Raw genomic sequence first — 57,671 nt, forward strand, 5'->3', positions numbered from 1 at the left:
ATAAATGGATCCGGGTGGCCTTAGCCGTCTTACAATCGGGGAAGCCGTTTGATTCTCGACTAAACCTGCCAACCGAAGAAAATTTGGTTTCAAACTTGTAAAATTTGACAGTTCATAGGTACGCGACGGCATCGTTGACTTGAATCGTTGCGTACCTATCGGCACGCCAGGAGCGTTGGGCGAATCGACTTTTCTACCGACGCTTCGCTGTTAGATCCCTACGGGATGGGTAATTTATGGAACCAGCTCATAGATGGAAAACACGTAGAACTAAAAAACTTAAAGTGTTACGCGACAATCGATCTACTTCAGCTATTTTTTTAATCTTTAAAAACCATGAAACGCAGAGATACCCTTAAAGCTATATCGGTCGCGTCACTCGGTTTGGCAGTTGGGCCAGTGGAGGGTGCTGTGCCGGAACCACCCGAACCCAAACCCGCCGTCAAGCTGCTGCCGGGTCGGCAGAAATTCGAGGCCGAGCGCGATCTGAAACTCCTCGCGGCTGAGAAATTCTTTACCCCGGTGGAGTTGCAAACCGTCACCATCCTGAGTGACATCATCATTCCGGCCGATGCCAAATCGGGGAGCGCGTCGCAGGCCGGCGTACCGGCTTTCATCGAGTTCATGATGCGCGATCAGCCCCGCAACCAGACGCCGATGCGCGGTGGGCTGCGCTGGCTGAACGCCAAGTGCGTCAGCCGCTACGGGAATCCGTTTGCAAAATGCACCAAAGCACAGCAAATCGACATGGTGGAACAGATTGCCTATCCGGCCAAAAAAGTACCATCCGACATGACGCAGGGTGTCGCGTTTTTTACGATGATGCGCAATTTCGTGCTGGGCGGTTTTTACACCAGCAAAATGGGCATCGAAGACCTGGGATACGTCGGCAATACACCCAACAAATGGGATGGCGTTCCGGAAAACGTGCTGAAACAGTACGGATTGAGCTACGACGAAGCGAAGAAATAAGACTCAGGATTTCATTCACTTCAAAATTCAATAAAAAGAAAGGGAAATTATAAATGTAAAATGATGAATATTAAATGTAAATGTGCTGGATCGGAAGCGACTTTTACATTTAATATTCATCATTTTACATTTATAATTCTTTGCCTAATCCTAAAAAGTTTCCCCATAACCACGATAAGTTTATACCCCGCCAACGCATTAATTTTCGTCCAACCCGCTTCTTTCTCAATTTCTTTTGCGTACTTACCACTCCTCTTTTTTTCAATGTACAGGCGTAATCGTTACCCAGAATGTCCATCGTACCGGCGATTCGAAGCAAATACGGGTTTTATCGGAAATTGCTGCGGGAGCATAAGTACGTGCTGCGGGATACGGTCGATGTCGTCAAAATTCCAGGCAATTCAACCTTTCTGGAGGGGAAAACCGCCGTGTCGCACAGCGATCTTGACGCGGAAATCACGCTGACGGTTCGGGTCAAATGCAATGATCACGACTTTTTCCGGTTCGAACTGCGGTGCCTCGAACTGAGCGAAGAACCGTTTTTTGAGTTTCACAGCGACGGTTGCACCCACCGGAACGCCGACGAGTCGATTCCGCTCGCCCGGCAACGCGTTACCACGCCCCATTTCAGCCAGTATAACCAGCAGGGAGCCAATGTGACCTATCCCGTGCCGGAAACGACGGAGGATACAGATATTACCCGCAGTTTGGCGTATTTTTGTCAGGAAGCGAAGCTGAATCTGCGCGACGACGAATTTCCCCTGATCCGGGTGTTGCCCAACGCACTGCCGCTGCACGTGACCCAAAAAGACCCCAACTCAACGGTTTTATTTCTGTAATGGTATTCGAGGAGATTTACAACGACATCAAAACCGCCTTCGGCCAGCTCTGGACGTTCAAAGAGCGGGGAAAATCACTGGAAATTATTACGCCGTATACCACGACGACGCAGAAATTCATTTCGGTTTTCCTGTCGTTCAAAGACAAGGAATACATCGTTTCCGACGGGGGCTGGCTCGACAACGGGTTCTACGAAAACGTCTTCAATCTGGAAGACGATACCTTCCGAAAAATTGCGCACCATTACTTCAACGCGTTCAGTATCAAGGAAATTAAGGGCCCCAGTCAGAAGACCTATTTCTACAAAAAAACCATTACGCCCATTGCGGTTCCGTCGCTGGTTTTCGATATGGCCAATTTCATTGCGGCCATGGTCAGCACATCCGAAATCGAATTTGTGGAACGCGAGGAGCGGGAAACCAAGGAGCAATTCCGGCGGTCGGCCAACGAATACCTGCAAACCGTCATTCCCAAAGAGAAAATAGATCTGGGCGTTTACCTGGACGAGAAGAAGCAAATCCGGCTGCACGCCGTCGTCAAACAGTCGTCGTCGCGGCTGGTTTTGATCAACTACATCACCGGCAGCAATCCCTATTTTTTCAACAACAGCATCACCAAAACCAATTTCCTGTTCGAACTGGCGGAAAAATCCACGGTGGGCCGGTTTGTGAAGCGCAAGATTTCGCTGATCGACACAACGGCTTCCGGCTACGTTCCCACGCGGATCGCAACGTTCATCAATCACCTGCTGGAAAATACCGGCTCCGAAAAAATCGACTGGTCGGAGCGCGAAAAGCTGCAGGATATGGTCTGATTTGTGCGACACTGCCAATGCACTTCATTCATTTTATGGTACAATTCAACCTCTCAATTTGACCAATTGGGCAATACTTGCTTGGCGATTATAACGCGAATCCCTTGTTTTGCTTCTAAATTTATTAACAAATGGATCGCAAAGGAATTATTGAAATCCAGGGCGTATGGTTAGGATTTTCCATCGAAGGAGAGGGTTTTCCAGCCTTGGTAATAGGTAGCTCAATCTATTATCCCAGAACGTTTTTAGGCACGATCCGCCAGCAATTGCAGTTGATTTTTATCGACCATCGGGGTTTTGCTCCTCCCCCGTCAGACGGTTCCAAAAACGAAGAAATTACCCTGGATGTGTTGCTATCTGACATCGAAACGGTCAGAAAGGCATTAAGTCTGGAGTACTTTGTGATTATTGGCCACTCCGGACATACCTTCCTAGCCCTTGAATACACCAAGAAATACCCTCAAAGGGTGTCGAATCTTGTGTTGATTGGCGGAAGTCCGGATTTCAGCCTGGCAACTGCTCAGGCTAGAAGTGACTTTTTTGAAAAAGAAGCGGAAATCGATCGCAAAAAAGCCCTCGAAGCAAGTATGGCGGAATTGCCGGACCGAATTGCGGCTGAACCCGAACGAAGGTTTGTTCACCTGTGCCTGGCTACCGGCCCCTTGAGCTGGTACAATTACCGGTTTGATGCCACCCATCTCTGGGAGGGTGTTTACACGAATATGTCGGTTATTGATCACGTCTGGGGTGTAATTTTTCGTGATATTGACATAACCCGCGGACTGGCTAAGCTGACACAACCGGTATTTTTAGCCCTGGGGCGATACGACTATCTGACAGGAACACCGTTTTTATGGGACCAGGTAAAATCTCAGTTCCACAACCTTACCATCCATATTTTCGAAGAAAGCGCTCACACGCCCCAATTTGAGGAAGCCGATCGGTTTAATCAGGAGCTGATAGAGTGGTTTCGCCACCAGTGACGATTTGATTCATTATTTGATCACTTTCGTGACCTCAAATGTTCCCTGCCGACTCCCGGCCCGGCCATCGGCCGTGATGCCGTTGATCATAAACCGGTACGTTCCTTCCTCATCCGACGTATAAAACTCCAGTTGCCCTTTGCCCTGTCCATCGGTTTTCAGCGTGGGAACCCAGTGCAACAGGTTGCGCAAATCCGGCATCCGGCTCCCCGACCGCTGGGGCGTATCGTAGCGGGGCGTGTAGAAATCGCGCGGAATCTGCAAGCCTTCGTAGTCGGCCAGTAACGCTTTGGCATCCGGACGGTAGCCCGCCAGATCGCCTTTGTAGGTGGTAAAACTGATGATGCCGTCGAAAACCAGCGGCCCAACGATGTAGCGCCGGGTTATAACGTCCAGCCGCTGCACTTTTCGCGGATCGATTTCCATCACTTTATCCATGTTGAAAATCGGAACGCCGTCCAGCAACGCCAGTGGGCTTCCGTCAAAAAACTGCTTGTGGGGCGTATCAAGCAGGCTGATTACGTAACCATCCCGGCGTTTTCGCGCCATCACCCCCGGCACATATTCCCGAAAAACTTCTTCCATCACTGGAAACCGGGTGAAATCGTCGAGCCGGTATTTTTCGTCCGGAACGCCATAAAACGCCACGCTATCGACCTGGGGCAAGCGGTATCGACTCAGGTTTTCGCGATAATAGGCGTTCTGCACCTGCATCGGAATGCTGCGGGCCAGCAGCGGTTCTTTCAAGGCCGTCGGAAAATCGAAAACCGGCAGGCGGGAAGCCGAAAACCGGTCGTGAAAAGGGCTCTGCAACTCGATTCGGAACAGGCTGTCTTTCGGATTAAGCTGCACGACGAGGTCTTTGGGTCCGAAAAACTCCTTCATTTCAAAGTGAATCCGCCCCTCTTTGTCCGACCGTGAACCGTATAACAGAATGTGTTTGCCCGGCACCGACAGGTACGAACCGATGTTGCGCCCCGGCTGGCCCGTTCCCGGATGAATCACTTTTCCGCGGATAAAATGCCCGTTTACCTCTGGCAAATGCGCTTCGGCTGGTCGGTCGCTTTGCAAAACCGTCTCCCACCGAAACCGGCGCCAGCCCTGGGTCAGCATCAGATTATCGGTCACTTCATTCACCTCGGCTCCTGTGGCCCGGAAGTAATAGTCCGGCGATTCGACCCCGCCCCGCAGATCGGACGTCAGGAGCAAATAACTCAGAATATCCCCGGACTCCGCCGGTTGGAGCGAATCGAGCCGGTAGACCGCCACGGAAAGATCCGTGAGTGCCGATTTCCCGGTTTCATCCTGCGTCGTCAGGTCAAAAACCGCTTTTTCGCGGGTTGATAACGCTCCGCTCGTCAATTTAGCGTCGATCGTCAGCCGCCGTTCCGGCCGTTTGAAATACAGCCGTTCGCACACCGGTTTCCGGCTGGCATCGAAAACCGTCAGGTGCGAAATGCCTTCGCCCAGCGTCTTTTTATCGATCAGAAACGAGGCCGTATGGTCGCGCAGGCCTTGCTCATCGGCGCGAATGGCCGCCAGCCGCGTATGCGTCAGCAAATACACCAGCGAGGCCGATGGCGCCGTGGTTTTCACCGTAACCCGAAGCTGATCCTGGCTTTGCTCCTCTACCTGCATCGTGTAGCCCTGCTCCTGAACGGCGGGCAACGGACGCGTGAACGTCTTCCCGGCAGCATCGGTCAGCACCGCCCGGTATTGCTTTCCTTCGGCGGGGCTGAACGTAAAACGCCCCATGCCGAACTTCAGCGGTCTGAACCTGACGACGGTGTCGTTGTCCTGATCCAGAACAACGCCCTGTAAATCAATCCCTTTTCCGGTTATCCCAACCATTTTGAAGGCCACCTTACCGGGCAAGTTCCGAACCAGATTACCGCCTTCCGGGAAAAACTGAACATCATAGGCCAGCGAATCTTTCAAAACCGGCAATTCCAGTTTCCGAAACGTGTTGACAATCGTAACCGGTTTTTCGAAGAAATAGTCAGGGTCGGTGTTTTTCATCCAGTTGGTATACGCCCGAACGAGGTAATTCCCTGAACCCAGCGTGGTGGGCAGAAACAGGGAGCCGTTGCCCGAACCGTCGGCCAGGGCCACTTTGGTTTGCAAAACCGGGCGGTTTTCTTTGTCGAACACCTCCAGATAAGCCACTTTACTCAACGACAAGGGCTGGTGAAACGTCCCATCGACGTAGTTGATCTTGAACCACATCAACTCGCCGGCTACGTAAAACGAGCGGTCGAGGTGGACAAACAGTTTTTCCTGCAACGTCTGGTTTCGGTAGGTATCGAGCTGCTTCCGGATCGGATTTTCCGTTTGTCCCCAAACCGGTAGCGTGCCGAGGAGAGTCAGGAGGAAGAAAACGGCCAGGATTCTGCCTGGTGTAGCTCCTAAATCCCCTAAAGGGGACTTTACGTATCCGGATTGTTCCGCGTCCAAGTCCCCTTTAGGGGATTTAGGGGCTACACGCCGGTATTTTCTCTGTGGATTCATGGCTTGCGAGATCATCACCAGAAAGTCGGTTTAACGTTGGTACCCGATGTCCGGCAATCGACGCAATAGGCCGAACTCATCCGGTAAGCGATTATTTGACCCATAGGGGACAGAATTTCATCGATGGGAATGGCTCCCGACTCCGCCTGATCGGCCGCCGATGGTTTTTCCGGCGTTCTGAAGATGGGAGCGGTATCCGGCAGACAGGCTTCGTACATGCTCGGAATCCGCCAGGGCGGCAGTTCGGAGGCATTGACAAAAATCCGCTTTTCCTCCACCGAATAACCGCTCAGATAGCCCACCACCGGCTCGTTCGGGTCGGTTACGCCGTGGATATTGCCGATGACCTGAAACGGCTGCGGATCGAAAATTGACCCCAGGCTCTCGGTGTTTTTCCGCAGATTCTGCCAGTATTCGAACGATTCTGCGGTTTGGGCATACTGCTTGACCAGCAGGCTGTACCGAATCTTCAGGCGATTGGAAGAGGTATTGGAAACGAACACCAGCGGAAATTGATCGATTACGTCCTGCGTCAGTTTCTCCGACGAGCCGATGAAAATACCGGTCGATTTTCCGTTGCTCCAGCAATGGTTGACGTCGTCCATCCGGGAAACAAACTGCTTGTTCAGGTATTCGACCCGGGAGTAAAATGCGGAATAAAACTCCCAGGTTTCTTCGTACTCCCAGCGGTAATATTTCGTGTTGTTCGTTGGATCGCGGGTCGTTACATAAAACTGCACGCCCTGATCCTGCGCCTTCCAGCTTACGTTATCGATTTTGGGTGTCTGTTTAATGGTGACGTAGTCGGACTGATAGCTTCGCCCGGCGGCTGTTTTGATGTTCAGGCGGTATTTCTGATTAAACTGCAACCCGCCAGCGGCCAGTGTATACGTCCCATCGCCCTTGTCGACGAAGGTCTGGCTTCCACCTTTTTCGCCCTCCACCATCACCGTCGCTTTGGTTTCCACCGTGGGTTTGCTGCCGTCCGTCAGGTTCTGCGTGCGTGTCAGCCGGATGCTGCTGGTGCCCGATCCGTTCAGAAAACCGTCGACCACCAGATAGGTATTGGGAGCCGAAACCGCCGGCGGCCGGTACGGATCGACGCAACTATCGATGAGGATGGTTGCGATCAGGAGAAGACTAAGCCAACTAAAGTTGATCCGATTCATGAGCTAATTGAAAATCAATCGATAACACTATACATCAGTCTGCGCCTTTTACCAGAAACCGGGTTTAACGTTCACCCCCGCAGTTCGGCAATCGATGCAGGTGGGCGACCCCATCAGGTACGCAATTAAAATACCCTGCGGGGACAGGTAGCCCTCGATCGGAATCCAGCCCGCTCCCGCCATCTCTGCGGCCGATAGGTCGGGGGCAGGGGGCGCAAGCAAAACCGTATCCGGCACACAGGACTCGTAGCCACTCGGAATTCGCCAGGTAGACGGCAGTTGCGTCGGGCTAACAAAAATGCGTTGTTCCTCCACCGAATAACCGCTCAAATAGCCCACCACGGGTTCGTTCGGGTCGGTTACGCCGTGGATGTTGCCGATGACCTGAAACGGCTGCGGATCGAAAATCGACCCCAGGCTCTCGGTATTTTTCCGCAGATTCTGCCAGTATTCGAACGCTTCCGCCGTCAAAGCCGACTGCCTGACCAGCAGACTGTAACGGATCTTCAGGCGATTGGAAGACGAATTGGAGACAAAGACCAGTGGAAATTTATTGATCACATCCTCCGTTAGTTTTACCGACGAAGCCACAAAAATGCCGGTCGATTTTTCGGTCCGCCAGCAATGGTTGATATTTTCTGCCCGACTCACAAACTGCTTGTTCAGGTAGTCGACGCTCGAATAATAGGCCGAGTAAAACTCCCAGGTTTCTTCGTATTCCCAGCGGTAATATTTTGTGTTGTTCGTTGGGTCATGCGTGGTTACCTGAAACTGCACGCCCTGATTCTGCGCCTGCCAGCTTACATTGTCAATTTTGGGCGTCTGCTTCACGGTTACATAGTCTGACGCGTAGCTGCGCCCGACGGCTGTTTTGATGCTCAGGCGGTATTTCTGATTAAACTGCAACCCGCCAGCAGCCAGCGTATAGGTCCCATCACCCTGGTCGACAAAGGTCTGGCTTCCGCCTTTTTCGCCTTCCACCTTCACCGTCGCTTTGGTCTCGATGGTCGGCTTTTTGCTCTCCGACAGGTTCTGCGTCCGCGACAGGCGGATGGTACTCCCCCCCGTAGCGTTCAGAAAACCGTCGACCACGAGATAGGTGTTGGGAGCCGAAACTTCCGGCGGCCGGTACGGATCGACGCAACTCCCGATCAGTAGTGCAATCCCTATCGTCAGGTATTTTCTCATGCTCAGAATTTGAAATTGTACGTGAGCGTCGGAATTGCCTGCCCAAAAATGGAGAGTTTATACCCTCGTACCACCCCGCCCAGGGAGGTGAAATACACCGAGTAGGCATTCCGGCGACCTGTCAGGTTGTAAACGGCCACCGTCCAGGAGCTGTGGGCCAGCTTTTTAACCTTGTGGTTGCCCTCGATGTTGAGCGATAAGTCGGCGCGGTAATAGTCCGGAATCCGGTACTGGTTCCGCTCCGAATAATACACCCGGGGCGAACCCGCCAGCTCGTACTTCGCCAGCGGCAGTGTAATGGGCCGACCCGTGCTGTACGTAAAATTAAGCGAAACGCTAAACCGCCGGTTGATGCGGTAATTGCCAACCCAGGTCACGTCGTGCGGTTTGTCGAAATTGCTGGGGTAGTACTCGCCCTGGTTGATATTCTCCTGCGGCACGCTCCGATCCACGCGCAAAAACGTGCGGGAGTAGGTGTAGCTCAGCCAGCCGTTGAACCGCCCGGTGATTTTTTTGACCAGAAATTCAACGCCGTACGCCATTCCTTCCGCCCGAACCACCTCCGTTTCGGGGTGATGATTCATAATCAGCGTGGCGCCACTGCGGAAATCCAGCACGTTGTCCATCGTTTTGTAATACCCTTCGACCGAGGTTTCGATGGTGTTATTTTTGAAGTTCTTGTAGAGACCGACCGAAAACTGATCGCCCACCTGCGGCAGAATATTCGGATCGCTCAGCTTCCAGATGTCGGTGGGAGCCATCGCCGTGGTGTTCGACAGCATGTGCAGGTATTGCCGCATCCGGTTGAAACTGACCTTGATCGATGCATCGGGCGTGAACGCATACCGCGCCGAAACCCGGTATTCGGGGCCGTGATAGGTCTTGATGTTTTTTCCGGCTCCGTACGAAAGCGTGTCCAGGATATTGGCTTCCGTTTTGGGCGACCCATTCGGATACACATTGATGTCTTTCGGGCCGAGGTAATTGAACAGCGAATACCGCAAGCCGAAGCTGATCGAAAACCGGGGCGAAATATCAAACCGGTCGCCCACATAAATGGCACTTTCCAGCGCCTGCTCCGTCGGCACCACATCCGGCCGAACCAGCGATTCGCCCCCCAACGGCTGGAATTGCCCCGGATGCAGTTTGTACAGGTTCGAACTGACGCCAAAATCAATGGTATGTTTGGCCGTCGGGTAATAGTTAAAATCGGTTTTAAACGTCGTCTGGTCGATCTGAAACGTAAGCTTGTAGGCATTGACGGGATTCTGATCGCTGGAAACGGAATATTTATACCGGCTGGTGGTCCCCGTAAAAACGCTGTAGAGCTTGGTATTGAAAATATGTTTCCACTTCAGCGTCGCGTTCATGTTGTTGTAGTTGTAAACCGTATCGCTGTTGAGCCGAAACTCATCCTGGCTGTAGTAGCCGGTGAGGTAGATCGTATTTTTTTCGTTGAATTCGTGGGTAATGTGGGCGTTCAGATCGTAGAAATTTGCCCGGCTGTTTTTGAATGCCGGATTTTTCAGGCTGCTGAGCAACCAGTCGGAATAGGTCGACCGCGCGCCGATTAGAAACGACGACTTTTCTTTGATAATCGGTCCTTCCAGCGTCAGCCGGCCCGTCAAAACGCCAATTCCGCCCGAACCCGACAGTTTTTTCTTGTTGCCGTCGCGCGTGGTCACTTCCAGCACCGACGACAACCGCCCGCCATACCGCGACGGAATACCGCTTTTGTAGAGTTCGACGCTTTTGATCATGTCCGGATTGAAGGCCGAGAAAAATCCGAACAGGTGCGACGGATTGTAAATCGTCGCGTCGTTGTACAAAATCAGGTTCTGGTCGGTCGAGCCGCCCCGGACGTTCAGCCCCACGCTACTCTCCCCCACCGACTTGACGCCCGGCAAGGTCAGCACCACTTTCAGCAGATCGGCTTCGCCAAAAGCCGTTGGCACCTGCCGGAGCGTTCGGATGTCCAGCCGTTCGAGGCCCATTTGCAGCCCCGACACGTTCACGTCTTTTTCGGCTTCGATCACCACTTCTTTCAACGCAATCACGTCGTCCTCCATCTCAATTTCCAGCTTGCCGTCCGAATAGAGCATAATTTGCCGCTTCGTATCCTTCATGCCGATGCTGCGCACCCGGAGTTCGTGCCGTCCACGCGGCAGCGTAATCGAGTAATAGCCAAACTGATCGGTCACGACGCCAATGCGCGGTTTGTCGATGTACACCGCCACGCCAATCACCGGTTCGCCCGAAGCGGCATTCCGGATGTGGCCCGCCAGGTTGGCGTTGCCGGGCCGAACGGGGTTGGTGGCCCGGCCGATGTTGAACAAGCGGGTTTCGAGCGTAATCCGGCGTTTTTCTTTTTCCGCCAGGTAATCGACCACATTCGTGTCACCTTCGCTTGTGCTGTTGCCCCGGTCAAAAAAACCGATGGGCAACTCCGTCCGAATGGCGCGTTCCGGCGTGATGAAAACCTGTTTTTTGGCGTCGATGGCGTAATACAGGCTGGTCCCTTGCAGCACCTCCTGCAAAACCGTCGGCAGTTTCTGGCCGCTTTTGTCGTAGTTGACCCGGATGCTGTCGACATCACGGAGGTTGTAGAAAAACCGGTAATCGGTCTGGGTTTCCACCTCCCGAACAAACTGCTCGAAGGATAGGTTGGTGAACGGCCCGCGGATGTTTTTCTCAGCCACCTGTTGCCCAAAACCGGCGGTGAGCGAACCCACAAAACAGCACAACAGGAATAAGGTTCGGTAAAATTTCGTCATAACGATCGGGTTGCTGCGTCGTACTGCTGAGTGAGTTTTACAATGGCGGCTTCGCGGTTCTTCGCAAATTTGATGCGGTTTTCGCGGAGGTATTTGCGGAGGGTTTTCTTTTGATCGGCAAACAGATTCAAGACCGATCGTTTGGTTTTGACGGGATAAAAGAGGCCGTTTTTGCCGATGTAAAAGCTATTTTCCGATAAATATTCTTCCTTGACGGCGTTCTGCACCAGTTCGGTTCGGATGGTTTTGACCCGTCTTGCCAGCACTTTCGACCGCCCATCGTACAATTGGTCGTAGAAGCCCGTTCGCAGGCCGATGTTGTGGGCCGTATCCCGCACGATCCGAATGAATTGGTGGTCGGCAATCGAAAATCGGCTTACTTTGATGTTTTGTAACTGCATCCGGTATACGCTGTCGATGTGGGGGACCACCACGACGTCATCCACCAGATCGTAAAGCAGGCGAATGTTCTGGTAGGTGATGCCATCGTAGGTGACGGAGCCGGTGCGCCAGAGCGAGTCGAGGTACGGATAGCCTTTGATGGTTGGAAGGTGGCCGACGTATTCGGCGCCATTGTATAACCGCGCCTGATCGGCGGTTGATCGAACGTAGCGGGCGTGTGCGTACCGAATGGCCTGCTCCCGGAATGAACTATCCGCCGAAGCAGGCTGTCCGAAAACCGTGCAAGGCAGAAGGAGGGCCATCAAAATAGCCCAGATAACACGATGGTTCATTGGTAAGGGGAGTCGGTCAGGAAATTCAGGTTGTAATTAAACTAGATTAACTTAGCAATTATACTTTAATTTTAGGTTTTTCCGGTTACTTCCTTCGTTATAGTAGCCGTATAGACAACTTTTTGCGTCAATCCGTTGGAAAACACCTCAATTAAATTTCCTCATGATTTTCAGGAGCTTCTTTCGGCCCAACTGACGCTAACACCGTTCGAAACAACAGTCAATACGCCGTTTTCCCTGTTCCGCGTTGCAGACACCTCTCTTCTTCTGCACTGCATCGACTTGGAGACCTATTCCAGCCTTCGGCAGCAAACGGAGGTACGGTATTTTTTTCAGCAGTTATCCGACCGGTTTTCGTCCGAAAACTGGCGGTTGGTTCACCTTTGGGAGGATGTCTGGCGGCAACGTCCGGCGATGGTTCTTTCCCGGATTCGGGCGATGGTGGGCATTTCCGAGCGGATTCCGGCCCGGCTGACGCAGGTTCGACGCATCGACAAACCCACGACCGGGCGGTTTTTGCAGGAAAACCATTTGCAGGTCGCAACGAACGCCAAATACAAATACGGTTTGTTTCTGCCCGCGCGGTATTTTCGGGTTCTGTCGCCAGATTTTCCCCTACAACCTGCCAACGCGACGGAACTGCTGGTGGCCGTTGCGACTTTTAGCCATCCGCGTTCGATCACCCGCAACGGGATAGCACATCGCTCGGTCGAACTCGTGCGGTTTGCCAATCACCTGAACTGCACGGTCGTCGGCGGACTGGACAAGCTGCTGAAAGCCTTCATGACCGACGTTCAACCCGACGACATCATGACCTACGCCGACCGCGACTGGTCCAACGGCCAGAGTTACGAGAAACTAGGTTTCGCAAGGCTGGAGACCACCGAACCAAACCAATTCTGGGTTCGTCCGGGTGAGTGGATCCGGTATTATCCCAGTCAGTTACCCGGCGGGTTAACGGAGATTGAGATGGCTGATAGCGGGTATATTCCGGTTTATAATGCGGGGAGTATTAAATTTGTGAAGATTTATCGGAACACGGATTAGGCGGATGGAACGGATTAAAACAGATTTTTATTTTATCCGTGTACATCCGTTCCATCCGCCTAATCCGTGTTCCGATCCTAACCTATGCCAAAAACCATCGTCATCCTCGGTCCGACCGCGAGCGGCAAAACCCGGTTAGCGGTTCATGTTGCCCGGCGGATGAACGGTGAAATCATCAGCGTGGATTCCCGGCAGGTCTACCGGGACATGGACATCGGAACCGGCAAGGATCTGGATGAATACCAAATTGATAGTCAATCGATTCCGCATCACCTCATCAATATCGTCGACGCGGGCAGTGATTACAATCTGTTTCAGTATCAGCAGGATTTCAACCGCGTTCTGCCCGGAATCCTGGCGCGGGGCCATGTTCCGGTCCTCTGTGGCGGCACCGGTTTATACCTCGAAGCGGTTTTGAAAGGACACCGGTATACGGCCATTCCCGTTAATCAGACCTTGCGGACGGAGCTGGAAACGAAAACTGACGACAAATTGCTCGAACGGTTTCGGCACGTTCCTTCCGAGTATAGCAATCTGGCCGATACATCCACCCGCAAGCGGCTGATTCGGGCGATTGAAATTGCCACGTATTTAACCGAAAACCCGGTAACGGATCTGTCGGCCCCGGTTTCGCAACCCGACGCTGTGGTTTTTGGAATCGATTTACCCGTCGACGTTCGGCGGCAGCGAATCACCGACCGATTACACCAACGGCTGCAAAACGGCCTGATCGACGAAGTTCAACGCTTACTGGGAAGCGGGATTCCGGCCGAAAAACTGATTTTTTACGGATTGGAGTATAAATTCATCACGCAGTATCTGCACGGCGAACTGGATTATGCGACCATGACCGCCCGGCTGGAAACCGCCATCCACCAGTTTGCCAAGCGCCAGATGACGTTTTTCCGCAAAATGGAACGCGACGGTTTACGCATTCACTGGCTCGACGGCCTGCAACCAACGGAGTACTTAGTTGATCTTATCCTATCTGAATCACAGGCTATTTCCTAAACTCTTCACGCATAACTCCCAACTATTAACTCCCATTCCGGCAGTTTTCCGTATTTTTGAGCCATGACCCAAACCACCAACCCGCTTGTTTTTTTAGAAGCGCTTCATCAGGAGATTCAACAAACCAAATACGGCCGGCAACCCGCAGAATTATACGACCCGATCAGTTACATCATGAACCTGGGCGGCAAGCGGATGCGACCGCTGCTGACCCTCATGGCCGCTTACCTGTTCGGCGACGACTGGCGAAAAGCCCTCAAACCCGCCGTGGCCGTTGAAGTTTTCCACAATTTTACGCTCATGCACGACGACATCATGGACCAGGCTCCCCTGCGCCGGGGTCAGCCGACGGTGCATGAAAAATGGAATCATAACATCGCCATTCTGTCGGGCGACGTCATGCTGGTCAATGCCTACGAATTGCTGCTCGATGTTGAAACCCCGTATTTGAAAAAAGTGCTGGCCCGCTTCAACCGCACAGCCGCCGAAGTTTGCGAAGGCCAACAGCTCGACATGAATTTTGAGACCCGCTGGGATGTCTCGGAAGACGAATACATCGAGATGATCAAGCTCAAAACGTCGGTTTTACTCGGTTTTGCGCTCGAACTGGGCAGCATCATTGCCGGAGCCGACGATGTGGAAAGCCAGCGGCTGCGTGAAGGCGGTATTAACATCGGTCTGGGGTTTCAGTTGAAAGACGATTTGCTGGATGTCTACGGTGATCCGGCGAAGTTTGGAAAGCAGGTTGGAGGTGATATTATTGCCAACAAAAAAACGTTTTTACTCATCGAAGCCCTGCAACAGTCGAGTGGCGCGTTGAAAAATGAACTCATCGGCTGGCTCAGTGCTACCGAGTTTGACAAGCAGGAAAAGGTTCAGGCCGTCACCGCCATCTACGACCAGCTTGGCATTCGGCAACTGACGGAAGCCCGAATCAATGACTTTTTTACGCGGGGCTTTGCTAATTTCGAACAACTTTCGGTCGATCCGGTCCGGAAGGCCCTGCTGCTGGGTTTTACCAAACAGCTTATTGAACGGGAAAGCTAGGCTGACAAAACCGCCCGTACCCACCACTCCTTACTCCACAACACGTTATGACCGTTACGCTTGCCATTATCGTCATTACCGGACTCGTCAGCTTTTACGCCTGGCGAAACGAGTCTTTTCTGGACAGTATGATTCTAAACCCGCAAAAAGTGCTCAAACGGGGCCAATGGTACCGGCTTCTGACTTCGGGGTTCATTCATGCCGACCTCAGCCATTTGCTGTTCAACATGTTTACGCTGTTTTTTTTCGGAACACTGATCGAGCAGGTTTTCGGTTCCTTATTTGGCCCGTCCGGCCCGCTTTATCTGCTGATTTTCTATCTGGTCGCCATTGTGGTGTCTGACATTCCCACCCTAATCCGGCAGCGGAATAAGTCCAATTACAATTCACTGGGGGCGTCGGGGGGCGTCTCGGCACTGCTGTTTGGCGCGATTATGTTCCAGCCCACCGAAAAGATTTACCTCATGGGCATCATTGGTGTACCCGGTTTTATTTTTGGCGCCCTCTACATGGGCTACTCGTTCTACGAATCCCGGCGCGGACGCGGCACAATCAACCACGATGCCCACTTATACGGCGCTATTTTCGGAATTTTCGTCGTTGTTCTGCTCTATCCGCCCGTTGTTCCGTATTTTATCCAACAGATTTCGAACTGGAAGGTGTTTTGATAGACAAAAGAAGCTAGACAAGAGAATACAGACTTTTTCTTTTGTCTTTGCTCTCTTGTCTAGCTTCTTTTGTCTGGTATGTGGCAACTACTGAATCAACCGTATCCCTGTGAAGACCCGGTTCGCCGGCGGTGGGCCAAGGCGTTCTGGATTGGGTTTTTTGTGGGATTGTTTCTGCTGATTTTCCAACCCTTTGGGCTGAATAGCTGGGTAACGCCTTACAAAACCGTCAAAATCCTGGGGTTTGGCCTAATTTCGTTTCTGGTGACGGCCGGTCTCAGCCTGCTTCTGCCGGTTTTTCTCCCAAAGCTTTTCACCAACGAACGCTGGACGGTGGGGCGCGAAATTCTCTGGATAACCGCCCACATTACGTTGATCGGGCTGGTCAACTACTTCTACATCAATGCACTGATTGCCAATCCCATCTACGCGATTGAGTTGTTTGGGATGATTGTCGTGACGTTTGTGATTGGCATCTTTCCTTCGGCGGGGTCTGTGCTGGTCAACTATATTCTCAAACTCAAAAAATACCAGCAGGCCGCCCGGGAAATACCGGTTCGGGAACACCACGCAGAAATTCCCGGCGCGGAGTCTGTCCAACCGGTTTTGATCACGCTAACGGCCGAAAACGAAAAGGATATCGTCAGCTTCCCACCCGCCGATCTGCTCTACATCGAATCCAGTGACAATTACTCGACGGTGGTGTATTTGAAAAACAACCAGCCCGTCAAAACGCTGCTTCGCAGTAGCCTCAGCCGACTGGAAACGCAGCTTACCGGCAACGCCTTTCTGGTGCGGTGCCACCGGTCGTATATTATCAATTTGGAAAAAGTGGAAAAGGTGACGGGCAACGCGCAGGGCTACAAACTTCATCTGCACGACGGCGATTTCCAAATACCGGTGGCCCGGAAATACAACGATACGCTGGTGGCCCAACTCAAATCGATGGCCTGAGCCTTTGCCAAACGTCCCAGCCGCTTTGCCAAATTCCCCGAAGGTTACCAAACGCCCCAAAAAACCGCTATACACCCCGCTGATTTGCCCGGTTTGACGGCTCCACGTAGGTTTGTTTCAACGAATCGAACCAAACTAAACGCTTTCGGAGTCATGAATCTCTTGTTAAAACTCATGTTGATTGTCCACATCACGGCGGGTTTCCAGGCCTTGCTGGTGGGCATTGTTCCTATGGTATCCCAAAAAGGGGGTCGCCTGCACAAACTCACCGGGCTGGTGTTTTACTGGTGCATGGCCGCAGTATGCCTGACGGCGGTTTACCTGGTTTTCTTCAAACCCAGCACCCTGTTCCTGCTGTTTATTGCGATCCTGAGTTTTTACTTCTGTTTTTCCGGCCGACGCATTCTCCGGCTTAAAAAAGCACAAAACCGGTTGACCGTAACCGATCAGCTTGCCGCGTATGTGGCTTTGGGCGCGTCGCTGGTCATGTTCGGGCTGAGCGTTCAGGCGGTTGTGGGCTGGTTTTCGACGGGCCGTATTTCCACATTCGGCATCCTCTATTTCTTCTTTGCCGGTCTTCTATTTTTCAATGCCCTCTACGATGTCCGGTTATTCCACAATCCGGAAAAAGCCCGGTACGGCAAAATGGAGTGGTTCTTTGGGCATATCAGCCGCATGTGCGGTTCTTACATTGCCACACTAACGGCTTTCGCGGTGGTCAATACCCGGTATTTGCCCGACCATCATTTCATGATCGACATCGCAGCCTGGGTGTTACCGGGGGTTATTGGGGGCATTCTGATTGGTCGGACGATCCGGTATTACTTACAGAAGTTTAATGTACCTGCCCCCGCCCGGGCTAATTGACTTTTAGTTCTTTGGCCTTTCATCGGTCATCCCTACGGGATTTTAGACTCACCTGGTTTCTCGCCCCCCCGGTTTTACCGGGGGCTACAAGATGAATCATCCCTACGGGATTTATTGGATTCGATAATCCCGCATGTAGCAATAGGTTTTAACCCGCCAAAAAGGGGAAATCAAATCCGACAAATCCCGTAGGGATGGTCCATTTTGTAGAAACCACGTCCGCATTATAGAGAAATGAATCCCGTAGGGATGATTCATCTTGTAGCCCTCAAAAATTGTTAATTTTTGAAACCAAAAAGGCCCTAAAGTCGCTGGATATTTATTTGAAAAAGCCTTTGGGATCGGGCATTTTCTCGCGGAGTTCCTGGAGATAGACGAAGTCAACGGCGCCGAGATCCAGTGCGCGGCCTTTGTGCAGGTTCTCCCAGGCTGCGGAATAATCCCCCTTGGAAAAATTGGCCCACGACAACCGCATGAAGGTATTGGCGTTCGTTACGTCGTATTGAAGTGCTTTGTTGAGTACCGAAATGGCGTCTTCGAGCAATTCGGCATCTTTGTTTTCCTTGTACTGTTTGAGTTCTACCGTGGCGAGGTCGGTCATCAGAACGGCGTTACTGTCGGCCACGGCCAGCCCTTTTTTCAGGAGCCGAATCGACTCGGGCATTTTGTTTTGCTGGTAGCTGATGACACCCAGCCCCCAATACGTATCAGAATTTTTGTCGTCCAGCAACCAGGCCAGATTAAAGCGGTAGGTCGCCGTGTCCAGTTGCCCTTCCGTCAGGTATTCCCAGGCGCGGGTCGAGAAAAACTGGCTCGCTTCCTTCCGGTTGGCAAAACTCTGGTCGCATTCGTTCAAAAACCGCACTTCCCAGTCGATATGCTTGGCCGATTTTGCCTGTTCTCCAAACAAAGGCGTCACCATGGGGTTAGCTACTGTGCGGTTGGGTTCTTTGGAAACCTCAACAACGGTATCACTCTTACCGGCTTCGACCTTCCGGGCAGAACTTACCAGTGATCCGGTCTGTGCAAAAACGCCCAGAGGCAGGCAAAGCAAAAGACCGAAAAACCGTATTCCTTTTGTCCGATTATTCATGTGACGTTCAACGTACTAACCCCTATAAAACGTAGGGGGATTCAATTTAGTACAAAATATTGAAAAACGGTTACGTCTTCCGACGACGGGGTGGGCCGGTTTTGGGTTTGCCACTGCGGGCTGCCGGACTTTTGGGCGCTTTTCCGCGCGTCGACGTACTGCGGGTGGGCCCTGTTTTGCTTGAATTGGTACGCCCTTTGACGGGAATCCCTTTTTTCTCGTGAAAAGCTCCTTTAAACGTTGGATCTTCCTTTTTCCGCTGGTCGTCGATCTCCCGCAAAAAGTCCTGCTGTTCTTCGAACGGGGTTTCGGTAATCGGCACAGCGTCCGGGATGGGTTCGCGCGGAATCTGCATCCGGATAATTTTCTCAATCTGCCGGATATGGTACTCTTCCGCCATCGTTACAAACGTGATGGCTTCGCCGGTATGGTTGGCGCGGCCCGTCCGCCCGATCCGGTGGACGTAATCTTCGTAAATCAGCGGCACATCGAAATTGATGACGTGACTCACCAGGTTGACGTCGATGCCCCGCGCCGTCACGTCGGTGGTCACCAGCACCCGGATGTTGCCTTCCTTGAAGGCTTCCATCGAATTGATCCGCGTGTTCTGGCCTTTGTTGGCGTGCAGAACGCGAATCCGGTCGTCGGCAATGACTTTTCGGGCCAAAAATTTATAGATGTTGTTGGCGGTTTCTTTGGAGCGCGCAAACACAATTACCCGGCTGGCGGCTTCGAAACTCATGAGATACGCCAGCAGGTCGATTTTGGTTCTGAAATTAGGAACGGCGTAGATTTTCTGCGTCACCATATCGGCGGTCGATGCCTGGGGCGTCACCTCGACCCGCATCGGGAACTCCAGAAATTCGTAAGACAGTTCCTCTACTTTGGGTGGGAAGGTAGCAGAAAACAGCATGTTCTGCCGTTTTACCGGGATGACTTCCAGAATTTTCCGAATCTGCGGCATGAACCCCATATCCATGATTTTATCGGCTTCATCCATCACCATCGTCGCCAGTTGCTTCACCACGATTTCGCCCCGCGAATAGAGGTCCGAAAACCGCCCCGGCGTTGCCACCAGAATATCGACACCTTTCTGAACGGCTTCAATCTGCGCTTTCGGGCCAATTCCGCCGTAGAGCGCCATATGCCGGATGTCGGTGTATTTAGCGAGTTCCGTAATGGCCGCGTCAATTTGCATCGCCAGCTCGCGCGTGGGCGCCAGAATTAAGGCCCGGGGGTGTTGACCCTGCGCGTATTTGATTTTCATCAGCAGCGGCAGCAGGTATGCCGCCGTTTTGCCGGTGCCGGTCTGTGCAATGCCCAGCACATCATGCCCCGCCATCGCCAGCGGAATCGCCTGCTGCTGGATGGGGGTAGGCTGCTCATAGCCCGCTTCCGCGACCGCCGTCAGCAACTGTTTATTGAGCTTAAAATCTTCGAAGGATGTGATTTCCATATAATAAAAAATAATCTAAACCGGGATTTAGCTGATTTTTCTGATTCAACTGATTTTCATAAGTCAGGCGAACAGATCAAAATCTCTGTTTCTGATTATTTTTATCAATTAAATCAGAAAAATCAGCTAAATCCCGGTCTAGAAACGGTTCAACACCCGCTCAATCCCACTGAGATAACCCGTTCCAAACAGGTTGAGATGCACCAGCAACGGATACAAATTGTAAATCGGGATTCGCTCCTGAAAACCGTCTTCCATCGGAAACGCTTCATCGTAGGCATCGTAAAACCGTTCATCGAAACCGCCGAAAAGCGTCGTAAACGCCAGTTCGGCTTCGCGCAAACCGTAATAAACCGCCGGGTCGATGAGGGCTGCGTCGCCCTGTTCGTTCACCATCACATTGCCCGACCACAAATCACCGTGTAACAAGGCCGGACGTTCAACCGGTAATAAATCAGGAAGCCGTTGGTATAATTTTTGAAATTTAGTGTATAACTCTTTCGAAATAAGTCCTTTGTAGAGAGCCATACCGGCCTGCGGCTGAAGACGCTGTTCGATGTAAAATGTGATTCCGTTGTCTGTTAATGTGTTGCTTTGCGGCAGCGAACCGATGTAATTATCAAAGTGTAATCCGAATTTGGACTGCGTGTGTGAATGTAACAACGCCAGCGACTGCCCGAATGATTCCCAGTAGTCGGTTTTAGGCACGACCGGATCAATGTATTCGAGCACCAGATAGGTCTTGTCGCGGTATTTTCCGTAGCCAATGACTTCGGGAATGTAGATGGCTTCCGTCGACCGGAGCAGGTCCAGCCCGCGCGCTTCCCACTCAAACATGTCGGCATTCTCTTCGGGGTTCCATTTCACGAAAAACAGCCCTTCCGACGAAAAAACCTGCGCAGCCGTGTTGACATTACCACCCACCAAAAACCGGGCTTCCAACACCTCGACCGATCGGCCCAGCGTCTGGAAAAATACCCCCTCAAAAAAATCAAACTGTTCTTCTCCCAGCCACATCACTAATTACTGTTTCGGTTGTCGTGGTTCACGTTTCGATTTACAGTTTCAAGTTGGTACTTTTGCCAACTTGTTCCCGCGCTGTAACTAATCCGCCAGCTAAAGCAAGGCGGCTTTAACCCTAACACCGATGCAACGCGCAATACAGAGTCGAGTTTTCAGGCCAAGTTACACTAGCCCCGACAGCGGCAATATTACGAGCACCATTATGGTCAGCATCGCAACGATTACCGCAGTTTGTACATATAAAGGACTTGCCGGAACGGTGTCCAAGGTGGTTGCATTCGTGACAGGTTTTACTCGTGTAAGCCGGTGGAACAATTACCAAAGGAACACCAGCCAATTGCGCTTTGTAGGCAATAAACTGACGCAATTGAAAGAATGGCCACGAACTATGTTCACTACGTTGTTTCTTGCGGAGCCGTGGTACGGTTCGATCCCGTATGCCTTTCAAGTTCTCCAACGCAATGCCACGACCAGAAGATTGGGCTTTTTCAACCAGTCTTTTACTAATCGTGTGATTAATGATGGTAGAGGTCGTTCGCTCTCTTTTACTGATTCGTTTAAGCAAACGCCGGGTATTCTTAATGGTAGACTTAGAAGCCTTCGCATTCTTTTTGGCCTGAACACTGGCCCGGATTGCCGAACGCTTCTTTCTGTATTTGCGGATTTCGGAGCCAGCAAACCGTTGACCGTCCGAATCTGTTGCCAGATCGACAATGCCAAGATCGACGCCCAAGATAGAATCAATCCTAAAGGTTTGCTCATCGGGCACATCGCAGGTGGCCAACAAAAACCACTTGCCTTTGCGGTACAGCAAATCCGATTCGCCCTGCTGAAACTTCAAAAGGTCTTCGTTATGCTCACCACCAACATACGGAATAGCTTCACGTCCGGTCAACGTCCAGATCGAAGCGGTTTTCTTTTTAGTGTTGTACGAAAGGATGCGGGAGTCGTAGGCAATAGCCCCGGTTGGTCGCAGTTCCCGTTTGGTTTTCTTATCCAGTTTGTAGGCATCCACCACCTTAGCAATGCACCGGACGATCATTTGCGCCGAAAGCCCGAACTGTTCTTTAATGGGGTAGTAGGCCAGTTTGTGAAGCCCAAACTGCTTAAACTGTTTATTCTCCCAGGCCATTTCACTCAAAGCATTGCAGGCCTGATTGGCTCGAACAAGCGTATCAAGCAGGTTTTGCGCCTGTTCAGAGGTGGGTAGCAGTTTGATTTTGGCAGTCAGTTTCACAGCATTAAGACATGAAAAATCTTTCAATTATTGAAAATTTAGGTTTCACCGGAAGGTTCGGCTTACTCCGGTCGCTTTCCGCCCCATCCTACGCGATGTCCGCTAAAAGCGCGGGGATTCTCGCTCCTATTTCATGAATATCCAGATACAACACCTTTATGAACTGGCCCAACGCCCGGAACGCCGGATCGTCGGGCTGATGTCGGGCACTTCGATGGACGGTCTGGACGTGGCCTTTTGCCGTATTAAAGGCTTTGGCCCCCGAACCGACGTGTCGCTCACCCATTTCGAGACCGTTCCGTATACCGACGACCTGAAGGCGGAAATACGGAAAGTTTTTGCCAAAAAAGAAATTGATTTTCAGCATCTGTGTCTGCTCAACGCCTGGATTGGGCAATTACACGGCCAAATGGTGACCGACTGCCTCCGCCACTGGAACCTGACGGCCAACGACGTCGATCTGGTGGCCAGCCACGGCCAAACGGTTTTTCACGCGCCCAAAAGCCAGCATAAACTTGATCAATTCCCGAATGCAACGCTCCAAATCGGTGACGGTGACCACGTTGCCGTGACCACGGGCATTATCACCCTCAGTGATTTTCGCCAGAAACACATTGCCAAAGGGGGCGAAGGCGCTCCGCTGGCGGTGTATGGCGATTATTTTATTTTTTCAAAGAAAGACGAAAACCGCCTGATGCTCAACATGGGCGGGATTGCCAATTTTACCTATCTGCCGGGAAACCTGAACGCCAACGAAGTGTTTACGACCGATACCGGCCCCGGCAACACGCTCATCGACGCTTTTACGCGACAGCTTTTCAATAAACCATACGACGCCGAGGGCCGAATTGCCGCCAGTGGAACCGTGAATCAGGATTTAGTACAAATGTTGAAAAAAGATTCGTTTTTCAAGGCTCCCTTCCCAAAAACTACAGGACCGGAAGTATTTAACCCCGATTACGTCGAACAGGCGCTGCAACGCAGCCAGACCGGCAAAGGCCTGACGCCCGAAGATCTGATTGCGACCCTGACCCGGTTTAGCGCGGAAACCATTGCCGAAGCGATTCAAACCGTGATCAAACCGGGGGATTCGTATGTCGTTTACCGCAGCGGGGGCGGCATGCACAACCCGGTTTTGACCGGTGCCATTCAGGAATTATTGCCCGACTGCCGCTTCGCCAACACCGACGAACTGGGCATTTCCGGTGATGCCAAAGAAGCCATTCTGTTTGCGGTTTTGGCAAACGAAGCCGTCGCGGGTGGCTTTACATCGTTCGGCAATCGGCAGGGCGTTCCAACGGTGTCAATGGGCAAAGTTTCATTTCCGAATTAAGCAGTGAGCGGGTTACTTTTGCTAAAAAATAATAAATGTAAAATGATGAATATCAAATGTAAAAGGGCCTGGCACTCATAAAACACTTTTACATTTGATATTCATCATTTTACATTTATTATTCTGTTTTTATGATGTTTCATCCTCCTAAAGTAAAGCGACATGAATGACATCATTATCATCGGGGGCGGGATTGTCGGGCTGGCGACGGCCCTGCAAATCAAGCGCCAGCGGCCCGGCCTTTCGGTCACCGTCATCGAGAAAGAAAACCGGCTGGCGGCCCACCAGACCGGCCACAACAGTGGCGTTATTCATTCGGGGCTGTATTACAAACCGGGCAGCCTGAAAGCGACCAACTGCATTCGCGGTTACTGGATGCTGCTCGAATTCTGCGAACAGGAAAATGTTCCGTATGAACTTTGCGGCAAAATCGTGGTGGCTACCAAACCGGAGGAAGTACCGCTTCTGGACAATTTATACCAGCGCGGGCAGCAGAACGGTCTGGAAGGACTCAAAAAGCTGACGCTGTCCGAAATGCACGAAATTGAACCGCACGTTCGGGGCGTTGAAGGGATGTGGGTGCCGCAAACCGGTATTATCGACTACGTGCAGGTGTGCGAGAAATACGCCGAAAAGCTGCGCGAACTGGGCGGAGAAATTCGGCTCGGCGAGAAAGTGACCCAGATCACACCGGGCAACACGCTCTCGGTGGTGTTGACCGACCGGGCCACCTACGAAACGAAGCTGGTCATCAACTGCGCCGGGCTGTATTCCGACAAAATTGCGCAACTCACCCAACGACAGGAGATTGACGTCCGGATTATTCCTTTCCGGGGTGAATATTTCAAGATCCGGCCCGAGAAAGAATACCTCGTTCGGAACCTGATTTATCCGGTTCCGGACCCTAATTTCCCCTTTCTCGGCGTTCATTTTACGCGAATGGTTCACGGCGGTGTCGAAGCCGGGCCGAATGCGGTTCTGGCGTTTCAGCGGGAGGGCTACCGGAAGTCGGACATCAATTTGAAGGAAATATATGAAACCCTGAGCTGGCCCGGTTTTCAGAAAGTAGCCGCCAAATACTGGGAAACGGGGCTGGGCGAAATGTACCGGTCTTTTTCCAAATCGGCATTTACGAAAGCCTTGCAGGAATTGATCCCGGAAATTCAGGAAAACGACCTCATGGAAGGCGGTTCGGGCGTCCGCGCTCAGGCCTGCGACCGGACCGGTGGCTTGCTCGACGACTTTGCGATTCTGGAAACCGACCGGGCGATTCACGTCTGCAACGCGCCTTCTCCGGCGGCAACCTCTTCGTTGTCCATCGGGCTGACGGTCTCAGAAAAAGCCCTGACGCGGTTTTAAAAGACCGAATAATTAGAAAAAGCTTAAAAAGAGAAATAATGCAAAAATCCATTTGTTACCTTCCCTATTTGCTTCGTAACTTGCAGAGCTTTAGCGTTAACCCTAAATAATTTTATTATCCCTAACAAAAAATATGAAAAATTTCCTGTTTGCCATTGCCCTCTTAACCGTAATAACCTCCTGCAAAAGCAAAAAGCGATTAGCTGAATTGCAAACCGTTCATGATAAAGTAAAAATGGAATTGGAAGATTGCGCCAAAAAAACGGCCAGTCTGCAAAGCACCATCGGAACCAAAGACGCGGAACTGCTTACCAAAAACGGTCAGATTACCGATTTGCAGAGTCAGTTGGATTACCTGAAAAAAACCAACACGAACCTGTTGGACCGGATGGCGGATCTTTCCATTGTTAGCAAAGCGGGTGCCGAAAGCATCCGTCGGTCACTCGAAACGCTCTCGAATGTGTCTTCTTCTGCCCAAAGAAGAGATTCTATCAATTTGTTATTGGTGAAAAACCTGAAACGGTCTCTGTCCGACATCAACGACAGCGATGTACAGGTGGAAGTGAAAAAAGGCGTTGTATACGTTTCTATTTCCGACAAAATGCTGTTCCCTTCGGCCAGCTACGTGCTGAACAAACAAGCGGAGACGGTATTGGGTAAAGTAGCGCAGGTGATCAACGACCACCGCAACCTGGATGTTCTGGTCGAAGGCCACACGGATGTGTACCCGATCTCGACGCAATTCCTAAAAGATAACTGGGATTTGAGCGTGATGCGCGCTACTTCGGTAGTTCGTTTGCTGCAAACGCAGTTTGGCGTCGCTCCGGCCCGCTTAACGGCGGGTGGTCGTTCGGAATTTATCCCGAAAGAAGATAACACCACAGAAGAAGGACGTCAGGCCAACCGCCGGACCGAAATCGTTCTGTTGCCGAAACTGGACGAATTCTTCAACCTGCTGACGGAGCAGAAATAAGCTTAACTCTATTGAGTGAGGTGGCCGGGGATCAACTGATCTCCGGCCACTTTTTTTATACCCCAATCGTATACCCGGTTTCAAACAATCCATTCGGTTCAACGTGCTGAATGGCTTCTTTTTCCTCAAACGGCACGGGCGTTCCCTCGCGGTCGGCACAGCCCAGCCAGGGTTCGATGCAGACGAACTTCCCGCCCGGTTTGGCCCAAATGCCCAGATACGGAAACGCCGGAAAGCTAACCGTTACGGCCTGATCGTGGTTACGGCTCCGGATCGTCACGCTCCGGGAAGCCAGATTTTTAAACACCAGCGCGTCGTCATTGAATAAGTCGGCCGTCAGCGGCAACTGCTTGTCGACGGTCAAAACCGGCTCGGTTTCGCCCGTAAAATAGCCTTTGGTCGACAGCATATGACGTTCCAGCGGTTCTTCGTTCTGAAATTCCAGGTAATAATCCTCGTATTTTTCGTTCGGAAAAAACGGCACCGCAAACGCCGGGTGCGAGCCCACGGAGAAATACATCCGCTTGTCTTCCCGATTGATCACGCGGTAAATAAGCGTCAGCACCTGGTTATCGATCTGGTATTCGATCTGGAAATCAAATTCATAGGGATAACCCGCCCGCGTTTTTTCGTTGGATTTCAGGGAGAAACAGGCTTTCGTCGGCGTGGCTTCAATGACTGTAAATTCGGACTGCCGCGTAAACCCGTGCCGCTCCATCGGATACGGTTTTCCATCGACGATAATCTGGTTGTCGAGGCAGCCGCCCACCACCGGAAATAAATTCGGCGCGTGCCAGCCCCAAACCGCCGGATCGGCCTGCCAGAGGTGTTCGATACCAGTTCGTTTGTTATAAATGGACGTCAGTTCAGCCCCCTGGGAACGGATACTCACTTTAATAAAGTCGTTTTCGAGTGTTGTCATCGTCGGAATGAATGGTTTCGGCAAGTTCGTGACAAAAATGGGCAGAAAGCCGTAACTTTGGGCAAAATTTTACCGCATGGCTCCACAACGCAACCGGGCGCTGACGTTCATCTTCATTACCATTCTGATTGACTGCACGGGCATTGGCGTGATCGCTCCGATTGTTCCCCGATTGATTGAAGAACTGACCGGCGGAGACCTCAGTGAGGCATCGCAATACGGCGGCTGGCTTACGTTTTCGTACGCCATCATGCAATTTGTGTTTTCCCCAATCCTGGGCGGATTGAGCGACCGCTTTGGCCGACGGCCGGTATTGCTGATTTCGCTCTTTGGCCTAGGCCTCGATTACGTCTTTTGTGCCTTCGCGCCCACCATTGCCTGGCTGTTTGTGGCCCGGTTTATTGCCGGTATTTGCGGAGCCAGTTTCACCACGGCATCGGCCTACATTGCCGACGTCAGTCCACCGGAAAAACGAGCGCAGAACTTCGGGCTGGTCGGCGCGGCTTTTGGGTTAGGTTTCATCGTTGGCCCCATCATCGGCGGAGTTTTCAGTCAGTATGGCAGCCGGGTTCCCTTCATGATTTCGGCGGGGCTGTCGCTCCTGAATTTTATCTACGGGTATTTCATCCTCCCGGAATCGTTGCCTCAGGAACACCGCCGGGCTTTTGAGTGGAAACGGGCCAATCCAATCGGTTCGCTGGCCCGGTTGAAGCGGTATCCAACCATCCTGGGTCTGGTCAGCACGATGGTGTTGCTGTATATTGCCGGTCAGGCACCCCAATCGACCTGGACGTATTATGTCATCGAAAAATTTCGCTGGAACGAAACGTGGGTAGGCTATTCACTCGGCTTCATCGGACTGACGGTGGCCATCGTTCAGGGCGGTTTGATTCGGGTGGCCATTCCGAAACTGGGGCAGCGAAAGGCGGTTTTCACCGGGATGAGCTTCTCCATCATTGGGTTTACGCTGTTTGCGTTTGCCACGCAGGGATGGATGATGTTTGCGTTTATGATTCCGTATGCGCTGGGCGGTTTGGCAGGGCCGGCGGTTCAGGGGCTCATTTCGTCGCAGGTGCCGCCTAACGAACAGGGCGAACTGCAGGGTGCCCTGACGAGTCTGGCGAGCATGACTTCCATCGTTGGCCCCTTGCTAATGACGCATTTGTTTGCGTATTTTACCAAACCCGAAGCGCCGGTGTATTTTCCGGGAGCGCCCTTTCTCATGGGTGCAGTGTTGACGCTCATCAGCGTCTTTTTAGTGGCAAAGGCCTTGGGAGCTGATCCAGTACTGGTACCCAAAACGGAAGAAGCATCTTCCCGCCTTTAACCACTATATGCAATACCGTACGATTTACGACATCGCTGCCCAAGGCTACGAAGAGTGGTTCTGGGCGTATATTTCCGCCGGATTCGTTGCCGCCACGCTGATTGTTTTTCTTTTTTTCCGTTCCTGGAAACACCGGAAGATACTCCTTTTTGTCACCTGCGGCCTCTCTGTGGTAACTTTCGGAATACCTTTTTTTGATTACAACCACCTGAAGAGCAAATTGGAAGCACCTGATTGCCTGAAAGTCGAAGGGACCGTAACGGGCTATTGGGAGAAAATCTGGCGCGATAAAGATGCCAGTAACAAGTGGCAAAACTACCATTATGAAAGCTTTATGGTCGACACCGTCAAGTTTGGTTACTACATCCGGGGTGGAGGCAGCGCGGCCGGTTTCCAAAATAATAATGCGATTCGGATTCCCATTCGCGACGGGATGCACATGCGGGTTCACTACTACGACGAACCCGTTATTACGAACGGAACGGTTAATAACCGGATTTTGAAACTGGAAGTCGCCCCCTAGCTTACCGATCCCCTCCTCATCCGTGCGCCTGCCCCGGGTTACACCCAGGGTTATTCATAGGCAAGCCTTTCAGGCTTGTTGTGACGGCGGTTTTGTTTTACATCGCTTTCATTACGTAGAAGTACCTGTTTTTAAGAATCCGTAAATTCCCTCTAAAAAAAAGCCGCGCCATCCACCACCTTTGTAGCGTCGAAAGACACAGCAACAACAACTACTGAACAACAAGAACAACAACAACACGTACTAATGGAAAAGCAAGCCTGGGCAGAATCGTGGGAAGATTCGAACACCCGCTTCCACCGCCAGGACGTTCACCCGTACGTACTGAAACACCTGACGCCGTTTGCGTTGATGGAAAAGTCGATTTTTGTGCCGCTCTGCGGCCGGTCGCTCGACCTGGTGTATTTCAGTCAATTTGCGGAACGCGTCGTGGGTGTGGAGAAGGTCGAGAAGGTGATCCTGCAGTTTTTTGCGGAAAACCAGCTTGCGTATGAAAAAGTCGGGGAGCGGTATATCTCGAACAATCTGACCATTTTCTGCAAAGATCTGTTCGCCTTAACGCCCGAAGAAGTCGGTGAGATTGACCTCGTTTACGACCGGGCTTCGTTGGTGGCGTTACCGCTTCCCCTGCGGGTGGCGTACCTGCAAAAAATGGAAACACTGACCGCCCCGGGAACGGAGTATTTTCTGAACACACTGGAATATGCGCCGGCTATGAACACGGCGCCGTTCAGCATTGCCCCGGAAGAGGTTTACGGGTATTTTCCGAATTACGTCATTAAGCACGTCGAAAGCCCGGAAGTGTCCCACCACCGCCTGATTCGGAAATTTAATCTACATTTTCTGCGGGAACACGGTTTTATGATGCGGAAGCTCCACGATGCGTCGTATGCGTCACTACGCGAGTCGGCCAATCGGAGTTTCTACGAATTTTCGTAAGGCCGCTTTCTATTTCTTCCTGACCGGTTTTTGGACCGTATAGCCCTTTTTTCCGTGAAACCAGTGGGTGGCCTGACCAGTCAGCCACAGGTAATAATCAGAATCCAGATCGGGTTCGATGCCGACAAATTTGCCATCGCCGTTCAGCGGTAATTCGCCTTCTTTTCTGGTTTTGAAAATCGCCGTTCCTTCGTCTACTTCGTCGAACATCGCGACGTATAAGCTTTGCGCTCCGGCCTGCTTCGCCCCTGCAACCTGACTCCACAGAAAATCACCTTTCAGCCGCGGAATCTGGTTATAAACACTCGGGCTATTTTTCAGATTTCCCCAACTAAAACCGGGAAACACCAGCGGCACATAATCCACGTTGTTGGTTTTGCACCAGGCCACGTCACCCGCCAGTGTATTGCCCGAAACCGTCGCGTAGGTTGCGGGATTATAACGCCCCACCGCCCACGGCATGATGACATCCACACTTTTAATCAGCGGGTGCAGCAGTTCCGACGGTTCGGTGTCTTTCGTCATCGTTCGCCAGTAATACGGCACACCCAGCAAAACCGATGTTTTTTTGGTCGGACCTTTTACTTTTTCCACCAGACCCTGAATATCGGCGACGGTATACCGCCGGTTATCATTAAACCCAACGCCCCAGATGGCCAGCAGCGGTTTGCCATTGTGTCGCAGATACGTCGGATTCTCCTTATTATTGAACAGCGCAAAAAGTTGCTGCAACTCGTTCCAGTCGTTCACCAAAATGTCCATGTCCGCCGACGTCGAACCGCTGAGGTCATACATGATGCAGAGTGCCCGCTGGTGTTTTTTCGCTGATTTCAGGGCATTCGCCAACACTTTATTGAAATGTCGTTTGCCTTTCTCGGACTTGATTTCGGACAAAAACCGCTGCATGAACACGCCGTCGATGCCGTAGTCCTTCATCCATTTGAAATGCAGATCGACACTGGTTTCGTCGTAGGGACTATAAACCGCTGCGTTTTCTCCGTCGGCATATTGAAAAGCGGTTTTGTAGGTGTTGGGATACTCTTTTACGTCCGGCCAAAAATCAATCGACGCATACCCCGGCTCGAATTTCCCCCGTTTCTGATAATGATGCCAGCCCCGGTCGGACGCATCGCCCTGGGCGGCAAACCAGCCCTGGTAACCCGCCATGACCAAACCGTTGTAACTCGTATAGAGACAGCCCGTTTCGTCGTATTTGACTTCAGCAGTCTGGCTTTTTGCATGAAAACCAAACAGAATGGCCACAAAAATCCCGGCCAGGAAAAAGCGTTTTTTCATGGTATTCAAGTAAAATCGAGTGTGTTAGTTTAATTCGTCAGCGCGTGATTCAGAACGTTATTGGGTCGAGTTTTGAAAGAGACATGCGCTGATTCTTATTTCTGATTTGGTTTCACCAGTTCGTCAAGTGTCCAGGCTTTCTGACGTCCAGCGGTTTGTTCCCGAACCGCTTTTACGTCGGCGGGGCGTATGCCGGGATTCTGATTACTCCCGAATTCGTACCGGATGTAACTCAGCACGGATGCCAGCCACTCGTCATCATTGGCACCCATCGCGGGCATCACATCCGGGTAGGTTTGCCCGTCGATCGGTCCGGAAAGACCATGCAGCAGAATCCGAATGGCGATCTCCTTGTTGCGGTTGCGAACGCGTTGTGAACCCATCAACGGTGGGGCGGCTTTGCTTTCCAGCCCTTTGCCATCCGAACCGTGGCAGGTCGTACACAGCGACTTATAAATGGTCGAGCCATTCAAAACCAGCTTCCGGTCGGTTTCGTCCAGACTGCCCAGCCGCCGTCCGAATCTCTTAACATCCTCGTTTTTGTCCAGGCTTTTCTGCGCGCGGGCCACCATCTCATTGTCGGGTGCCAGGGCAATAATTTCCTGCGCCAGGGCTTTGGCTTTGGGCAACGAACTGTACGACAACGAAAGCACCAGTTGCGTGCGAACATCAAAACTCGGATCGGTTTTCAAATCTCCCAATCGCGCCAGCAACGACTCGTCATTCTGTTTTAAATACGGCTCACTTAGCAGAACTCCCGCTTTTCTCACCTGCGCATCCTCATTCGTCAATGCTATCAGAATGACGGTTTTATCAATAGCATTCAACCCTTCCAAAGTCCACAAGGCATGAAGCCGACCCAAAGCGGAAACCGGTTTTTGTCCGGTAGCCATCGCTTTCAGTGCCGGAACCACGGTTTGGTCATTCCGCACTATCAGCTCTTTCTGGGCATTATCGCGCCACCAGCCGTTGGCGTGATCAAGATAGGTGACCAACTTACTACCGGTCTCATCCAGCATCTGCGGTTTCGCACCCGGCTTGATGCCGTCGTGTACCAACCGGTAAATCCGGCCGTGCTGAATGTTTTTATCCAGGCCCAACCGCGTGATCTGGGGCCGCAGGTAACTGTCCGGTTTGGTCCAGTTGCCTTCCTGAATGATGCCCCGGTTCATATCGACAATATACAGACAGCCGTCGGGACCGGTATACATGTTGACCGCCCGGAAATTCATGTCCGTCGACGCAATGAATTCTTCTTTCTGATACGCGTTTTCGAGCATCGTTTTGCCGGCTTTGTTGCTGACCTTCGCCCGGCGAATCAGCCGACCGACCGGTTCGCTGATCAGTAAATCGCCCGACAAATCGGCGGGCAACCGGTCTCCCCGGAAAATTACCTGGCCGCAACTGGCCGTAAAATGGTTCAGCGTCGTATCCGTCGTCCGGATGCGCTGCACCCCGCCCTGAACATCCGGCGTTTTGATGATCGGCCAGACGGCGTTGAATTCCTCACTATACTGGTCCCTGAATTCCAGCCGACCGTACATCGGATTGATCTGAAAACCCAGAGCCGGAACCTCGCCACCCGCCGACGAGAAATACAGCCTTCCGTAATTGTCGTGTGTCAACCCCCACTGCCCGCCGGAACCGCTCGGAATCGAATCCGCTTTCAACATCCCGTTGGTATAGCGAAACCGCACCGGATCAACGGTGACGTAAATCCAGTTGTCCAGATTCCAGTCCAAACCGCTGCGCTGGTGTTCCAGGTTGCCGGGCGCTTTTTTCCCCGGATTAAAAACCGGTTTTTTCTGATCGGCCACGCCGTCGCCGTCCGTGTCCTTGTAACTATAAATGTCGTAGGTATCCGTTTCGTTGACCAGCAACTCGTGACCGACGCACAGCACCATGCGGGGCAACACCAGTTTGTCGATAAACACGGAGCTTTTGTCCATTTTGCCGTCGTTATTGGTGTCTTCCAGCAGCATCACCCGGCTAACCGGATCGTGCTCATGAGAACCATCCACATCCTGCATGTAGGTATCCATCTCCACGACGTACATTCTGGCGTTTCCATCCCAGGCCACGGCCACCGGTTCGTGAATCATCGGCTCACTGGCGACCAGTTCGAGGTGGTAGCCTTTGGGCAGCCGGAACGATTTCAGGCTTTGCTCGGGCGTCAAGTGGGCCGGTGACGGATTGGCCGTGAATGCCGGAACCGTTTCAACGGTTTGACTCGCCGGGGTTTGCGTCGTGCCCTGGGAGTTTTGCCGGGACACCTGACACGTTACGGCCAGCATGGAAGCGGCCAGCACACCACTGATCCAGATTGTTTTTTTCATGGGTTTAGACTACGAATTTCGTAAGGGCTATAACGTTAGGGTGTAGGTTTTTCCTTTTTGCGTCGGCAAATCGTAAACGAGCGTTTCCTTCAACGGCAACGGATTCAGCGTGGCCTGGCTTGAAATCAACGCTTTGGCCGTTTCTTCCGGTTGGTAAAACGAATTGGGATTAACGCCCTGAGCGGTTTTCAAGGCCAATCCAGTGGACTTCAATGCATTCGGTACGCGAATCCGGCAGTTTCCACCCAGATTCGACCTGATCGTCACCTTCGCCACTTTACCGTCTTTCCATTCCATAGCCACCAGTTCAAAACCGCCCCGCGCCCGTAAACCGCTGATTTTCCCCGATTTCCAGACATCCGGCAAAGCGGGAAGCAGGTGAATGGTGCCGTCATGACTTTGCAACAGCATTTCGGCCACGCCCGCCGTACAGCCAAAGTTGCCATCGATCTGGAACGGCGGATGCGCATCGAAAAGGTTGGTATACGTGCCGCCACCGCCTTTTTTGCCGGGCGCATTGACCGGCGAAAGCTGATCGGTAATGAGTTTATACGCCCGGTTTCCGTCCAGCAGCCGCGCCCACCAGTTCACTTTCCAGCCCATCGACCAGCCCGTCGAAACATCGCCCCGGTGTTCGAGCGACGTCCGGGCTGCACTGAACAGTTCGGGCGTGCGATAGGCTGATAATTGAGCCGACGGATACAACCCGTAGAGGTGCGAAATGTGCCGGTGATTGTCTTTCGGATTGTCCAGATCTTCCAGCCATTCCTGCAACTGTCCGTGCTGCCCGACCTGCATGGGTGCCAGCCTCGCACGTTTTTCTTTCAGGACTTTGACAAATTCCGCATCGGTATTCAAGGCTTCCGCCGACCGCATGGCCGCCGTCAGAATATCGAAAACCAGTTGATTATCCATCGTATGACCCGCACCAATCGTCACATTCGGGCGGCTGGTCGGCGCATTTTCGGGCGACATGCTCGGGCTAACCACCAGCCAGTGATGCGTAGGCTCTTCGATTAGAAAATCGACGAAGAATTGAGCCGCTCCCTTGATCGCCGGATAGACCGTTTTCAGGTACGTTTTATCGCCGGAATACCGGTATTTTTCCCAGGCATGCTGACTAAGCCAGGCACCGCTCATCGGCCACATGGCGTAGAAAATCGGATCGACCGGTCCGGTAATGCGCCACAGATCGGTGTTGTGGTGGGCCACCCAGCCGCCCGCGCCATACATCTCCCGGGCGGTTTGCTGACCGGTTTGCGAAAGGTCTTTCACCATCTGAATCAGCGGTTCGTGCAGTTCGGTCAGGTTAGCGACCTCGGCGGGCCAGTAATTCATTTCGGTGTTGATGTTGATCGTGTATTTACTGTCCCAGGGCGGACTCATTTGCTGGTTCCAGATGCCTTGCAGGTTAGCGGGTTGACCCGGAACCGCAACGGCGGACCGGCCGTTGCGGCCCGGTTGCGAGCAGGAAATCAGCAAATACCGACCAAACTGAAAATACAGCGAAACAAGTTGCGGATCGTTGCCCGACGCAAACTGCCGGATGCGTTCATCGGTTGGCAACTTAGCCGCGTCGGTCGTACCCAGATCCAGTTTTACCCGGTTAAAATACGTTTGATAAGCCGCCACGTGATCTTTCAAAACCGCACTGAAAGGCCGCGTAACGACCCGGTTGAGAGGTTGGTTAGCCTGGGCTTGCGGGTTGGCCGTCAGGGTTTTATAATCCACGAAATTCGTCCCGATCGAAACATACAGGGTAACCGCATTCGCGCCGGATACAACAACCGATGTATCCGTCGGATTCAATTGTCCGCCTTCCGGCAGCACTTTGACGTGCGCATTGAACCGCACCTGTCCTTTGACACCTTCGTGGTCGCTGGTGATGCCGGTCAAAACCAGCTTGTCTTTACCCCCGGTTTTGCGCTCTGTTTTTTGAGGACTGTTCAGAAAAGCCGTGAAAGTCAGCTTGCCCGGCTGGCTGGCCGTCAGTCGAATGGCAATTACCTGATCGGGAACGGACGCGATCACCTGCCGGGTGTAGCGCACACCATCGACGGTATACATGGTGGTCGAGACGGCGCGTTCCAGATCCAGTTCCCGGTAATAATCGGTAAACGAATCATGACCGGCAAACGCCAGATTCAGATTTCCGACGGGCTGAAACATCATGCCCTGCGCCTTTTTGGACTCGACTTTCTCGGCTGCCAGTTGCTGCGCTTCGGCGTGTTTGCCTTCAAAAATCAGCTTTCGGATGGTGGGCAAAGCCGCCAGCGCATCGGGATTATCGTTGCGGTTTGGACCACCCGACCAGACGGAAGACTCGTTCAGTTTGATGATTTCCTGCTGCGGATTGCCGTAGACCATCGCGCCCAGTCGTCCGTTGCCAACGGGAAGGGCATCCGTCCAGGTTTTACCGGCGGGTTTATCGTACCAAAGTTTTAAAGCGTTCGGTTGCTGCGCCAGTGCCGCGATTTGGCTGAACAACACAAGACCGAGTAGTCGTATTTTTTTCATAGGAATTCCAGAATATCGCCATTTAACCGTTTCGGAAGAGATAAACTCCTTCACCAAAGGCCGGGCAGAGGATTTCATACCGGTTATGGCCCCGACAAATTTACCAACAACACCCACAGCGAAAACCCGGTGTGAAGTACGGCTACCGAGCTTAAAAAAATCTTAATAAACGCTTAACTGGGCAAAAAAGCGGGAAGGAACAGACAGAAAATCGGATAAACCGTTTCCGGCCAGCGCAGACTAGTCGATAATGGCCGAGAACGATTGCTCGTATTCTTCGCCGTAAATGGCTTTGTAATCCCGGACAAATTTCTCGAAGGTGTTCTTCGCCAGGGTGTGTTTTCCCATTAACGACAAAGCTTTACACTTCAGGATAATGGCGTCTTCGTTGACGGGATCGTAGTCGAAAATGAAGTTCGTAATCTGGATCAGAAACTCGGGATCTTCGCTGATGCTTAATTTATCCGCGTATTGCAGAAAGGTATTGATGATTTTGTTGGAAATATCGGCTTTGAAATCGTCCAGCCAGTAATATTCGGTGTTCAGCAAAAACGAACCGCGTTTGGTGATTTCGCCCAATTCAAAAATCGTCTGTTTGGTCAGCGCGGCTTTGTTGTTGATAATGGCCACGTAGCGTTCATAATCGACATAGAGCTGGTTAAAATCGAACTCCACTTTCCAATAGCCGGACTCTTTGGAGAGCGAGCAAAAACCGACTTTATCCAGAATACTCCTTAGTTTGGCCATGTTGACGGAGCGGTTATTACTCGCATCCCGACCCGACTTGTCCGGCCAGAGAATTTCGTTGAGTTTTTCGGACGGAAGCCCGCGCTGTTTGTCGATGCTATTGAGGGCCAGCAGCAGAAAAAGCTCTTTTAGCAGGGGAGTAAACGCTTTGGTAATGTCGTTTCCAGCGTGGTCCAGCACCTGAAAATTACCAAAAAAGAAGACGCTTGCTTTCGGCGTCGGCTCAAGTGCCAAAGCCCGAGAGCTACTTCCCGGCGCAACCGTTAGCGCGGTAACCGGGTGGTTGTCGAAAACCGGTACGGTTTCTGTCTGCGGTGTGGACCGACGTTTGGTGCGGACATACAACAAAACCAGAACGCCCGCAACGACAGCGAATCCGGCCAGCAGCCACGGCCAAACGGAGCCCGACGACGGTTTTACCGAAGCCGCCTGCACCTCCAATTTGTTGGGCGGGAACGAAATGGTATAAAGCTTCACATCCGTGGTGTTGTTCGGCTCATTCCGATACAGCGTAACCGCGATCAGTTTCTGGCTAATCGGGCAATAATAGAGATCCGAATACGAGTGAATGTCGTGGAAGGAGTACGGTATCGAGTGACCGACCCGTTCATACGTCGGTTCCGACAGCGAGCCCCGAATCAGTTGAAGCTGTGACTTAAACTGCTGATTCGGAAAAATAAGGCCATAAAAAGTCTTCGATTTGGAATCGATCACCAGGGAATTGGCAAACGCAAAATCCGTTTTCGGAACCTTCAATTCATACAGTTTCCGGAACTTATTGTCTTTCACCACATACTGTAACAAGTCATAATTACTTTTCGGATTAACCATTTGTTCACCCGTCAGGCTTCCGTACCCACCGATTAAATAGGCGGTGTCGGCACGGGCGGTTGTGCCCAAAGCCGCCAAATACCGGGGGGTAAAAGCATCGCTCCGGGTGGGCAGCGTTTCCCATTTCCTGGAAGCAAAGTGATAGCGAAAAATGCTGTTTTTATACGTTAGCTGGCCATAACCGCCCAAAATATAGAGGGAAGAATCAAGCCCGGAAACGAATTGGTTCGCGTGCCAGTATTCGGTCACTTTCACCGGGCTGGGCGTCATGGTTTCGGTGGTCCAGCTACGTGCAACGGGGTTATAAACCGACACGGCTTTCTGATCAACGTAATAGTCATAAAACCGGGCGGTAAAGGGATTAAAGACGGCCTGACTACCCAGAAAAAAGCTTTTTGGGGGAGTTTTTTGCGCCTGAAGAACGCCCTGCCGGTTTCGAACCGAATACTGATATAGCGCATCCGACCCCGTAACGCATACGGTTTCAGACGCCGGATCAAACGCTACGGTGGCCCGGCCTTTCAGCGTAAACTGATCTGCTACGTTCCATTCATTGTGCAGTGCTTTAATCCAGACGGGATTTTTAATGACGGCCGGTTGCCCGGAAAGCTCATCTTGTGCTGTTGCTCCTTTGACTTCATTCAACGGCCAATAATGAATCCGTTTGCCATTTTCAGACAGGCTGATGTCTTTGATATCCATTGGCGGCAAATCTTTCGATTTAAACTCCCGGAACTCGTTGCCGCCAAAAAAGATCCTGAAACAACCTGATTCGTTGAACGCGATCTTATCGGTAATGACTCTTTTGTTGTTTACGTAAACGCTCATGGTGCGGTTTTTCAGATCCAGTTGGAGTTTAAAATGATTCCAATGGTTGAATACATGCGCCGAATCGAGCTTGATAACGGATGGAGAAAACCGTTCGCCAATGATCATTTTGAAGTTGAGCGACTTCTGATCGTACAGCAGATCCAGGTTTTGCTTATCGTCCTGAATAATCCTGAAAATGTAGCCAAAATACGTTTTATAGCTGGCCGCCAGTGACACATCAAACGACAGTTCGACGTTGCCGTTAAGACACAGCGGTTTTTCGGGCCTCAAATCCAGCGAAGTCCGGTTGTCCTGAATTTCTTCGTGACCTGCGAAGCGCAACCCGTAGGATTGAGCCGTTGCGGAAGTAGTGGCCACCAGCAGTAGGGCGACGGTATAAAAAAATAAACGCAGGAACGGACTGAACAACGTTTCGGGAAAGCCTTCCATCATTCTGGTTATCCAGCCCGCCAATCGGTATTGTTGGGCTCTTTGAGCGTCGCCTTTCATGCTGCGGCTTATTCTATTCGAGACGACTGATGCCGCCAATGCCCCTAAGTTATCCAATATTCACCTCCTGTCAAAACCCCTGAAGGGTTTCACCCAGGTCCGGGCAGAAGGCATTAAATTATAAAAAAACCATATTAATAATGATAAAACACAGAGTGAAGCCCTGCTAATTAAGCATTTATTAAGATTTTTTTAAGCCCTGCCGACGTACTTCGTCCAAAATTTAATCCAACAAAATCAGGGTTTATGCAAAAAACTTTATTTGCCTTAAAAACGATGCGCGTGCCATACGGGCACCTCATCCGGGCGTTTCTGATCATTGGACTAGTCGGCACGCTGCCCGTAGAAGCCCAGGAATTGCTGGCGCGCCGATCCAACCCACCTGCGGCTTCACTGGCACGCCCCCTGCGGTTACAACCCGCAACCAACCGCCACACCCTGCCGGATCGGACCATTACGGGGAAAGTTTCTGACGAAAAAGGGGGCGCATTACCGGGTGTCAACATCGTGATCAAGGGGACATCCCGCGGCACGACCACCAACGAAAAAGGCGTTTATACCCTGAGCATTCCGAATGAAGCCACAACGCTGGTTTTTTCGTTTGTCGGTTATCTTTCCTACGAAGCGGCTGTCGACAACCGGAGTTCGCTGGATGTTACGCTGAAAGAAGATGCGCAGGCGCTGGGCGAGGTGGTGGTGGTTGGGTATGGTACGCAACGGAAGGTGAATGTTACGGGGGCAATCGCAACGGTTGCCAGTAAAGAGCTGGTGATTAATTCGAACAACGACGTGACCAACACACTGACCGGGCGCGCCCCCGGCGTTCGGGTGGTGCAGTTGTCGAGCCAACCCGGCAAATACGATTCCCAGATCGACATTCGTGGGTTTAGTTATACGGACCCCAATGACATTAACGGCAATCAAACCGGGGGGCCGCTGATCATTGTGGACGGCGTTCAACGCGACAAATCCGGTTTTGACCGGCTCGATCCCAACGAAATTGAAAGTGTCTCGATTCTGAAAGATGCCACGGCGGCTATTTATGGCGTGAAAGCGGCCAACGGTGTGGTGCTGGTTACCACCAAAAAAGGGAGCCAGGGCAAGGTTCAGGTGAACTATACGACGCACGTCGGGCAGCAGATCATCACCAAATACCCCCAACTATCCAATGCCTTTCAATACGCAACCCTCTTCAACGAGCAACACGTCAACAACAACATCAGTAACCGGGCTGAATTTACGCCCCCCAAGTATTCGGCTACGCAACTGGCCGATTTTCAAAGCGGAAAGGCCACCAGCACCGATTTTTTAAAGGCGGTTTTGCGCGACCGTGCTTCGCAACAGCAACACAATCTGACGATTAACGGCGGAACGGACAAACTCCGGTATTTTGCGTCTGCCGGTTTTTTTGGCGAAGGCGGTTTGTTCAAATCGGACATCCTGACCGGGAAAAAATACAACCTGCGGCTCAACATCGACGCTGAACTGACCAAAGGATTGACGATGGGCGCGAACATTGCGTTGATCAACTCGATCAGCAACGAACCCAGCCAGGGGATTTGGGCCTTGCTGAAAAATACCTGGCAATGGGACCCGACCGAACCGCTTTATTCGAACAACGACCCGGCCTATCTGCGTCAACCCCTGAGCGCGTTGAGCCATCCGATTGCCGATTTCTCCGAAGCCTACAGTGGATATAACCGGAATGATGAGAAATTTCTGACCTCCACGTTTCAGTTGTCGTACGTGGTTCCGTTCGTGAAAGGACTGAGTCTCAAGGCGCAGTATGCCTACGACAACAACTACAGTTTCCGGAAGCAGTTTACCAAGAAATACAACCAGTATGAGTATCTGTTCGACGCGGCCACACAGACGTATTACCAGAAACCGTATTTGCACCTTGCCCCTTCCCGCATTAATGAAGCGTTCGGTCAGGGAAAACGGAATGATGTGCAGTTGTCATTCAACTACCAGAACAGCTTTGGAAAACACAACGTCGGCGCGCTGGGCCTGTATGAACAGATCGACCGGGTGAACAACAGCCACAACGCGTCCACCCAGTTTATCATCGATGCCGTTGACCAACTCGCTGCCGGAAGCCGGAAAACCGACGCCATTGGCTCCGGCTACAGTTCGAGCGCCAACATGAGTTATGTGGGTCGGGTCAATTATGATTACGCCGGGAAGTATCTGGTCGAGGCCGGTTTTCGCTACGACGGTTCATCCAGTTTCCCCAAAAACAGCCGCTGGGGCTTTTTCCCGTATGTCTCGGCGGGCTGGCGGATTTCAGAAGAAGCCTTTATTCGAACCCATCTCCCTTTCATTTCCAATCTAAAACTACGCGGTTCATACGGTGTTCTGGGTGATGACGGCATTTCGGGCGCTTCGTTCCAGTTTCTGACCGGTTATACGTATCCAAGCAGCGGGTATCAGTTCGGGACCAACTTCGTGGGTGGACTCGGCTTCAAAAATTCGGCCAACCCCAACATTACGTGGTATACCTCGACAACCACCAATTTTGGTCTGGAAGGCGCCTTCTGGAACAGTCTGCTCACGTTTGAAGCCGACGTGTTTCGCCGGGATCGTGACGGTTTGCTGGGCAACCGGATTTCGACCATTCCGGCCACCTACGGTGTCAATCTTCCGCAAGTCAATCTGAATCAGGACCGTACGCAGGGATTCGAAATCGTTCTGGGCCATCGCAACAAGATTCGGGATGTGAATTACTCGATTTCGGCCAACATGAGTTACGCCCGGACACAATACCGGTATCGTGAAGAAACGCCCGCCAACAGCGATTATGATTACTGGCGAAACCGCAATGCCGGTCGGTTCAACGACATTGTCTGGGGCTACAAAACCGACGGACAGTTTCAAACGCTGGAGGAAATCCGGAATGCACCGATCATGGACGGCGCGGGCAACCGGACGGTTCTGCCCGGTGATATCAAATACGTTGACGTGAACGGCGACGGCATTATTTCCAATCTTGATGAGACCGTCATTGGACGCGGACAGAGCAAACCGGCGATCTATTTCGGTACCAACCTTACGGTTTCGTGGAAAGGCTTCGACGTTTCGATGCTGTTGCAGGGCGCAACCATGTATCAGGTGGCCTACCAGGATCAGCTATCCAGACCGTTTTATTTTGCCACCGCCAACCCGATCAGTGCGTTTAACGACCGCTGGCACCGTTCGGACGTCGTGGATGCCGCCAGCGAATGGATTCCGGGAAAATACCCGTCGACCGGCCAGCGGCAGAACTACCGAAGCAACGAATTCTGGCGGTTCGACGCGACGTATCTGCGCGTGAAAAGCCTGGAAGTTGGCTACAGTCTTCCGAAAACGCTGCTGAGTAAAGCTCACATCAAGGGATTGCGTGTCTTTGGCAACGGCTACAACCTCTTTACTTTTTCCAAAGGGCTTGACTTTGTGGACCCGGAATACACCGACGACCGGCTTTACAGCTACAATTATCCGCTGACGATGAACGTGAACCTGGGCCTCCAACTTTCTTTTTGATCACCCAACACCCATGAAAAACCTTAAAAAATACATTGCCCTGCTAGGCCTGTTTGGCTTGTCGGCCTGCAGCGATAGTTTTCTGGATAAAAAACCGGTCGATCTGCTGACGGCCGAACAGGTTTTCAGCAGTCCGGAGGCCGTGGAAGCCTATTTTGCCACGCTATACAAAGATTTACCCATCGAGGATTTCAGTTACTGCAACGGTCGGTTTGGCGAATTCCCCGGGAATGGTGACGGATATACGGCCAACTGGACCTGGGAAGCGACCAATTCGAACAATGCCTCCAACAATGACGAAAACTGGGGGAAATTATACCGGGCGATTCGGAACGTGAATACGTTTATCAAGGAAATTGCGACGGTTTCGATTCCGGAAGCGACCAAAAATGCGTACGTCGCCGAAGCCCGGTTTGTGCGGGCCTATTATTACCAGGAACTGGTCAAATATTGGGGGGGTGTGCCGATTTTGCTGGAACCTCAAACCGCCGTCGACGGCAATACGCAGGAACTGAACCTGCCGCGAAGCAAGGAAGCCGACGTCTGGGATCTGGTTAAATCGGATCTGGACTTTGCGGCTGCTAACTTACCGATCACCAGTGTGTATGGACGGGCCAACAAATTTGTGGCCCTGGCGCTGCTTTCGCGGTCGATGCTGCACGCGGGTTCGATCGCGAAATTTGGAACCGTTGAGTTGGAAGGCCTGGTGGGCGTCGATCCGGCCAAGGCAACACCTTATCTGCAAGCCGCTTACGATGCGTCCAAAGCCATTATCGATGGTGGAAAATACAGCCTGTTCAACAAGTATCCGACCGACAAAGCGCAGAATTTCCAGATGCTTTTCTACGAACTGCAAGGCAATCCGGAAGCTATTTTCTGCAAAGGCTGGGATTATGAATCGACGCGACGGACGCACTCGCAGGATCTGATGGCCTTGCCGGAAGCCGTTCGTTCGCCAATCGGGTATGCCAACCGCCTGACCCCGCCCCTGGACATGATCGAGCGGTTTGAATACGTAGACGGTTCGGAAGGAACGCTGAACATCGGAACGCCCGGCGCGTATGTCCACTACAAAAACCCGCAGGACGTTTTCAAAAACAAGGATCCGCGCTTTTTCGGCTCCGTCATTTCAACCGGCAGCTCATTCAAGGGCGTCGAAATTACCGGTCAGCGCGGGGTCATTTTCAACGGGGTAAGATACAACGGGACAGCGCTCAACCAGTATTTCGACATCGACAAAAAACAGATTGTGGCCAACCCGACGGCCAATTCGGTGCGGGCCACTGGTAATTCGAACAACGGTGCCAGCGTCTTCTGGCTGAAAAAATGGCTTGATCCGGTTCGGCCCGCCAATTTGTGCGTGGACTGGACCTCCGAAACCGACTGGCTCGATATGCGGCTGGGCGAAGTGCTGCTGAATTATGCCGAAGCGGCCTTTGAACTGGGAAAACCGGCTGCTGAAGCCCTGGATGCCGTGAACCAACTCCGCACCCGGGCGGGTATTGCCAAACTGACCACCATTGATCGGGCTAAAATCCGGAATGAACGGAATGTGGAGCTGGCTTTTGAAAACCGGACCTTCTGGGATTTGAGAAGATGGCGGACACTGACGACCGAATTCAGCGGCTGGATTCCCAACGGGCTGTATATCTATTATGATGTCAATTCGAAGGATTATGTCTTCGAAAAAACGCCCAATGGCGGTGGAAAAACGTATCAGGTCAAAGACTATTACTTTCAGATTCCAGCGTCGGAACGCAGCAAGGCTGGCTCATTATTAGGAAATGGAAACCCCGGCTATTAAAAACCGTACCCTATGAAATCGATCAAACGAATCTTTTTGTTACCCATTTTTTTTGGAGCGATGATCAGTGGCTGCAAGAACTGGGATAATTTTGTGGCCCCGGATGCGGGGATTTACGGCAAAGTGACGGACGCCGAAAACGGCCAGCCCCTGGAAATCAGGCAGCCCGGCGGTGGGACCGTACGGTTTATTCAATGGGATAAAGTGAAATACCCCAACCCCGGCACGACTGATATTGAGTTGAAAGCCAATGGCGAATTTTCTGCCACGCAGTTTTTTGCGGGTACCTACAAAGCCCTGCCGCGCGACGGTGCTTTCCTGTATCAACCCGGTGATTCGGCAACGGTGGATCTCGGCAACGGCGACCGGAAGGAAGTGAATTTCAAGGTCACGCCCTTCTACCGGCTGACGGCGAGTGTAACCGACAGCACATTTACGTATACGATTACGAAACCGGCTGCCAACACGACGACGAAAATTTCGCAGATCATTTTTATGATCAACGATTATGCAAAGGTCGATGAAAGCATCAGTTCCAATACCTCAGGCTATTTTATCAATCTCTGGAGACAGGACATTGCCGGTAGTGTAACGGACGCCAGCCTTCTGGGCACGCCCCGGACGTTTACGTTCAAATGGGCCGATACGCATTTACCCAAAGGCGAGTACTATTTCCGGGTCGGTGTGCGGACTACCGCCGTCGCCAAATACAATTACAGCCCAGTGGTGAAAGCCACAGTTCGCTAAGATTCTATTCCTTTCCTTCACTTTTCACCCCTGATCTTTTGGGTCAGGGGTGTTTTTTTGTTGGTACTTTCATTGTCCCTACACCCGGATAAACAACTTCTTCTTGTACATCCAGTACAGGATCAGCCAGAAAACCAGCAGGGCCGCTCCACCACTGGCCAGCGGTTCATAGGCACCGAACTGTTCGAATACGGTTTGGCCCAGATGCGTCTTGAACGTGTCGATGATAAAATGGTCGATGAGGTGAACCAGGCAGTAAATGGCGATGGAATTCATGCCGATCACGACCAGTGGAAACGCCCAGCCGCGCCATTGCCGCACATCTATTATATAGTAGAAAGCAGAAAGGAGCAAAAAACACCAGCCGCCACTGAACAACACCCAACCGGGCGTCCAGATACGCTTGATGGAAGGACTGATGCCCGTGATGGTCAGCAGCCAGCCCGTTGCCAGACCCATGACGCCGGCGATCAAAAACCGCTTCAGAACTTCGGAATAGGGTAAACCGGCGCGTAGCCATCGACCAGCCTGCAAGCCCAGCACCATCGTTCCCAGGGTCGGAATAAAGCTCAGGGTTGCATAGCCTCCTCCATTGAACAGAAACGGCTTGGCACGGGGAAACAGGTTCAGAAACCAGGTATCGAAGGCCCAGGCCAGGTTGCTGTTTTTATTGAAATGAGCGGCAAGACCGGTTTTATGATAGGGCCAATCGGCAGGAACACCCACGGCTTCGTACGAAAAACCGGGGCCGGGCAACGGATACAGCACAAACGCCAGCCAATACCCCACCAGAATGGCGACCAAAGCAATCCAAACCGTGCGCGTGGGCCGAAAACCCAATAAAAACAGAAACGGATAGCCCAATCCGATTTGCGTCAGGGTGTCTTCAAACGTAAAATTAGTCTGTTCCCGGCCGACCGATCGCAGCAAAATACCGAGCAGAATCAGAATCAACGAGCGTCGCAGCGTTTGGGCAAACATCACCCCAAACGATTCGTTTTTGGCCGCCCGGCTGGCGATGGAATACGGCAGGGCCACGCCCACCAGAAACGAAAACGAGGGTTGGATCAAATCGTGCAGCGTACAGCCAAACCATTCGACGTGGCTTTGATGATGATCCATAAAACGCCAGAACGAACTGTCGGGCAGGGCTTCCGAGATGCGGCCGTAGTGGAGGATTTCGGCGGCCATCAGAAACATCACAAAGCCGCGGTAAGCGTCCATCGACATCAGTCGACCGGCACGAAATTCAGGAAGTACAGTAGCCAAGGTGGTTCAGGATTAGGAAATCGCAAGAACGGGATTTTTTTGATGCCTCCACCGACTCCAGTCTGTGTTTTTTCGGTTTAATACTTCCCTATTACTCAGAAAGGCCGATTTTCAGGAAATACGCTGATCGTTCGGGCAGAAATACGTCGTTCGCCCGCCGACCTCGATTTTCTCAATCCTGGTGCCGCAGCGGGGGCAGAATTTGTGAGCTTCCACGTCGTCGTAAGGTGAGTTGTCCCACGCGCGGGCGTGAATCAGAAAGCCGACCGGAAAATCGCGGTATTGGGCTTCGTGGCGAATGGCGGTGGTCAACACGAGCCGGATGGCATCGTGAAGCTGCCGGATCTCGTCGTCGGTCAGGTTTTCGGTTCGTTTTTCGGGATGGACTTTCGCCTGAAAAAGCACTTCATCCACAATCCAGTTCCCCAATCCGGCTACGGTAGTTTGATCCATCAACAGCGGTTTAATCAGGGCTTTTTTACGCCGAACCTGTCCCGTTAGCTCAGAAAAAGTGATTTCCAACCCATCTTTACCAATCTTTTTCCGTTTTAAATACCTATCTATGTCGGTGATTAGGCCAATCCGCTCAAATTTTCGCGGACAAATGAAGCCTAGATTGAAGCCGTTCCGGAAGTGAAATACAATCCGGGCATACTTCGGTCGGTCAAGTGAGGAATGGTAATATGCCAGATCGCCCGTCATGCCGAAATGCATGTGAACGATCACCGGTTCGCTGATTTCGCCGGGGCCGTCGGTTGTCACAAAAAGATTTTTACCCACCCGGTGGGTGCCGGAAAACCAACGACCCACCAGTGCTTCGTGCAGGGTGGCGAAATCGGTGGTCAGCAACTTGGGGTCTTCGACCTCTATGGCTTGGATGGGCTGGTTGAGCGATGATGTTTCAAGATAACGCCGGTAAATTTCGACCTCGGGTAACTCAGGCATAATCAGGAAAAGTGGGACATTTTAGAGGTGTTTTAGCAATTTATATAACATTTTTCACCTGCACAGAGTTATAATTAATAGTCCAGTCGATAACGAATGTGCTCTGAGTCAGGATGTAGTGTTTTATTAAAATTTAATTCCGTAATACACTAACTCTACAGAAGCCCCCGTTATGGTTACAATGTATTCGTCTTTTTTAACCTTAACATGATTGAATGACACTAATTTACTCAAGTTTTTTTTGTTTAATTCTGTCTAATTCAATTCAAACCGCACAAAGTAGTTATGGAAAACAATAAGCCAAAAGCAAACGGAGCGCTCGTAGCAGCCTTAGTTATTATGACCATTCTGGCCGGTGTGTCCAGTTATCTGTTGTATGAACAGAAAGAAGTGGGTAAAAATCAGGAAGCGACGATTGCCACCCGCGTAGAGGAATTGGCAACCACCCGAACGAGACTGGATTCAATCTCAACGGCTCTGGATGCTAAAATTGCTGAAGTAAAGAAACTGGGTGGTGACATTACGGATCTGGAGCGTGTAAAAGCGGATCTGGAACGCGACAAAGCGAGTCTTCGGAAAGGGCAACGGATTTCGATCGCTAAGTATGAAGCAAAAATCAAGCAATACGAAGCGTATCTGGTAGAAAAAGATACCCTGATTGCTCAACTGAAAACCGAGAACCAGTTATTGGTTACCAACAACCAGACTCTGGCCGACGCTAACACGACGCTGCAAACTGAAAAACAATCGCTACAGGACTCAGTGACCAACATTGCGACAGTGAATAAGGATTTGGCGGAGAAAGTAACCCGCGCATCTGCACTGAAAGCCCAGAATGTTCGGGTATTTGCGCTGAATTCACGCGGCAAACAACGCGACGCAACGGAAGATCAGGTAAAATCAAAGCGTGTCGACAAGCTCAAAGTAGTCTACATGCTGCCTGAAAACCCGCTCACTAAGCAGGAGGAGAAAGAGGTGTTTGTCCGGGTATTGGATCCGACGGGTGCCGTAGTTTCCGATATGGCCAATGGCTCCGGAACATTCCAGGTCAATGGACAGGAGCAGGTATATACGGTAAAACAAACCGTTCCGTTTACCAACAACAACCAGAATGTGGAGCTGACCTACAACCGGGGTACGGTGCCTTACAAAGCCGGTAAATACACCATCGAGTTCTACTCGGAAGGTTTCCGGATTGGCGAAGGTTCATTTGCCATCAAGTAAGCATTTCGACATACCATAAAAAAGGCGCGGTACCCAACGGTATCGCGCCTTTTTTATGGTATGTCGAACTTTAATCAGGAGAGTATCGATCGCTGAATCCGGTTCCATTTTTGCAAAATCGTCTTGGTTTTCTGGCGACTTACTGCCAGAACGCGCCCGGAAATTAGCTCCACCAGCGGCAATGGAAAGTGGGGCATTTCGGCCGGATAAAACCGGTATATAATACCTGGATTGATCAGATAACTTTCATTGATCCGCCAGAAATCGGGCAATTGTTTTTCCCAGTCATTAAGTGAATCGGCAATGGACACGCACTGCTGAACGGCATTGTCAAAATAGATAATCCAGGTCTGTTGTCCTTCGCTGTGAAGGTAAAAAATGTTTAACAAGTCGATCTGGTGCTTGAAATTGGGGTCATTGATTGACAGCATAGTACTCTATTTACGATTCTGACAGAGAAATAGATTTTACTTCTAATCTTTGACCTTTTCAGGATCAAATACGCATTTAGGTGCGCTTCATGCGTTGCATAACAATTCAGAAATGACTTCCCACCGACGCCGTGACACCGGCACCACGGTTCCATTGAGCAAATGAATCGCGCCTAAACCGGTTTTCAAACGCTCTACCCGTTCAATGTACTCACAATTGACAATGCTATTGCGATGTACCCGAACAAAACCATCGGCCGGCAACATTCCCGCCAGTTGCTTCAGGGTCTTGGGCATAATGATGGACGGGCGATTTCTCCAATGCAACCAGGTATAATTACCGTCTCCCTGCAAACAAACCAAATCGGATGCCTGAAAAACATGTTGCCGGGAACCCCGAAAATACAATTGTAAAACAGAATCAGAAGCATCTGACGCTGAAGAAGTAGAAGCGGGAATTAACATACTTTAAATTTCTGGGTAAAGGGTGCAAATACAGGAAGTTATTGAATAATTGTGCAAATATACTTTCCCAAAAATAAGATGTAGGCAAATGGTTACTAACGACTGGTATTGGTACCTGAACGGTCGATTTTGGTAAGGGAATAAAAAGAATCCGTTTCCCTGATACTATCAGTAATAATCAGTAATTTACCCCTTTACCCGGTTGAGGCATGGAGAAGGAGCAGATCCACATATTGGTAATTGAAGACGAGGCCGTTCTGGCCATGGATTTATCCGATACACTGGAAGAAGAAGGCTATTATGTAGTCGGTATTGCAAACAATGGCCGCAAAGCACTGGAATTGTTTAAAACGCAGCGGGTAGACCTCGTGGTGTGCGACATTCAACTGAAAGGTGACTGGGACGGCATTGAAACCATCGGACAAATCCAGACCGTGCGACCGGTACCGGTAATCTACACAACGGCATTGTCTGATAAAAGCACACTGGAACGGGCTAAACAAACCCTCCCGGCCGCCTACCTGACGAAGCCCGTTATCATCAGCAGCCTTCGCATTGCGATGGAGTTAGCCCTTCATAACTTTAGCCATAAACAGGAACTGGCGGTTCCGGATGAAGCCGTTGAGCTAAACGGTATTCTGGAAAAAGATTCGCCCTCCCGGGAAACCATTCTTCGCATCGACAACCTGATCTTTATCAAACATAACTACCAGTTTGTTAAAATCCTGCTGGAAGATATTTTGATTCTGGAAGCCGACGGCCCCTATACTACCATTGTTACCAACGACCGGAAATATGCCATCCGATTGACGCTTACCACCCTGCTGGAACGGCTAAGCGAAATGCAATTGGCCCGTGTTCACCGGTCTTTTGCGGTTCATATCAAAAAAGTCGAAGGATTTTCGGATCGTGAAATAACGATTGGAAAACACATTATCCCGCTGGGCCGACAATATAAACAGGCGTTTATCCAGCAATTCCAGATTTGGTAACGAAGTTGAGTTTGTTGCTTGATGTTATTTCCTGTATCCATGAAAGGGTTTCTATTTCTCTGTGCAGTTTTCATTTTTCTACAACAGACTTACGCTCAGCCCACTTTACCCACCGCTTACGACAGCCTGAAAGCCCAACTAGCGTCTAAACCGGATACGGTTCAGATTGCCAACTACCAGAATTTTGCCGAAGAGATGCTCCGGAAAGGCCGGGTAGGCGACTCCCAAACCGCTCTGACAGAAGCACTGTCCATCGCCGAAAAACGACAGGATGAGCGCCAGATCAGCAAGGTGTATGAATCATTCGGCCGTCTGGAAATTGACCAGGGAAACTTTGCTCAGGCCCTGAATCATTTTCAGAAGGCACTCGATTATCTCAAAGACTCTCCGGCGCTCAACCAGCGAATTTTGATCTTGCTGCGCATCGGCCAGACCTATTTTTTGGCTAATGACCTGAAACAGGCCGAAAACTATTACCGCCAGGCTTGGCAGTTAGCCCGCCAAAACAATCGGGCGGTTTTGATGGCCGATGCGTATTCTGAACTGGCCAACCTGGAAGACACCCGGAAAAATTCCCGGAAAGCACTCGCCTATAATGCCCAGGCCATTGCCATTTACCAGGCCAATGGTGAAGACTACACGGCGGCTCTCTTTAACCGCGCCATCGAATACAAGAATGCCGGGCTCTATGCCGAGTCGGAGCGTATTTACCGGCAATGCCTGAAACACGCCGAAGAACAGAAAGATGAATACCTGAAAGGCTATGTGTACGTCAATCTTCCCAATACTCTTTTGCTGCTCAACCGGCCGGACGAGGCCGAGAAATACGCTCAGTTGGCTTTGAAATGGAGCGAAAACGGCCCGGAACGGCTGAAACTGCGGGAGGAAATTTTCGACATTCTCACCCGCATCTACGAAAAACGGGGGCAGGACCGGCAGGCACTAGCCTATTACCGCCAAAAAACCATGTACCGCGACAGCGTTCTGAATGCCGACAAAGCACGTCAACTGATTATGGCCGAAAGCCGCTATCAGGCGCGGGAAAAAGAAAGCCAAATCCAAAAACTCGATGAGGAAAATACCCAGAAAGCCCAGCAATTGGGCTGGCTAAGTGCCGGTTTGGTGGTTCTGGTAGGATTAACGGGGCTCTTGTTCTGGCAATACCGCACTATTCGGCGCACCAATGCCCGACTTACGGAAAGTAACCGGGTGATTTCGGAAAGTCACCAGAAAATTTCGGAACAGTCGAAGCAGTTGAAAACGCTGCTGCAGGAGCTGAACCACCGGGTCAAGAATAACCTGGCCATTGTCTCCAGCCTGCTCCGGCTGCAATCGAAACGACTGGAAGACGAGGGAGCGGTTCAGGCGGTTCGGGCCGGACAACAGCGGGTGGAAGCGATGGCACTGATTCACCAACGGCTTTACATGACCGACAACGTATCGGCCATCAACATCAAAGAATACATTACCGATCTCTTCGATGGTCTGTTGCTGGCTTATGGTTTCGATAAAGCAAATTTCGACCGTGAACTGATCATTGAGCAGGAAGAACTGGATGTCGACCTGTCGGTGTTGCTCGGACTCATTCTGAACGAAATCCTGACCAATGCCTTCAAATATGCCTACGAACACGTTTCACGGCCCTTTCTCCGCATCCGGCTGGCCGCCGACTATTCCAACGAACCGAACGTGGTGCGCCCCCGTCTTACGCTGGAAGTGCAGGACAACGGCCTGGGTCTGGATCTCCAACGGTGGGAACGTCCCAATAGCTCGTTCGGCAAACGACTCATTACGTCGTTAAGCGAACAGGCCGGTGGCCAACTGGAGGTCAGCAACCGAAACGGGACGTATTATCGGCTGGTGATTCCACCTTTGTACAGAACCGGATCGGAGGCTGCCTAAAACGAGTACAAAAAACCGATGGCCAGCCCCTGGCTATATTGAATGGCATCATCCTGGTCTTTGTCGTACAGGACAATGCCGGTCAGATTCACATTGACGTACTTGTTGACTTTGGCGGTCAGGGAGATATCGAGCCGGTGGTCGATGGCGTTCAGGGTTGCATAATTGGCAAAAAGCTGGTATCGGGCTTTCAGGTTCAGATTTTCCATCAGATTGCGGTCAAAATTGGCAATGAGCTGGAAGGCAAATTCATTTCGAACATTTTTGCCGGGAGCAACACCGTAGCGCGTCGGCTCTCCTGCGGTGATCGCATCATCGGTTACAAAAGTTTGCCGGATGGTTCCCAACCCGAATTGCAGATTGAAATAGGTCGTGGGTTTATATTCCAGCCCAACCGATTCGGTCAGGTAAGCCGGAGCGAAAAAGTTGGAAATCAACACATTCCGCTCACCACCACCGGGCAGTTGCTCATAGCGGTATCCCGTGGCAAACTGCGACAGGAAGTTGAGGTTACCAAATGCCAGCCAAACCGGGCTTAAGCGATGTCCCACTTTGGTATCCAGAAAAATGCGATCGACATTTTTTCGGGAATCCTGGTTCTGGTTTTTGACGATACCATACTGCAACTGCACTTCGCTTGTCCAGTTGAAGCGTCGCTGCATGTAGTCGGATTTGGCATTGAAAAAGGCTCCCAACGCAATCGAATTAACGCCCCCCCCCTTCCAGTTGCTGCTAAACGATCCCTGGTTCAAATTGATCCCGGCCTGCGCCGACCGTTTCCAGTATACCGTATCGATCGGAACAACCTTGATGGAGTCCAGCCGGGTCGGTTTTTGAGCCATAGCGACGCCACTCCAGCCCAGTAAGAAGAGGAGAAAGAAAGAGGTTTTCATTACGCAAACAGGTTGGTGGATAACAAGCGACTAAATTAATCAAATACCTCAACGTTTTGTGATTGAAGACTTTGCAGGGGAATAACTGTAACGGTATCGCCGGTTTGGAGTGTTAACGACGTATTATCCATGCGGATAATTTGCCCTTTCGTATCGCCAACCCGGATAATTTGCCCTTCGTAGAAGCGGTTTTTACTGTAGAAAGACGACAAGATGTTGGCCATGACGTCGCGCGAGGCCATGCCGTAGCCGATGGCGAAAGCAAAAATAACGCCCCCAATAAGCAAATTGAAGCTCGATTCCAGCAGTTCGGTGTTGATGCCGGCCTGACCTAAGGCACTGATGAGGGTGATGATGAGGAAGAAAAAGAACACAATCATGCCCAGAAGCTTTCCGGACGCAATATTGAACGATTGGCAAAGCGTGACAACGGCCCCTTTCAGTGCATCCGCCACCAGTACACCCACCTGTAGCATGATGGCTGCGGCAATCAAACGGGGAATGAAATCGACCAGCGATTTGACCATTTCCGTAATGGCCGAAACTCCGAGCGTTTCGGTAGCAGCCATCAGAAAAATCAGCAATACGAAATAGTACAGAATTTTGGCAACGATTTCGCTCAGCTTGATTTCGGTTTTAAGCCGTTTAATGAAATCGATTTCCGTGAGCCGATCCCCAATGCGGTTGAAGCCGACGCGCGCCAGGACTTTCGCAACCAGGATTGACAAGGCTTTTGCCACCCCAAATCCTACCGCAATGATAAAAGCCGCGCCGATAATGCGGGGAACAAAATCAATAAACTGGGTAATGAGGGTCGTAAATGTATTGATTAATATATCAACGAACGCTGGAATCCGATCCATGGCACAGTCTGCTTTGTTACGGTTGTGAAGTTCTACTGGGAAGCTTAATAACGGATACCAGAGCTGATGCTACGTTAAATAAATCATCGACATAAACTTCCACGATGGAGAGTGAATTACGAATCAGATCAATCTCCGAAATGAGTTCTTCTTTTACATTGGGTGGACAGGTATCCGGGAGTTCTATTTCTTTGAAAACATTGTAAATCGATTCCATCGGGTCCTTTATCGTCCTACTTATCAAATTTCGTCCACGCCACGAATTTGGCAACTAACAGTGTCAGGAAAATCAGCGTTTCCAGATACCGTTTTTTCAGTTTTTCCTTCGCCCGTTTCAACCGCATTTTCACGGCACTCTCGCTCAGGTTATGAATGTCGGCAATCTCTTTGATGCTCACTTCATCCTGGTATTTCATCAACAGCAGGCTTTGCTCTTCCATCGTCAGATAGGCCAACGACGACTTGAGTCGGCCGGCTTCCATTTCAATCAGATCTTCATCAGCATTGTCGTCCAGCCAGTCCATGTCGTCATCCACCGGCACTTCGGCTTTTTTCCGATTGTTACGCATCTGATCGGTGCAATAATTGTAGGTGATCGAAAACAACCAGGTTGAGAAGCGGGACTGTTCTTTGAAACTGCTCAGCCGCATGATTAACCGCAGGAAAATGTCGTGCGTGAAATCTTCCGCCTTCACGGGATCTTTCGTAAACATCAGACACTTTCGGTAGACCTTGTCACTGTACCGACTGTAAAGGTGTTCAAAGTAGCGGTTACTTTGATTATCGACATACAGACGAACCAGTTCTTCGTCTGTCATCCGCTTTACTTCCAACGACGCAATCATCCTGTAAGACGCTTAAAAGTGATAAAGTAATGCTTCCTGGTTATCTCTGTGGCAAAAGGCACCCTACTTGTTACTAAATCAGCCCATAAATGACTTGAATGTACAAATAAAATCAAAAAACAGTATATATCATAAAAAAAAAGTCCGATCAGATTGACCGGACTTTCTGTACTAAAAAAAAAAAATGATACGACACACCAATCTTAGCCGATTGCGATGCGCTTGAAAGCCGCAATGGCTAATCCCTTGCTGGTTTTTTCAAGCAACTGAGCAATCGTCACGGATGAATCTTTGACAAATTCCTGGTTCAACAGCGTGTTGTCTTTATAGAATTTTTGCAGTTTACCCATCGCAATTTTTTCCAGCATGGCTTCCGGTTTTCCTTCCGCCCGTGCCTGATCCTTACCGATTTCGATTTCGCGCTCCACAATGCTTGAGTCGACACCGTCTTTGTCGATGGCAACGGGTTTCATGGCTGCAATCTGCATGGCGATGTCTTTTCCGACTTCGGATACATCCGTCGTACCGGCATTATTCAGCCCCACCAGCACGCCCAATTTACCATTGGAGTGGTTGTAAGCCACCACCTGCTCGGCCGTTACAACCTCATAGGCCGTCACGTCCAATTTCTCGCCAAGTTTACCGATCAGATCGGTAATGTGTTCCTGCAAAGAACGCCCGTCGCCCTGGGGCAACGCCAGCAGTTCTTCTTTGGTTGCCGGTTTGGCCGCCACAGCATTATCCATCAGGGCCATCGCCAGGTTCTGGAAGTCAGCCACTTTCGAGACGGGTTCGGTTTCGCAGGCAAAGCCAACGACACGACCGGTTTTGCCATCCGGGCTCACGTGCGTCAGAACGATTCCTTCGGAAGTAGTATTGTCGGCCCGCTTGTTGGCAATTTTCTGACCCTGCTTGCGCAGAATGTCTTTTGCTTTTTCAAAATCGCCATCGGCTTCGGTGAGCGCTTTTTTACAGTCCATCATACCGGCGCCAGTTTCCTGCCGGAGTCTGTTAACGTCTTGTGCGGTAATAGCCATTGTTTTTTTATTAATTGTCTGTTATCGAGTTCGTTACTGTTACTGTCACTTGGAAGGTACTTGTCTCAGGCTGCGGCATCCTGTACCTGATCACCTGAAACGGAATAGCCCATAGCGAGGCTACGGGCTATCCGAAAATATTAGCATGGCAACATGGTTGCTCCTAGATAGTCTTAATCCTCCTGCTCTTCTGCTTCTTCAGCGACAACCGGGCTGATTTCTTCTTCCGCATCAACAGCCGTTTCGCCTTCGGCCTTCGCTGTTTTTACGTCTTCAGCCCGTTTTGCTTCTTCTTCTTCCTGCAAACGCTGATCGTCTTTATCCTGTTTACGCTCCAGAAGGCCCTCTTCGATGGCTTTTCCAATCGCCAAGGTAATCAAACGGATCGACTTGTACGCATCGTCGTTTGCCGGGATCGGATAATCAACATCGCTCGGGTTTGAATTGGTATCGCACATGGCGAAAACCGGGATACCCAGGCGTTTTGCTTCAGCAACGGCAATGTGCTCGCGCTTTACATCCACAATAAACAAAGCGGCTGGCAAACGCGTCAGGTCGGCAATACCGCCTAACACACGCTCCAGTTTCTCTTTCTCACGGTATACTGTCAACCGCTCGCGTTTCGCGAGACTTTTATACGTTGCCTCGTCCTTCATCATTTTCTCGATGCCCTGCATCTTCTTCAATGACTTGCGGATTGTGGCAAAGTTGGTCAGCATACCACCCAGCCAACGGTCGGTTACATACGGCATTTTCAGCCGGCGAGCCTCTTCCGTGACAATTTCCTGCGCTTGTTTCTTGGTGGCGACAAACATCACCTTGCGGCCTGAACGAACGATGCCTTTCATCGCAGCAGCGGCTTCGTCGATCGACGCCAGCGTCTTGTTCAGGTCAATAATATGGATACCGTTTTTCTCCATGAAGATATACGGTGCCATACGGGGGTCCCATTTCCGGGTAAGGTGGCCAAAATGCACACCTGCATCCAGAAGATCTTTGTACTCTACTTGTGCCATTTTAAAATAAGAATGAGAAATAAAAATTTTGATTACGCAGCACCACCCATCGGCATCAGGCAAGTGTGGTCTGGACGAAAACTATTAACGTTTCGAGAACTGGAACCGCCGACGAGCCTTGGCGCGACCGTATTTTTTCCGTTCTACCATGCGCGAGTCACGAGTCAGGAAGCCTTCTTTTTTCAAAGCCGGCCGAAACTCGGGGTTGATCTCACACAACGCACGGGCAATCCCCATCCGGGTTGCTTCTGCCTGACCGGAAATACCACCACCGCGAACGTTTACTTTCACGTCGTAGCCTTCCGGAGCATTGATGGTTGCCAGCGGCTGCTTCAGAACGATTTGCAGAACTTCCGTAGGGAAATAGTTTTTGTAATCTCTGCCGTTGATAACGATGCTGCCCGTACCTATCGACAGGTATACGCGCGACACGGCTGTTTTCCGGCGACCTAATGCGTTGATTCGTTCCATTGTTTAAGATGTGAGACGGAAGACGAGAGAGAAGAGATTAACGCTTGTATTCTTTTATCTCTTGTCTATGGTCTATTCTCTGTTATTAATATTCCAGTTTAACTTCTTTCGGTTGCTGCGACGCGTGGGGGTGTTTTTCACCGGCATAGACGTACAGGTTGGTGAACAACCGGCTGCCCAGGCGGCTTTTCGGCAACATCCCTTTGATGGCGTGCTCCAGAATGAAAGCCGGATTTTTCGACATCATTTCGCGGGGTGTCCGGAAACGCTGACCACCGGGATAGCCTGTGTGACGAACGTATACCTTATCGGTCATTTTCTTACCGGTAAGTTTGATTTTTTCGGCATTGATGATGATGACATTGTCACCGCAATCAACGTTGGGCGTAAAATTGGCCTTGTTCTTGCCACGGATGATTTTTGCCGCCTGGCTAGCC

Annotated in this window: 46 protein-coding genes and 1 pseudogene (1 of these 47 running past the window's edge); 22 read left to right on the forward strand and 25 right to left on the reverse strand. The window is 51.2% G+C overall.

Annotated features, from left to right (window positions below; all coding sequences use genetic code 11):
• Positions 1–336: 336 nt before the first annotated feature.
• From DUE52_RS18975 to DUE52_RS18990, 4 genes are all read left to right on the forward strand, one after another.
• Positions 337–972 carry a gluconate 2-dehydrogenase subunit 3 family protein gene (locus DUE52_RS18975; RefSeq protein WP_114407621.1) on the forward strand — a complete coding sequence of 212 codons (636 nt, stop codon included), beginning with the start codon at positions 337–339 and terminating at the stop codon, positions 970–972.
• Positions 973–1,262: 290 nt separating this feature from the next.
• On the forward strand, positions 1,263–1,811 hold the full coding sequence (locus tag DUE52_RS18980; protein WP_114407622.1) for a hypothetical protein: 549 nt from the start codon (positions 1,263–1,265) through the stop codon (positions 1,809–1,811).
• Positions 1,811–2,626: a hypothetical protein gene (locus DUE52_RS18985; RefSeq protein ID WP_114407623.1), complete on the forward strand. Its 816-nt coding sequence runs from the start codon at positions 1,811–1,813 to the stop codon at positions 2,624–2,626. Before DUE52_RS18980 ends, DUE52_RS18985 begins: the two co-directional genes overlap by 1 nt.
• Before the next feature lie 131 nt (positions 2,627–2,757).
• Entirely contained in the window at positions 2,758–3,609 is an 852-nt protein-coding gene (locus DUE52_RS18990) for an alpha/beta fold hydrolase (RefSeq protein ID WP_114407624.1), read from the forward strand.
• A gap of 12 nt (positions 3,610–3,621) precedes the next feature.
• Here DUE52_RS18990 and DUE52_RS18995 read toward each other — a convergent pair whose 3' ends face one another.
• Genes DUE52_RS18995 through DUE52_RS19015 form a run of 5 tightly spaced genes read right to left on the reverse strand, consistent with a single transcriptional unit; the run spans position 3,622 to position 11,982 of the window.
• Complete coding sequence (locus DUE52_RS18995; protein WP_229312227.1) at positions 3,622–6,117, reverse strand: hypothetical protein; 2,496 nt, start codon at positions 6,115–6,117, stop codon at positions 3,622–3,624.
• Between the two features lie 14 nt (positions 6,118–6,131).
• On the reverse strand, positions 6,132–7,286 hold the full coding sequence (locus tag DUE52_RS19000) for a DUF4249 domain-containing protein (protein ID WP_114407625.1): 1,155 nt from the start codon (positions 7,284–7,286) through the stop codon (positions 6,132–6,134).
• A gap of 48 nt (positions 7,287–7,334) precedes the next feature.
• Positions 7,335–8,474: a DUF4249 domain-containing protein gene (locus DUE52_RS19005; RefSeq protein WP_114407626.1), complete on the reverse strand. Its 1,140-nt coding sequence runs from the start codon at positions 8,472–8,474 to the stop codon at positions 7,335–7,337.
• Positions 8,475–8,476: 2 nt separating this feature from the next.
• Positions 8,477–11,248 carry a TonB-dependent receptor gene (locus tag DUE52_RS19010; protein ID WP_114407627.1) on the reverse strand — a complete coding sequence of 924 codons (2,772 nt, stop codon included), beginning with the start codon at positions 11,246–11,248 and terminating at the stop codon, positions 8,477–8,479.
• Positions 11,245–11,982: a hypothetical protein gene (locus tag DUE52_RS19015; RefSeq protein ID WP_133299876.1), complete on the reverse strand. Its 738-nt coding sequence runs from the start codon at positions 11,980–11,982 to the stop codon at positions 11,245–11,247. Before DUE52_RS19015 ends, DUE52_RS19010 begins: the two co-directional genes overlap by 4 nt.
• Before the next feature lie 135 nt (positions 11,983–12,117).
• Here DUE52_RS19015 and DUE52_RS32460 point away from each other — a divergent pair, with 135 nt between their 5' ends.
• From DUE52_RS32460 to DUE52_RS19045, 6 genes are all read left to right on the forward strand, one after another.
• Complete coding sequence (locus DUE52_RS32460) at positions 12,118–13,029, forward strand: hypothetical protein (protein ID WP_165840971.1); 912 nt, start codon at positions 12,118–12,120, stop codon at positions 13,027–13,029.
• 84 nt (positions 13,030–13,113) lie between these two features.
• Entirely contained in the window at positions 13,114–14,040 is a 927-nt protein-coding gene (gene miaA / locus DUE52_RS19025; protein WP_114407629.1) for a tRNA (adenosine(37)-N6)-dimethylallyltransferase MiaA, read from the forward strand.
• A gap of 63 nt (positions 14,041–14,103) precedes the next feature.
• A complete protein-coding gene (locus tag DUE52_RS19030) occupies positions 14,104–15,087 on the forward strand; it encodes a polyprenyl synthetase family protein (protein ID WP_114407630.1) in 984 nt (327 codons plus the stop codon).
• A 47-nt stretch (positions 15,088–15,134) separates the two neighbouring features.
• Positions 15,135–15,755, forward strand: a complete 621-nt coding sequence (locus DUE52_RS19035; RefSeq protein WP_114407631.1) for a rhomboid family intramembrane serine protease — start codon at positions 15,135–15,137, stop codon at positions 15,753–15,755.
• 78 nt (positions 15,756–15,833) lie between these two features.
• Entirely contained in the window at positions 15,834–16,709 is an 876-nt protein-coding gene (locus tag DUE52_RS19040; RefSeq protein ID WP_114407632.1) for a LytR/AlgR family response regulator transcription factor, read from the forward strand.
• Between the two features lie 153 nt (positions 16,710–16,862).
• Positions 16,863–17,576, forward strand: coding sequence for a DUF2306 domain-containing protein (locus DUE52_RS19045; RefSeq protein WP_114407633.1), 714 nt, complete (start codon positions 16,863–16,865; stop codon positions 17,574–17,576).
• Between the two features lie 319 nt (positions 17,577–17,895).
• On the opposite strand, the gene DUE52_RS19050 is transcribed toward DUE52_RS19045, so the two are convergent.
• From DUE52_RS19050 to DUE52_RS19065, 4 genes are all read right to left on the reverse strand, one after another.
• A complete protein-coding gene (locus DUE52_RS19050; RefSeq protein ID WP_114407634.1) occupies positions 17,896–18,669 on the reverse strand; it encodes a tetratricopeptide repeat protein in 774 nt (257 codons plus the stop codon).
• 70 nt (positions 18,670–18,739) lie between these two features.
• On the reverse strand, positions 18,740–20,125 hold the full coding sequence (locus DUE52_RS19055; RefSeq protein ID WP_114407635.1) for a DEAD/DEAH box helicase: 1,386 nt from the start codon (positions 20,123–20,125) through the stop codon (positions 18,740–18,742).
• A gap of 138 nt (positions 20,126–20,263) precedes the next feature.
• Entirely contained in the window at positions 20,264–21,142 is an 879-nt protein-coding gene (locus DUE52_RS19060; protein WP_114407636.1) for a fructosamine kinase family protein, read from the reverse strand.
• Positions 21,143–21,263: 121 nt separating this feature from the next.
• Entirely contained in the window at positions 21,264–22,385 is a 1,122-nt protein-coding gene (locus tag DUE52_RS19065; RefSeq protein ID WP_114407784.1) for an RNA-guided endonuclease InsQ/TnpB family protein, read from the reverse strand.
• 133 nt (positions 22,386–22,518) lie between these two features.
• On the opposite strand from DUE52_RS19065, the gene DUE52_RS19070 reads away from it, so the two are divergent.
• From DUE52_RS19070 to DUE52_RS19080, 3 genes are all read left to right on the forward strand, one after another.
• The gene (locus DUE52_RS19070; protein WP_114407637.1) at positions 22,519–23,718 is read left to right on the forward strand and encodes an anhydro-N-acetylmuramic acid kinase; all 1,200 of its coding nucleotides are present in this window, start codon (positions 22,519–22,521) and stop codon (positions 23,716–23,718) included.
• Positions 23,719–23,880: 162 nt separating this feature from the next.
• The gene (gene lhgD / locus DUE52_RS19075; protein WP_114407638.1) at positions 23,881–25,077 is read left to right on the forward strand and encodes an L-2-hydroxyglutarate dehydrogenase; all 1,197 of its coding nucleotides are present in this window, start codon (positions 23,881–23,883) and stop codon (positions 25,075–25,077) included.
• A gap of 133 nt (positions 25,078–25,210) precedes the next feature.
• Positions 25,211–26,050 (forward strand): OmpA/MotB family protein, encoded by an 840-nt coding sequence (locus tag DUE52_RS19080; RefSeq protein ID WP_114407639.1) that lies wholly within the window; start codon positions 25,211–25,213, stop codon positions 26,048–26,050.
• Positions 26,051–26,105: 55 nt separating this feature from the next.
• Here DUE52_RS19080 and DUE52_RS19085 read toward each other — a convergent pair whose 3' ends face one another.
• Positions 26,106–26,972 (reverse strand): aldose 1-epimerase family protein, encoded by an 867-nt coding sequence (locus tag DUE52_RS19085; protein WP_114407640.1) that lies wholly within the window; start codon positions 26,970–26,972, stop codon positions 26,106–26,108.
• Positions 26,973–27,042: 70 nt separating this feature from the next.
• Between DUE52_RS19085 and DUE52_RS19090 the strand changes: the two are divergent.
• From DUE52_RS19090 to DUE52_RS19100, 3 genes and pseudogenes are all read left to right on the forward strand, one after another.
• Positions 27,043–28,299: pseudogene (locus DUE52_RS19090) on the forward strand (TCR/Tet family MFS transporter); the annotation flags it as partial.
• 7 nt (positions 28,300–28,306) lie between these two features.
• Positions 28,307–28,822, forward strand: coding sequence for a hypothetical protein (locus DUE52_RS19095; protein ID WP_114407642.1), 516 nt, complete (start codon positions 28,307–28,309; stop codon positions 28,820–28,822).
• 246 nt (positions 28,823–29,068) lie between these two features.
• The gene (locus DUE52_RS19100) at positions 29,069–29,761 is read left to right on the forward strand and encodes a class I SAM-dependent methyltransferase (protein WP_114407643.1); all 693 of its coding nucleotides are present in this window, start codon (positions 29,069–29,071) and stop codon (positions 29,759–29,761) included.
• 9 nt (positions 29,762–29,770) lie between these two features.
• Here DUE52_RS19100 and DUE52_RS19105 read toward each other — a convergent pair whose 3' ends face one another.
• The 4 genes from DUE52_RS19105 to DUE52_RS19120 all read right to left on the reverse strand — a co-directional run bounded on the left by DUE52_RS19105 (position 29,771) and on the right by DUE52_RS19120 (position 38,751).
• Positions 29,771–31,057, reverse strand: coding sequence for a glycoside hydrolase family 99 protein (locus DUE52_RS19105; protein WP_114407644.1), 1,287 nt, complete (start codon positions 31,055–31,057; stop codon positions 29,771–29,773).
• 95 nt (positions 31,058–31,152) lie between these two features.
• Positions 31,153–33,393: a DUF7133 domain-containing protein gene (locus tag DUE52_RS19110; RefSeq protein WP_114407645.1), complete on the reverse strand. Its 2,241-nt coding sequence runs from the start codon at positions 33,391–33,393 to the stop codon at positions 31,153–31,155.
• A gap of 27 nt (positions 33,394–33,420) precedes the next feature.
• Positions 33,421–35,910, reverse strand: coding sequence for a glycoside hydrolase family 95 protein (locus DUE52_RS19115; protein WP_114407646.1), 2,490 nt, complete (start codon positions 35,908–35,910; stop codon positions 33,421–33,423).
• A gap of 240 nt (positions 35,911–36,150) precedes the next feature.
• Positions 36,151–38,751, reverse strand: coding sequence for a Kelch repeat-containing protein (locus DUE52_RS19120; protein ID WP_165840972.1), 2,601 nt, complete (start codon positions 38,749–38,751; stop codon positions 36,151–36,153).
• Positions 38,752–39,054: 303 nt separating this feature from the next.
• Here DUE52_RS19120 and DUE52_RS19125 point away from each other — a divergent pair, with 303 nt between their 5' ends.
• Genes DUE52_RS19125 through DUE52_RS19135 form a run of 3 tightly spaced genes read left to right on the forward strand, consistent with a single transcriptional unit; the run spans position 39,055 to position 44,881 of the window.
• The gene (locus tag DUE52_RS19125) at positions 39,055–42,330 is read left to right on the forward strand and encodes a SusC/RagA family TonB-linked outer membrane protein (protein ID WP_114407648.1); all 3,276 of its coding nucleotides are present in this window, start codon (positions 39,055–39,057) and stop codon (positions 42,328–42,330) included.
• A gap of 13 nt (positions 42,331–42,343) precedes the next feature.
• Positions 42,344–44,134, forward strand: a complete 1,791-nt coding sequence (locus DUE52_RS19130; RefSeq protein WP_114407649.1) for a RagB/SusD family nutrient uptake outer membrane protein — start codon at positions 42,344–42,346, stop codon at positions 44,132–44,134.
• A 12-nt stretch (positions 44,135–44,146) separates the two neighbouring features.
• On the forward strand, positions 44,147–44,881 hold the full coding sequence (locus DUE52_RS19135; RefSeq protein WP_114407650.1) for a DUF3823 domain-containing protein: 735 nt from the start codon (positions 44,147–44,149) through the stop codon (positions 44,879–44,881).
• 78 nt (positions 44,882–44,959) lie between these two features.
• Here the strand turns inward: DUE52_RS19135 and DUE52_RS19140 are convergent, their stop codons facing one another.
• The gene (locus DUE52_RS19140) at positions 44,960–46,150 is read right to left on the reverse strand and encodes an acyltransferase family protein (protein ID WP_374755911.1); all 1,191 of its coding nucleotides are present in this window, start codon (positions 46,148–46,150) and stop codon (positions 44,960–44,962) included.
• A 111-nt stretch (positions 46,151–46,261) separates the two neighbouring features.
• Positions 46,262–47,095 (reverse strand): Fpg/Nei family DNA glycosylase, encoded by an 834-nt coding sequence (locus DUE52_RS19145; RefSeq protein ID WP_114407651.1) that lies wholly within the window; start codon positions 47,093–47,095, stop codon positions 46,262–46,264.
• Between the two features lie 285 nt (positions 47,096–47,380).
• Between DUE52_RS19145 and DUE52_RS19150 the strand changes: the two genes are divergently transcribed.
• Complete coding sequence (locus DUE52_RS19150; RefSeq protein WP_114407652.1) at positions 47,381–48,319, forward strand: DUF8428 domain-containing protein; 939 nt, start codon at positions 47,381–47,383, stop codon at positions 48,317–48,319.
• Positions 48,320–48,393: 74 nt separating this feature from the next.
• On the opposite strand, the gene DUE52_RS19155 is transcribed toward DUE52_RS19150, so the two are convergent.
• Both DUE52_RS19155 and DUE52_RS19160 read right to left on the reverse strand, forming a co-directional pair.
• Positions 48,394–48,750: a LytTR family DNA-binding domain-containing protein gene (locus tag DUE52_RS19155; protein WP_114407653.1), complete on the reverse strand. Its 357-nt coding sequence runs from the start codon at positions 48,748–48,750 to the stop codon at positions 48,394–48,396.
• 87 nt (positions 48,751–48,837) lie between these two features.
• Positions 48,838–49,215, reverse strand: a complete 378-nt coding sequence (locus DUE52_RS19160; RefSeq protein WP_114407654.1) for a LytR/AlgR family response regulator transcription factor — start codon at positions 49,213–49,215, stop codon at positions 48,838–48,840.
• A gap of 209 nt (positions 49,216–49,424) precedes the next feature.
• On the opposite strand from DUE52_RS19160, the gene DUE52_RS19165 reads away from it, so the two are divergent.
• Positions 49,425–50,207 carry a response regulator gene (locus tag DUE52_RS19165; protein WP_114407655.1) on the forward strand — a complete coding sequence of 261 codons (783 nt, stop codon included), beginning with the start codon at positions 49,425–49,427 and terminating at the stop codon, positions 50,205–50,207.
• A gap of 39 nt (positions 50,208–50,246) precedes the next feature.
• A complete protein-coding gene (locus tag DUE52_RS19170) occupies positions 50,247–52,109 on the forward strand; it encodes a sensor histidine kinase (protein WP_165840973.1) in 1,863 nt (620 codons plus the stop codon).
• Here DUE52_RS19170 and DUE52_RS19175 read toward each other — a convergent pair.
• The 7 genes from DUE52_RS19175 to rplM all read right to left on the reverse strand — a co-directional run.
• Positions 52,106–53,002, reverse strand: coding sequence for a DUF3078 domain-containing protein (locus tag DUE52_RS19175; RefSeq protein WP_114407657.1), 897 nt, complete (start codon positions 53,000–53,002; stop codon positions 52,106–52,108). The genes DUE52_RS19170 and DUE52_RS19175 overlap by 4 nt on opposite strands.
• A gap of 35 nt (positions 53,003–53,037) precedes the next feature.
• Complete coding sequence (locus DUE52_RS19180; RefSeq protein WP_114407658.1) at positions 53,038–53,865, reverse strand: mechanosensitive ion channel family protein; 828 nt, start codon at positions 53,863–53,865, stop codon at positions 53,038–53,040.
• Between the two features lie 233 nt (positions 53,866–54,098).
• Positions 54,099–54,710: an RNA polymerase sigma factor gene (locus DUE52_RS19190; protein ID WP_114407660.1), complete on the reverse strand. Its 612-nt coding sequence runs from the start codon at positions 54,708–54,710 to the stop codon at positions 54,099–54,101.
• 203 nt (positions 54,711–54,913) lie between these two features.
• Positions 54,914–55,747 (reverse strand): translation elongation factor Ts, encoded by an 834-nt coding sequence (gene tsf / locus DUE52_RS19195; protein ID WP_114407661.1) that lies wholly within the window; start codon positions 55,745–55,747, stop codon positions 54,914–54,916.
• Positions 55,748–55,920: 173 nt separating this feature from the next.
• Complete coding sequence (gene rpsB, locus DUE52_RS19200; RefSeq protein ID WP_114407662.1) at positions 55,921–56,763, reverse strand: 30S ribosomal protein S2; 843 nt, start codon at positions 56,761–56,763, stop codon at positions 55,921–55,923.
• Between the two features lie 84 nt (positions 56,764–56,847).
• Complete coding sequence (rpsI, locus tag DUE52_RS19205; RefSeq protein WP_114407663.1) at positions 56,848–57,234, reverse strand: 30S ribosomal protein S9; 387 nt, start codon at positions 57,232–57,234, stop codon at positions 56,848–56,850.
• Positions 57,235–57,319: 85 nt separating this feature from the next.
• Positions 57,320–57,671 carry the 3' portion of a 50S ribosomal protein L13 gene (rplM, locus tag DUE52_RS19210; protein ID WP_114407664.1) on the reverse strand. 98 nt of this gene lie beyond the right edge of the window, so 352 of the gene's 450 nt are visible here — the last part of the coding sequence; the start codon falls outside the window, past its right edge; its stop codon occupies positions 57,320–57,322.

This window comes from Larkinella punicea, assembly GCF_003334855.1.
In the GTDB taxonomy this organism is placed as follows: domain Bacteria; phylum Bacteroidota; class Bacteroidia; order Cytophagales; family Spirosomataceae; genus Larkinella; species Larkinella punicea.

Bases quoted from the DNA above. Each gene is read 5' to 3' on its own strand.
- DUE52_RS18975 (WP_114407621.1), top strand. From the start codon at position 337: ATGAAACGCAGAGATACCCTTAAAGCTATATCGGTCGCGTCACTCGGT.
- DUE52_RS18980 (WP_114407622.1), top strand. From the start codon at position 1,263: ATGTCCATCGTACCGGCGATTCGAAGCAAATACGGGTTTTATCGGAAA.
- DUE52_RS18985 (WP_114407623.1), top strand. From the start codon at position 1,811: ATGGTATTCGAGGAGATTTACAACGACATCAAAACCGCCTTCGGCCAG.
- DUE52_RS18990 (WP_114407624.1), top strand. From the start codon at position 2,758: ATGGATCGCAAAGGAATTATTGAAATCCAGGGCGTATGGTTAGGATTT.
- DUE52_RS18995 (WP_229312227.1), bottom strand. From the start codon at position 6,117: ATGAATCCACAGAGAAAATACCGGCGTGTAGCCCCTAAATCCCCTAAA.
- DUE52_RS19000 (WP_114407625.1), bottom strand. From the start codon at position 7,286: ATGAATCGGATCAACTTTAGTTGGCTTAGTCTTCTCCTGATCGCAACC.
- DUE52_RS19005 (WP_114407626.1), bottom strand. From the start codon at position 8,474: ATGAGAAAATACCTGACGATAGGGATTGCACTACTGATCGGGAGTTGC.
- DUE52_RS19010 (WP_114407627.1), bottom strand. From the start codon at position 11,248: ATGACGAAATTTTACCGAACCTTATTCCTGTTGTGCTGTTTTGTGGGT.
- DUE52_RS19015 (WP_133299876.1), bottom strand. From the start codon at position 11,982: ATGAACCATCGTGTTATCTGGGCTATTTTGATGGCCCTCCTTCTGCCT.
- miaA (WP_114407629.1), top strand. From the start codon at position 13,114: ATGCCAAAAACCATCGTCATCCTCGGTCCGACCGCGAGCGGCAAAACC.
- DUE52_RS19030 (WP_114407630.1), top strand. From the start codon at position 14,104: ATGACCCAAACCACCAACCCGCTTGTTTTTTTAGAAGCGCTTCATCAG.
- DUE52_RS19035 (WP_114407631.1), top strand. From the start codon at position 15,135: ATGACCGTTACGCTTGCCATTATCGTCATTACCGGACTCGTCAGCTTT.
- DUE52_RS19040 (WP_114407632.1), top strand. From the start codon at position 15,834: ATGTGGCAACTACTGAATCAACCGTATCCCTGTGAAGACCCGGTTCGC.
- DUE52_RS19045 (WP_114407633.1), top strand. From the start codon at position 16,863: ATGAATCTCTTGTTAAAACTCATGTTGATTGTCCACATCACGGCGGGT.
- DUE52_RS19050 (WP_114407634.1), bottom strand. From the start codon at position 18,669: ATGAATAATCGGACAAAAGGAATACGGTTTTTCGGTCTTTTGCTTTGC.
- DUE52_RS19055 (WP_114407635.1), bottom strand. From the start codon at position 20,125: ATGGAAATCACATCCTTCGAAGATTTTAAGCTCAATAAACAGTTGCTG.
- DUE52_RS19060 (WP_114407636.1), bottom strand. From the start codon at position 21,142: ATGTGGCTGGGAGAAGAACAGTTTGATTTTTTTGAGGGGGTATTTTTC.
- DUE52_RS19070 (WP_114407637.1), top strand. From the start codon at position 22,519: ATGAATATCCAGATACAACACCTTTATGAACTGGCCCAACGCCCGGAA.
- lhgD (WP_114407638.1), top strand. From the start codon at position 23,881: ATGAATGACATCATTATCATCGGGGGCGGGATTGTCGGGCTGGCGACG.
- DUE52_RS19080 (WP_114407639.1), top strand. From the start codon at position 25,211: ATGAAAAATTTCCTGTTTGCCATTGCCCTCTTAACCGTAATAACCTCC.
- DUE52_RS19085 (WP_114407640.1), bottom strand. From the start codon at position 26,972: ATGACAACACTCGAAAACGACTTTATTAAAGTGAGTATCCGTTCCCAG.
- DUE52_RS19095 (WP_114407642.1), top strand. From the start codon at position 28,307: ATGCAATACCGTACGATTTACGACATCGCTGCCCAAGGCTACGAAGAG.
- DUE52_RS19100 (WP_114407643.1), top strand. From the start codon at position 29,069: ATGGAAAAGCAAGCCTGGGCAGAATCGTGGGAAGATTCGAACACCCGC.
- DUE52_RS19105 (WP_114407644.1), bottom strand. From the start codon at position 31,057: ATGAAAAAACGCTTTTTCCTGGCCGGGATTTTTGTGGCCATTCTGTTT.
- DUE52_RS19110 (WP_114407645.1), bottom strand. From the start codon at position 33,393: ATGAAAAAAACAATCTGGATCAGTGGTGTGCTGGCCGCTTCCATGCTG.
- DUE52_RS19115 (WP_114407646.1), bottom strand. From the start codon at position 35,910: ATGAAAAAAATACGACTACTCGGTCTTGTGTTGTTCAGCCAAATCGCG.
- DUE52_RS19120 (WP_165840972.1), bottom strand. From the start codon at position 38,751: ATGATGGAAGGCTTTCCCGAAACGTTGTTCAGTCCGTTCCTGCGTTTA.
- DUE52_RS19125 (WP_114407648.1), top strand. From the start codon at position 39,055: ATGCAAAAAACTTTATTTGCCTTAAAAACGATGCGCGTGCCATACGGG.
- DUE52_RS19130 (WP_114407649.1), top strand. From the start codon at position 42,344: ATGAAAAACCTTAAAAAATACATTGCCCTGCTAGGCCTGTTTGGCTTG.
- DUE52_RS19135 (WP_114407650.1), top strand. From the start codon at position 44,147: ATGAAATCGATCAAACGAATCTTTTTGTTACCCATTTTTTTTGGAGCG.
- DUE52_RS19145 (WP_114407651.1), bottom strand. From the start codon at position 47,095: ATGCCTGAGTTACCCGAGGTCGAAATTTACCGGCGTTATCTTGAAACA.
- DUE52_RS19150 (WP_114407652.1), top strand. From the start codon at position 47,381: ATGGAAAACAATAAGCCAAAAGCAAACGGAGCGCTCGTAGCAGCCTTA.
- DUE52_RS19155 (WP_114407653.1), bottom strand. From the start codon at position 48,750: ATGCTGTCAATCAATGACCCCAATTTCAAGCACCAGATCGACTTGTTA.
- DUE52_RS19160 (WP_114407654.1), bottom strand. From the start codon at position 49,215: ATGTTAATTCCCGCTTCTACTTCTTCAGCGTCAGATGCTTCTGATTCT.
- DUE52_RS19165 (WP_114407655.1), top strand. From the start codon at position 49,425: ATGGAGAAGGAGCAGATCCACATATTGGTAATTGAAGACGAGGCCGTT.
- DUE52_RS19170 (WP_165840973.1), top strand. From the start codon at position 50,247: ATGAAAGGGTTTCTATTTCTCTGTGCAGTTTTCATTTTTCTACAACAG.
- DUE52_RS19175 (WP_114407657.1), bottom strand. From the start codon at position 53,002: ATGAAAACCTCTTTCTTTCTCCTCTTCTTACTGGGCTGGAGTGGCGTC.
- DUE52_RS19180 (WP_114407658.1), bottom strand. From the start codon at position 53,865: ATGGATCGGATTCCAGCGTTCGTTGATATATTAATCAATACATTTACG.
- DUE52_RS19190 (WP_114407660.1), bottom strand. From the start codon at position 54,710: ATGATTGCGTCGTTGGAAGTAAAGCGGATGACAGACGAAGAACTGGTT.
- tsf (WP_114407661.1), bottom strand. From the start codon at position 55,747: ATGGCTATTACCGCACAAGACGTTAACAGACTCCGGCAGGAAACTGGC.
- rpsB (WP_114407662.1), bottom strand. From the start codon at position 56,763: ATGGCACAAGTAGAGTACAAAGATCTTCTGGATGCAGGTGTGCATTTT.
- rpsI (WP_114407663.1), bottom strand. From the start codon at position 57,234: ATGGAACGAATCAACGCATTAGGTCGCCGGAAAACAGCCGTGTCGCGC.